This is a genomic window from Pseudomonas sp. RIT623, from assembly GCF_004519305.1.
In the GTDB taxonomy this organism is placed as follows: Bacteria; Pseudomonadota; Gammaproteobacteria; order Pseudomonadales; family Pseudomonadaceae; genus Aquipseudomonas.
This window is the reverse complement of the sequence record NZ_SOZA01000042.1, coordinates 1-44269: the sequence shown is the minus strand read 5'-3', so window position 1 is coordinate 44269 and position 44269 is coordinate 1. Positions and strand designations below refer to the sequence as shown.

The 44269-nt window shown below is 64.4% G+C and carries 40 protein-coding genes, 1 tRNA gene and 1 pseudogene; 24 read left to right on the top strand and 18 right to left on the bottom strand.

Annotation, left to right across the window (positions count from 1 at the left end; genetic code table 11):
* Positions 1-20 precede the first annotated feature (20 nt).
* Together E3U47_RS21590 and E3U47_RS21585 are read left to right on the top strand one after the other, a co-directional pair.
* Complete coding sequence (locus tag E3U47_RS21590) at positions 21-1352, top strand: HlyD family type I secretion periplasmic adaptor subunit (protein WP_134693632.1); 1332 nt, start codon at positions 21-23, stop codon at positions 1350-1352.
* A gap of 4 nt (positions 1353-1356) precedes the next feature.
* On the top strand, positions 1357-2706 hold the full coding sequence (locus E3U47_RS21585; RefSeq protein WP_134693631.1) for a TolC family outer membrane protein: 1350 nt from the start codon (positions 1357-1359) through the stop codon (positions 2704-2706).
* Positions 2707-2797: 91 nt separating this feature from the next.
* Here E3U47_RS21585 and E3U47_RS21580 read toward each other — a convergent pair whose 3' ends face one another.
* Both E3U47_RS21580 and E3U47_RS21575 read right to left on the bottom strand, forming a co-directional pair.
* Positions 2798-4315, bottom strand: coding sequence for a nucleobase:cation symporter-2 family protein (locus tag E3U47_RS21580; protein WP_134693630.1), 1518 nt, complete (start codon positions 4313-4315; stop codon positions 2798-2800).
* 260 nt (positions 4316-4575) lie between these two features.
* Positions 4576-4944, bottom strand: coding sequence for a PilZ domain-containing protein (locus E3U47_RS21575; RefSeq protein ID WP_134693629.1), 369 nt, complete (start codon positions 4942-4944; stop codon positions 4576-4578).
* A gap of 165 nt (positions 4945-5109) precedes the next feature.
* On the opposite strand from E3U47_RS21575, the gene E3U47_RS21570 reads away from it, so the two are divergent.
* The 5 genes from E3U47_RS21570 (at position 5110) to E3U47_RS21550 (ending at position 9209) form a co-directional block, all read left to right on the top strand.
* Positions 5110-7176, top strand: a complete 2067-nt coding sequence (locus E3U47_RS21570) for a carbon starvation CstA family protein (RefSeq protein WP_134693628.1) — start codon at positions 5110-5112, stop codon at positions 7174-7176.
* Positions 7177-7189: 13 nt separating this feature from the next.
* A complete protein-coding gene (locus tag E3U47_RS21565; RefSeq protein WP_134693627.1) occupies positions 7190-7387 on the top strand; it encodes a YbdD/YjiX family protein in 198 nt (65 codons plus the stop codon).
* A 78-nt stretch (positions 7388-7465) separates the two neighbouring features.
* Complete coding sequence (gene yjiA, locus E3U47_RS21560) at positions 7466-8443, top strand: GTPase (RefSeq protein ID WP_134693626.1); 978 nt, start codon at positions 7466-7468, stop codon at positions 8441-8443.
* Positions 8444-8529: 86 nt separating this feature from the next.
* Entirely contained in the window at positions 8530-8913 is a 384-nt protein-coding gene (locus E3U47_RS21555) for a type II toxin-antitoxin system RelE/ParE family toxin (protein ID WP_256660322.1), read from the top strand.
* Positions 8910-9209, top strand: a complete 300-nt coding sequence (locus tag E3U47_RS21550; protein ID WP_134693625.1) for a helix-turn-helix transcriptional regulator — start codon at positions 8910-8912, stop codon at positions 9207-9209. The genes E3U47_RS21555 and E3U47_RS21550 overlap by 4 nt, the downstream gene beginning before the upstream one ends.
* Positions 9210-9266: 57 nt before the next feature.
* Here E3U47_RS21550 and glyA read toward each other — a convergent pair whose 3' ends face one another.
* Positions 9267-10520: a serine hydroxymethyltransferase gene (gene glyA / locus E3U47_RS21545; RefSeq protein WP_134693624.1), complete on the bottom strand. Its 1254-nt coding sequence runs from the start codon at positions 10518-10520 to the stop codon at positions 9267-9269.
* 309 nt (positions 10521-10829) lie between these two features.
* Positions 10830-13961: pseudogene (locus tag E3U47_RS21540) on the bottom strand (EAL domain-containing protein); the annotation flags it as partial.
* A 949-nt stretch (positions 13962-14910) separates the two neighbouring features.
* Between E3U47_RS21540 and E3U47_RS21535 the strand changes: the two are divergent.
* From E3U47_RS21535 to gdhA, 3 genes are all read left to right on the top strand, one after another.
* Positions 14911-15303: a hypothetical protein gene (locus E3U47_RS21535; RefSeq protein WP_134693622.1), complete on the top strand. Its 393-nt coding sequence runs from the start codon at positions 14911-14913 to the stop codon at positions 15301-15303.
* Positions 15304-15519: 216 nt separating this feature from the next.
* Entirely contained in the window at positions 15520-17187 is a 1668-nt protein-coding gene (gene ettA, locus E3U47_RS21530) for an energy-dependent translational throttle protein EttA (protein WP_134693621.1), read from the top strand.
* 287 nt (positions 17188-17474) lie between these two features.
* On the top strand, positions 17475-18815 hold the full coding sequence (gene gdhA / locus E3U47_RS21525) for an NADP-specific glutamate dehydrogenase (protein WP_046857193.1): 1341 nt from the start codon (positions 17475-17477) through the stop codon (positions 18813-18815).
* A 56-nt stretch (positions 18816-18871) separates the two neighbouring features.
* Here gdhA and E3U47_RS21520 read toward each other — a convergent pair whose 3' ends face one another.
* The 4 genes from E3U47_RS21520 to E3U47_RS21505 form a co-directional block, all read right to left on the bottom strand.
* Positions 18872-19366 (bottom strand): GreA/GreB family elongation factor, encoded by a 495-nt coding sequence (locus tag E3U47_RS21520; RefSeq protein WP_134693620.1) that lies wholly within the window; start codon positions 19364-19366, stop codon positions 18872-18874.
* A 68-nt stretch (positions 19367-19434) separates the two neighbouring features.
* Complete coding sequence (locus E3U47_RS21515; protein ID WP_134693619.1) at positions 19435-19788, bottom strand: hypothetical protein; 354 nt, start codon at positions 19786-19788, stop codon at positions 19435-19437.
* 115 nt (positions 19789-19903) lie between these two features.
* Positions 19904-21757 carry a DUF4105 domain-containing protein gene (locus E3U47_RS21510; RefSeq protein WP_134693618.1) on the bottom strand — a complete coding sequence of 618 codons (1854 nt, stop codon included), beginning with the start codon at positions 21755-21757 and terminating at the stop codon, positions 19904-19906.
* Positions 21758-21834: 77 nt separating this feature from the next.
* A complete protein-coding gene (locus E3U47_RS21505; RefSeq protein ID WP_134693617.1) occupies positions 21835-22323 on the bottom strand; it encodes a DUF3015 domain-containing protein in 489 nt (162 codons plus the stop codon).
* A gap of 254 nt (positions 22324-22577) precedes the next feature.
* Here E3U47_RS21505 and E3U47_RS21500 point away from each other — a divergent pair, with 254 nt between their 5' ends.
* From E3U47_RS21500 to E3U47_RS21480, 5 genes are all read left to right on the top strand, one after another.
* Positions 22578-25016 carry a Lon protease family protein gene (locus E3U47_RS21500; RefSeq protein WP_134693616.1) on the top strand — a complete coding sequence of 813 codons (2439 nt, stop codon included), beginning with the start codon at positions 22578-22580 and terminating at the stop codon, positions 25014-25016.
* A gap of 163 nt (positions 25017-25179) precedes the next feature.
* Positions 25180-25518 carry a hypothetical protein gene (locus E3U47_RS21495; RefSeq protein WP_134693615.1) on the top strand — a complete coding sequence of 113 codons (339 nt, stop codon included), beginning with the start codon at positions 25180-25182 and terminating at the stop codon, positions 25516-25518.
* Positions 25519-25694: 176 nt separating this feature from the next.
* The gene (locus tag E3U47_RS21490) at positions 25695-26183 is read left to right on the top strand and encodes a TIGR00645 family protein (RefSeq protein WP_023631146.1); all 489 of its coding nucleotides are present in this window, start codon (positions 25695-25697) and stop codon (positions 26181-26183) included.
* 166 nt (positions 26184-26349) lie between these two features.
* Entirely contained in the window at positions 26350-26655 is a 306-nt protein-coding gene (locus E3U47_RS21485) for a DUF6482 family protein (protein WP_134693614.1), read from the top strand.
* A gap of 86 nt (positions 26656-26741) precedes the next feature.
* The gene (locus tag E3U47_RS21480) at positions 26742-27359 is read left to right on the top strand and encodes an FKBP-type peptidyl-prolyl cis-trans isomerase (RefSeq protein WP_046857187.1); all 618 of its coding nucleotides are present in this window, start codon (positions 26742-26744) and stop codon (positions 27357-27359) included.
* A gap of 75 nt (positions 27360-27434) precedes the next feature.
* On the opposite strand, the gene E3U47_RS21475 is transcribed toward E3U47_RS21480, so the two are convergent.
* The 3 genes from E3U47_RS21475 to E3U47_RS21465 all read right to left on the bottom strand — a co-directional run bounded on the left by E3U47_RS21475 (position 27435) and on the right by E3U47_RS21465 (position 29295).
* The gene (locus E3U47_RS21475) at positions 27435-27680 is read right to left on the bottom strand and encodes a hypothetical protein (protein ID WP_038707330.1); all 246 of its coding nucleotides are present in this window, start codon (positions 27678-27680) and stop codon (positions 27435-27437) included.
* Positions 27681-27831: 151 nt separating this feature from the next.
* The gene (locus E3U47_RS21470; RefSeq protein ID WP_134693613.1) at positions 27832-28173 is read right to left on the bottom strand and encodes a zinc ribbon domain-containing protein YjdM; all 342 of its coding nucleotides are present in this window, start codon (positions 28171-28173) and stop codon (positions 27832-27834) included.
* A gap of 153 nt (positions 28174-28326) precedes the next feature.
* Entirely contained in the window at positions 28327-29295 is a 969-nt protein-coding gene (locus tag E3U47_RS21465) for a polyprenyl synthetase family protein (protein ID WP_134693612.1), read from the bottom strand.
* Positions 29296-29540: 245 nt separating this feature from the next.
* Between E3U47_RS21465 and rplU the strand changes: the two genes are divergently transcribed.
* From rplU to E3U47_RS21440, 5 genes are all read left to right on the top strand, one after another.
* Positions 29541-29855 (top strand): 50S ribosomal protein L21, encoded by a 315-nt coding sequence (rplU, locus tag E3U47_RS21460; protein ID WP_003247466.1) that lies wholly within the window; start codon positions 29541-29543, stop codon positions 29853-29855.
* Positions 29856-29893: 38 nt separating this feature from the next.
* Positions 29894-30151: a 50S ribosomal protein L27 gene (rpmA, locus tag E3U47_RS21455; RefSeq protein ID WP_003247464.1), complete on the top strand. Its 258-nt coding sequence runs from the start codon at positions 29894-29896 to the stop codon at positions 30149-30151.
* Between the two features lie 187 nt (positions 30152-30338).
* Entirely contained in the window at positions 30339-31562 is a 1224-nt protein-coding gene (gene cgtA / locus E3U47_RS21450; RefSeq protein ID WP_134693611.1) for an Obg family GTPase CgtA, read from the top strand.
* Between the two features lie 87 nt (positions 31563-31649).
* Positions 31650-32768: a glutamate 5-kinase gene (proB, locus tag E3U47_RS21445; RefSeq protein ID WP_134693610.1), complete on the top strand. Its 1119-nt coding sequence runs from the start codon at positions 31650-31652 to the stop codon at positions 32766-32768.
* Between the two features lie 5 nt (positions 32769-32773).
* Positions 32774-33235 (top strand): CreA family protein, encoded by a 462-nt coding sequence (locus tag E3U47_RS21440; protein ID WP_134693609.1) that lies wholly within the window; start codon positions 32774-32776, stop codon positions 33233-33235.
* 128 nt (positions 33236-33363) lie between these two features.
* On the opposite strand, the gene mksF is transcribed toward E3U47_RS21440, so the two are convergent.
* From mksF to mksB, 3 genes are read right to left on the bottom strand one after another with little or no spacing between them, the layout of a single operon-like run.
* Positions 33364-36195 (bottom strand): Mks condensin complex protein MksF, encoded by a 2832-nt coding sequence (gene mksF / locus E3U47_RS21435; protein WP_134693608.1) that lies wholly within the window; start codon positions 36193-36195, stop codon positions 33364-33366.
* Entirely contained in the window at positions 36192-36899 is a 708-nt protein-coding gene (gene mksE / locus E3U47_RS21430; protein WP_134693607.1) for an Mks condensin complex protein MksE, read from the bottom strand. The genes mksF and mksE overlap by 4 nt, the downstream gene beginning before the upstream one ends.
* On the bottom strand, positions 36889-38178 hold the full coding sequence (gene mksB / locus E3U47_RS21425) for an Mks condensin complex protein MksB (protein ID WP_134693606.1): 1290 nt from the start codon (positions 38176-38178) through the stop codon (positions 36889-36891). The genes mksE and mksB overlap by 11 nt, the downstream gene beginning before the upstream one ends.
* A 204-nt stretch (positions 38179-38382) precedes the next feature.
* Here mksB and E3U47_RS21420 point away from each other — a divergent pair, with 204 nt between their 5' ends.
* Together E3U47_RS21420 and rimI are read left to right on the top strand one after the other, a co-directional pair.
* Complete coding sequence (locus tag E3U47_RS21420) at positions 38383-39168, top strand: energy transducer TonB (protein ID WP_134693605.1); 786 nt, start codon at positions 38383-38385, stop codon at positions 39166-39168.
* The gene (gene rimI, locus E3U47_RS21415) at positions 39165-39620 is read left to right on the top strand and encodes a ribosomal protein S18-alanine N-acetyltransferase (RefSeq protein ID WP_134693604.1); all 456 of its coding nucleotides are present in this window, start codon (positions 39165-39167) and stop codon (positions 39618-39620) included. Before E3U47_RS21420 ends, rimI begins: the two co-directional genes overlap by 4 nt.
* 53 nt (positions 39621-39673) lie before the next feature.
* On the opposite strand, the gene E3U47_RS21410 is transcribed toward rimI, so the two are convergent.
* Complete coding sequence (locus tag E3U47_RS21410) at positions 39674-40837, bottom strand: hypothetical protein (protein ID WP_134693603.1); 1164 nt, start codon at positions 40835-40837, stop codon at positions 39674-39676.
* 65 nt (positions 40838-40902) lie between these two features.
* Between E3U47_RS21410 and E3U47_RS21405 the strand changes: the two genes are divergently transcribed.
* The gene (locus E3U47_RS21405; protein ID WP_177414261.1) at positions 40903-41487 is read left to right on the top strand and encodes a D-Ala-D-Ala carboxypeptidase family metallohydrolase; all 585 of its coding nucleotides are present in this window, start codon (positions 40903-40905) and stop codon (positions 41485-41487) included.
* On the opposite strand, the gene E3U47_RS21400 is transcribed toward E3U47_RS21405, so the two are convergent.
* On the bottom strand, positions 41427-42332 hold the full coding sequence (locus tag E3U47_RS21400) for a LysR substrate-binding domain-containing protein (RefSeq protein WP_134693602.1): 906 nt from the start codon (positions 42330-42332) through the stop codon (positions 41427-41429). The two genes, E3U47_RS21405 and E3U47_RS21400, sit on opposite strands and share 61 nt — an antisense overlap.
* Before the next feature lie 197 nt (positions 42333-42529).
* Here E3U47_RS21400 and E3U47_RS21395 point away from each other — a divergent pair, with 197 nt between their 5' ends.
* On the top strand, positions 42530-43144 hold the full coding sequence (locus E3U47_RS21395) for a LysE family translocator (protein ID WP_134693601.1): 615 nt from the start codon (positions 42530-42532) through the stop codon (positions 43142-43144).
* Positions 43145-43199: 55 nt separating this feature from the next.
* Here the strand turns inward: E3U47_RS21395 and E3U47_RS21390 are convergent.
* Together E3U47_RS21390 and E3U47_RS21385 are read right to left on the bottom strand one after the other, a co-directional pair.
* Positions 43200-43276: transfer RNA gene (locus tag E3U47_RS21390), tRNA-Met, on the bottom strand.
* Between the two features lie 96 nt (positions 43277-43372).
* Positions 43373-44269, bottom strand: an 897-nt coding sequence (locus E3U47_RS21385) for a FecR domain-containing protein (RefSeq protein WP_134693600.1), incomplete at its 5' end; no start/stop codon positions are given.

The following is a 44269-nucleotide window of genomic DNA, read 5'->3' as shown; positions in this document are numbered from 1 at the left end:
CCAACCAAGAGCCTGATTTCATGAGCGTACACGCCCTCTCCACGCAAAAGACCGAAGCGAGCCTGCTCAGCCTCGATGAACACCGGCCGGGTCGTGTCGGCCGCTGGCTGGTGTTGGCGGGTTTCGGCGGCTTTCTGTTGTGGGCCGCGCTGGCGCCCTTGGACAAGGGCGTGCCGGTCAGCGGCAGCGTGATGGTTGCCGGTAGCCGCCAGGCCGTGCAGCACCCCACGGGCGGGGTGATCGAACAGTTGCTGGTACGTGACGGTGACACGGTGAACGCCGGGCAGGTGCTGCTGCGCATGGACCCGACCCAGTCCCAGGCCCAGGTCGGTTCGTTGCGGGTGCAGTACGTCAACGCCCGCGCCGGGGAGGCGCGGCTGCTGGCCGAGCGCGATGGTCGGGCGACGATTGCCTATCCCGAAGACCTGTTGGCCCAGGCGAATCTCCCCTGGGTGGCCACGGTGTTGGAAGGGCAGCGCCAGCTGCGTGGCAGCCGGGCCCAGGCGCTGGACATGGAGCTCGGCGGCCTGCGCGAGAGCATTGCCGGTGCCGAAGCCTCGCTGCAGGGGCTGCAAGGTTCGCTGGCCAGCAAGCAGGCCCAGCGCGATGCGCTGGACGAGCAGTTGCGCGGCCTGCGCGAGCTGGCCCGGGACGGCTATATCGCCCGCAATCGCCTGCTCGACAGCGAACGCCTGCTGGCGCAGGTCAATGGCTCGATCGCCGAGGACTTCGGCAACATCGGCCGCACCCGGCGCCAGGTGCTGGAGCTGAAGCTGCGTATCGGCCAGCGCCAGCAGGAGTACCAGAACGAGGTGCGCCAGCAGCTCGCCGAACTGCAGGCCAGCGCCGAGGACCTGGGCAACCGCTTGCACAGCGCCGAATTCGAACTGGCCCATGCCCAGGTGCGGGCCCCGGTGGCCGGTACCGTGGTCGGCCTCAGTGTGTTCACCAGCGGCGGGGTCATCGCTCGCGGTCAGCAACTGATGGAGATCGTGCCGCGCGACGCGCCTTTGCTGGTCGATGCGCGGGCCTCGGTGGAGATGATCGACCGCCTGCGCCCCGGCTTGCCGGTGGAGCTGATGTTCGTGGCGTTCAACCAGAGCACCACGCCGCGGGTGGACGGCGAGGTGACCCTGGTCTCGGCCGACCGCCTGGTGGACGAGAAGACCCAGCAGCCCTACTACCAGGTACGTATCAAGGTCAGCGAACAGGGACTGGGGCAACTGGCGGGCCTGGATATCCGCCCCGGCATGCCGGTGGAGGCCTTCGTGCGCACCGGCGAACGCTCGATGCTCAATTACCTGTTCAAACCTTTGGCCGACCGGGTGCACGTTGCCCTGGCGGAGGAGTAGGGTGATGCCGGTCTCTTTGCGTTTCGCAGGCCTGTTGCTGCTGCTCAGCAGTCTCTCGGCGCAGGCCCTGGACCTGGGCGATGCCTATGCCCTGGCCCTGCGCAACGACCCGACCTGGCAGGGCTCGATCGCCGAGCGTGAGGCCGGGCTCGAAAACCGGGCGATTGGCCGCGCTGGTCTGCTGCCGAAGCTGTCGTACCGCTACAACCGTGCCCGCAACGACTCGGAGGTAACCCAGCGCAGCCAGTTCGGCGACGTGACCACCCAGCGCGACTACCGCAGCTACAGCTCGACCCTGACCCTCGAGCAGCCGCTGTTCGACTATGCCGCCTGGAGTGACTACCGCCGTGGCGTGGCCCAGGCCGCGTTGGCCGACGAACGCTACCGTGGTCGTGGCCAGGAACTGATGGTGCGGCTGTTCGGCGCCTACAGCGAGGCGCTGTTCGCCAACGAGCAGATCGCCCTGGCCCAGGCCCAGCGGCGCACCTATGCCGAACAGTTGCAGCTCAACGAGCGACGGCTCAAGGGCGGCGAGGGCACCCGCACCGATGTGCTGGAAACCCGCGCCCGCCACGAGCTGGCCCAGGCCCAGGAGATCGAGGCCGGGGACAGTCTCGACGCGGCGCTGCGCAGTTTGCAGGCGATCATCGGCGAGGCGGTGACGGTCGAGGACCTGGCGCCGATGACCCGCGATTTCCACATCCAGCCGCTGGCGCCAGCGCGCTTCGAACCTTGGCGCGACCTGGCCGTGGCGCATAACGCCGAACTGGCCAGCCAGCGCCACGGGCTCGAGGTGGCCGAACAGAACATCGAACGTCAGCGGGCCGGTCATCTGCCCTCGTTGAGTGCCTATGCCAGCAAGGGTATATCCAGCTCCGAGAGCAGCTATAACCAGCGCTACGACACCGACAGCATCGGCGTGCAGTTGAGCGTGCCGCTGTTCGCCGGTGGCGGCGTGTCGGCGTCGGTGCGCCAGGCTCGGGCCCAGCGGGATGCCGCGGGCTTCGAGCTGGATGCGCAACTGCGCGACACGGTCAACCAGTTGCGTCGGCAGTTCAACCTGTGCGCCAGCGGCACGGCGAAGATTCGCGCCTACGACCTGGCGGTCAAGGCGGCTACAGCCCTGGTGCAGGCCACGCGCAAGAGTGTGCTGGGGGGCGAGCGAGTCAACCTCGATGTGCTGGATGCCGAGCAGCAGTTGTTCGGCGCTCGACGCGACCTGGCCCAGGCGCGGCACGAGTACCTGCGGGCGTGGTTGCAACTGCGCTACCTGGCGGGGGTGCTGGAGGTGGGGGATTTGCAGGTGTTGAATGGGTACTTCGCGGCGCACGGCCAGGGCCACTCAGCGGGTTGATCGTGGAAGCGGGCTGCCATGCATGAAGCAGACAAAAAAGGGAGCCGACGATGCGCGTGCGGCTCCCCTCGATGACCGTCCTGGTCAGCGATCAGTGTTCGGCGACCGCCTTGCGTCGGGGCGCCTCGTTGCCATGCTCGTCCAGCTCCATCACCGGTACCTCGTTGCCGTCGGCGTCGAACAGCTTGCCATCCTTGAAGTAGTCGCCATCACGCAGGGCAGAAATGTCCGAGTACTGGATGGTGCGCTCGTAGGCCGCGGCGAACACCGACTGGTTTTCCGAGTTGCCGGTGGTGAAGTGGTTGAACATCAGGTTCAGCACAATCGCCATGATCGCCGCCGAGCTGATGCCGGAGTGGAAGATGGTTTCGAACCAGCTGGGGAAGCTGTGGTAGAAGTTCGGCGCCGCGATCGGGATCATGCCGAAGCCCAGCGACGCGGCGACGATGATCAGGTTGACGTTGTTCTTGTAGCTGACTTTCGACAGGGTACGGATGCCGCTGGCGGCCACGGTGCCAAACAGCACGATACCGGCGCCACCGAGTACCGGGGTAGGCACTGCCGCAATCACCCGGCCCATGATCGGCAACAGCCCGAGCACCACCAGGATCACGCCGCCGGTGGCCACCACATAGCGGCTCTTCACGCCGGTCACTGCCACCAGGCCGACGTTCTGGGCGAAGGCGCTCTGGGTGAACGAGCCGAAGATCGGCGCCAGGATGCTCGATGCCATGTCGGCGCGCAGGCCGTTGCCCAGGCGCTTGGAGTCGACCTTGGTGTCGATGATCTCGCCGACCGCGAGGATGTCCGCCGAGGTTTCGACCAGGGTCACCATGATCACGATGCACATCGACAGGATCGCGGCGATGTGAAAGGTCGGCATGCCGAAGTGGAACGGGGTGGGGAAGGCGAAGATCGGGCCTTCGGTGACCTTGCTGAAATCGGCCATGCCCAGCGCCCAGGCGATCAAGGTGCCAGCGACCATCGCCAGCAGGATCGACAGGCGCGAAATGCTTGCGCTGCCCAGCTTGCTCAGCAGCAGGACGATGGCGAAGGTCAGCGCCGCCAGGCCGATGTTGGCCATGCTGCCGAATTCTGGCGAAGCGCTGTTGCCGCCCATCACCCAGCGCGCGGCAACGGGCATCAGGGTGAGGCCGATGGTGGTGATGACGATGCCGGTCACCAGGGGCGGGAAGAACTTGGTGATACGCGAGAACACCGGGGTGATCAGGAACCCGATCAACGAGGCCGCCATCACCGCGCCCAGCACCGCCGGCAGGCCACCGCCACCCTGGCTGCCGAGAATCGCGCCCATGGTCGCCACGCCCGCGAACGAGACGCCCTGGACCAATGGCAGCTGGCAACCGAAGAACGGTAGCCCCAGCGTCTGCAGCAACGTCGCCAGCCCACCGGCGAACAACGAGGCAGCGATCAGCAGGCCGATTTCCGCCGGGGCCAGGCCGGCGGCCTGGCCGAGGATCAGCGGTACCGCGACGATCCCTCCATACATGGTCAGGACATGCTGCAGCCCGTAGGCCAGGTTGGCGCCAAGGCCGAGGTTTTCGTCCTCGGGGCGCGGGGCGGGAGACGTGCTGGGGGACGTGGTCATGGAGCAGGCTCTCTGTTTATTGTTGTGGCGCTACTGTAGACAACTCTGACAAAACATTACCACAAGAATTGTATACAAAGTTTTGATCGTAGCGCCGGCATGGGTGCCGTCAGGGTGCGCGAAACCCTGATGCACGTTGCGTTCCAACGTGTCGGAGGCTGTTCTAGAGGGATGTGTACAGGAGGGCTTGAAACTGATGTAAAGCTGTCTGGCTGGACAGGAAAGTCGTCACAGCCAGATTGTTAGCAGGCTAAGAGATATCAATCTTCGATGAGTTCGCGCAGCTCGCGCATCATTTCGGTGCTGTCTGCCAGGTTCAGTTCCACAAGACGGTGCAGATGAGTCATCGAATCGATATCGATGTGCAGGCAGATGAAACCCAGGCGGCTCGGCTCGTCGTGGCGCAGTTCGACCTGCATCTTGACCTGGGTTTTCTTGTCGTTGAGGTGGATGACTGCGTCGAAGTCCTGGGTGGAGTCGGCATCCCAGGGTTGTGGGCGCTCTACCAGCAAGCCCTTCAGCGACAGGTCGAGGAGCTTCACCGGCCAGCGACGTTCGCCCTGGCGCAGTTCGGTAGGGGCATCGAAGGCGATGCGCTGGAAACGGCGGCGTTCGTCGTGGGCGCTCATGGTGGTTTCTCCGGGTGACATCCTGACTATAGTGAGTTTGGTATGTGCATCAGGTACCGCAATCTGGCCGCAGAGGCTCTAGACCAAAGCAAGTGTGGCAATGCGCGATGACACGCCCTAGACTCGATGGGCGGTCTTTTCCAATCCACCAGCTGGAAGTAAACCATGAACAACAATAATAGCCTGCTACGCCACATTCCGTGGCTGGCGCTGGCAGTCATAGGGGCCTGCGCGCTGGGTGTGGTTGCCCTGCGTCGCGGTGAGGCGATCAACGCCTTGTGGATCGTGGTCGCGGCAGTGGCCATCTACCTGGTTGCCTACCGTTACTACAGCCTGTTCATCGCCACCAAGGTGATGCAGCTCGACCCCCGCCGGGCCACGCCCGCGGTACTCAACAACGATGGCCTGGACTACGTCCCGACCAACAAGCACATTCTTTTCGGCCACCACTTCGCCGCCATCGCCGGCGCAGGTCCCCTCGTGGGGCCGGTGCTCGCCGCGCAAATGGGCTACCTGCCCGGCACGCTGTGGCTGATCGCCGGCGTGGTGCTGGCTGGCGCGGTGCAGGACTTCATGGTCCTGTTCCTGTCCACCCGCCGCAACGGCCGCTCGCTGGGCGACATGGTCCGCGAGGAAATGGGCCGCATCCCCGGCACCATCGCCTTGTTCGGCTGCTTCCTGATCATGATCATCATCCTCGCGGTGCTGGCGCTGATCGTGGTCAAGGCCCTGGCCGAGAGCCCATGGGGCATGTTCACGGTGATGGCGACCATCCCGATCGCGATGTTCATGGGCGTGTACATGCGCTATATCCGTCCGGGCCGCATCGGCGAGATCTCGATCATCGGCGTGGTGCTGCTGCTGCTGTCGATCTGGCTGGGGGGCCAGATCGCCGCGGATCCGGTGTGGGGCCCGGCGTTCACCTTCACTGGCGTGCAGATCACCTGGATGCTGGTCGGCTACGGCTTCGTCGCCGCGGTGCTGCCGGTGTGGCTGGTGCTGGCGCCGCGTGACTACCTGTCTACCTTCCTCAAGATCGGCACCATCGTCGGCCTTGCCATCGGCATCCTGATCATCGCCCCCGAGCTGAAAATGCCGGCGCTGACCCAGTTCACCGACGGCACCGGCCCGGTGTGGAAGGGCACCCTGTTCCCGTTCCTGTTCATCACCATCGCCTGCGGCGCGGTGTCTGGCTTCCACGCGCTGATCTCCTCGGGGACGACGCCCAAGCTGCTGGACAACGAAACCAACGCCCGCTACATCGGCTACGGCGGCATGCTGATGGAGTCGTTCGTCGCCATCATGGCCATGGTCGCCGCCTCGGTGATCGAGCCTGGCGTGTACTTCGCCATGAACAGCCCGGCCGCGGTGGTCGGTGCCGACGTCGCCTCGGTGGCGCAAACCGTCAGCAGCTGGGGCTTCCTGATCACTCCCGAGCAGCTCGAGGCGGTGGCCCGTGACATCGGCGAGCACACCATCCTGGCCCGTGCCGGCGGTGCGCCGACCCTGGCGGTGGGGATCGCGCAGATCCTCCACCAGGTGCTGCCGGGCGAGAACACCATGGCGTTCTGGTACCACTTCGCCATTCTGTTCGAGGCGCTGTTCATCCTCACTGCCGTGGACGCCGGTACCCGTGCCGGGCGCTTCATGCTCCAGGACCTGCTGGGCAGCTTCGTGCCGGCCCTCAAGCGCACCGAGTCGTGGACCGCCAACCTGGTCGGCACCGCCGGCTGCGTGGCGCTGTGGGGTTACCTGCTGTACCAGGGCGTGATCGACCCGCTGGGCGGCATCAACACCCTGTGGCCGCTGTTCGGCATCTCCAACCAGATGCTGGCCGGTATCGCCCTGATGCTCGGCACCGTGGTGCTGATCAAGATGAAGCGCGAGCGCTATATCTGGGTCACCCTGGTGCCGGCCGTGTGGCTGCTGATCTGTACCACGGCGGCAGGCCTGATCAAGCTGTTCGACCCGAACCCGGCGGTTGGCTTCCTGGCCCTGGCCAAGAAGTACAGCACCGCGCTGGACGCCGGCCAGGTCCTGGCCCCGGCCAAGGACATCGGGCAGATGCAGCACGTGATCTTCAACGCCTACACCAACGCTGGCCTGACCATCCTGTTCCTGGTGGTGGTGTTCAGCGTGCTGTTCTTCGCCATCAAGGTCGGCTACGCCGCCCTGGGTCGCAAGGAGCGCAGCGACAAGGAAACCCCGTTCCAGGCCCTGCCTGACGCTTGAGAGGACTGCCGCGATGTTCAACGACCTGGGTCGACTGGGTAAGTACCTGGGGCAGGCAGCCCGCCTGATGGTCGGCATGCCCGACTACGACAACTATGTCGAGCACATGCAGAAGAAGCACCCGGACAAGCCGGTCATGACCTACGAGGAGTTCTTCCGCGAGCGTCAGGAAGCGCGCTATGGTGGCAAGTCCGGGCCCAAGTGCTGTTGAACCCGCAGTACGCGTGAGCCAGTGGGAGCCCGGGCAACCGGGCTCCCACTTTCATTTTCAGCTGCAGGAGACAACCGCGTGCAAACGCCGATTCCCGTTACCGTGCTGACCGGCTTTCTTGGCGCCGGCAAGACCACATTGCTCAAGCACATGCTCAAGGCCGAGCATGGCCTGAAGCTCGCCGTGATCGAGAACGAATTCAGCGAGGCCGGCATCGACAGCCAACTGCTGGGCGATGAACCAGTGCAGGTGATGACCCTGGCCAACGGCTGCGTGTGTTGCAGCATCCATGGCGACCTGACCCGTGCCCTGTACCTGCTGCTCGAACGCCTGGACGCCGGTGAAATCGCCTTCGATCGCCTGGTGATCGAGTGCACCGGCCTCGCCGACCCGGCACCCGTGGCACAGACCTTCTTCATCGACGAAGAGCTGCGCGAGCGCTATATCCTCGACGGCATAATCACTTTGGTCGACACCGCTCACGCCGAGCTGCACCTGACCCAGGCCATCGCCCAGGCCCAGGTGGGCTTTGCCGACCGCCTGCTGCTGAGCAAGACCGATCTGGTCGAGCCGCAGGTGGTGGACGCCCTGCGCGAGCGCCTGGCCCGCATCAATGGCCGGGCGGCGATCCGCGTGGTCGAGCACGGCCGCATCGGCCTGGCCGAGTTGCTCGATGTGCGAGGGTTCAACCTTAACCCGGACCTGGGCATCAGCCCTGGGCCCAGCTTGCGCCCGGTCCTCAAGCCCGCGACCCCGGATCGTATTTCGACCCTGGTGCTGCGCAGCGAAACGCCGTTGGATATCGATCGGCTCAGCGACTTCATGAACGAGCTGCTGGAGGAGCACGGCAAACAGCTGTTGCGCTACAAGGGCGTGTTGAATATCGCGGGTGAAGATCGCCGTTTGGTGTTCCAGGGGGTGCTGAAGTTGTATGGGTTCGACTGGGACGCCGAATGGAAGGAGGGCGAGTCGCGGGAAAGCGTCATGGTGTTCATCGGCGATGAACTGCCGGAGGCAAAGATTCAGGCTGGTTTCGAAGCTTTGAGCCACACCTGAGTGGGATACCGCCGACTATTCGATGCCGCCGTAAGGCGGCATTTTTTTGGCCTCGTTTCAGCAATCAGGCCAGTCGAGGTGGCCGCTTGCAGGGGGTACTTTTTTTGGTACACTTGGCTGCGTCGGATCTAAAAATAGATGTGCAGTTCTTCCGTAGTGCGTTGGGTAATGAGCCCGTGAGGGAGTGGCTGAAGGATCTGGCACGTGAAGAGCGCTACCTGATTGGCATGGAGATCAAGACCGTTCAGTTGGGATGGCCACTTGGCATGCCCTTGGTCAGAAAGCTGGAGCACGGGCTTTGGGAAATCCGTATCGACATGGGGCATGTCGTTGCCCGTGTACTGTTCACGATCATGGATGGGGTGATGTTCATGCTCCATGGATTCATCAAGAAAAGCCAGAAAACGCCTTCGGCAGACCTGGTACTGGCCAGGCAGCGCAAGGCCAGCTTACGGAGGTCAACTACATGAACCCGCATATCGGTTCGAACTTCGATGATTTTCTCGCCGAAGAGGGCATCCTCGAAGAGGTCACGGCGGCTGCGCTGAAACGGGTGATCGCCTGGCAACTGACGCAGGCGATGAAGCAGCAAAAGATTAGCAAGAAGGCCTTGGCCGAGCGTATGCACACCAGCCGAGCGGCGCTCGATCGAGCCTTGGATCAGACTGACGCCGGCATGACCTTGGCCACCTTGGCTAGCGCTGCCAGGGCCTTGGGGCAGCGTGTGGAAATACGTCTCGTGCCGGATGTCGCTCCAGCCCGGTGAACACGCAGAAAAAAGCCCGGCACATAGCCGGGCTTTTTCACATCAAGCGTCTGCCAATCAGTTGCCGTACACCGGCAGCTTCTTGCAGATGGCCTTGACCTTTTCACGCACGGCGTCGATCACCGCTTCGTTGTTCAGGTCGGCCAGGATGTCGCAGATCCAGCCGGCCAGCTCACGGCACTCGGCTTCCTTGAAACCACGGGTGGTGACGGCTGGGGTGCCGAAACGCAGGCCCGAGGTGACGAACGGCGAACGTGGGTCGTTCGGGACCGAGTTCTTGTTGACGGTGATGAAGGCCTTGCCCAGGGCGGCATCGGCGTCCTTACCGGAGATTTCCTGCTTGATCAGCGACAGCAGGAACAGGTGGTTCTCGGTGCCGCCGGAAACGACGTCGAAGCCACGCTCGATGAATACGCTGGCCATGGCCTGGGCGTTTTTCACGACCTGCTGCTGGTAGGCCTTGAACTCAGGCTGCAGCGCTTCCTTGAAGCAGATCGCCTTGGCGGCGATGACGTGCTCCAGCGGGCCGCCTTGGGCGCCCGGGAAGACCGCGGAGTTGAGCTTCTTCTCGATGTCGGCGTTGGCACGGGCCAGGATCAGGCCGCCACGTGGACCGCGCAGGGTCTTGTGGGTGGTGGTGGTGACCACGTCGGCGAACGGCACAGGGTTCGGGTACACGCCAGCGGCGACCAGGCCAGCCACGTGGGCCATGTCGACGAACAGGTAGGCACCGACCTTGTCGGCGATTGCGCGGAAGCGGGCGAAGTCCAGAACCTGCGAGTAGGCCGAGAATCCGGCGACGATCATCTTCGGCTTGTGCTCGACAGCCAGGCGCTCGACTTCGTCGTAGTCGATCAGGCCATTGGCGTCGATGCCGTACTGGATGGCGTTGTACAGCTTGCCCGAGGAGGAAACGCTGGCACCGTGGGTCAGGTGGCCGCCGTGGGCCAGGCTCATGCCCAGGATGGTGTCACCGGCCGACAGCAGGGCCAGGTAGACGGCGGCGTTGGCCTGGGAGCCGGCGTGCGGCTGGACGTTGGCGTAGTCGGCGCCGAACAGTTCCTTGGCGCGGTCGATGGCCAGTTGCTCGACGACGTCGACGTACTCGCAACCACCGTAGTAGCGCTTGCCTGGGTAGCCTTCGGCGTACTTGTTGGTCAGTACCGAACCCTGGGCTTCCATGACAGCGGGGCTAGTATAGTTTTCCGAAGCGATCAGCTCGATATGCTCTTCCTGGCGCAGAGCTTCTTGCTGCATGGCTTCGAAGAGCTCGGCGTCGTACTTGGCAATGGTCAAATCACGGCTGAACATGGCGGTCCTCAAGGATCGGGCTGAATTGGGGGTGCATTCTAACCGATTGATTCGCCGCTGGCATATGAAGTGGCATCAAGTCGCGGACCAATGGGGTTCATGTTGCAGGCCGCGTGGCGACTGGGCTGGAGTTGACCTCGGGGTCCGCTTTTAGCGCGCTGCGCCGTGCCCCTGTAGGAGCGGCCTTGTGCCGCGAAAGGGCTGCGTAGCAGACCCAGGATTTCAGCGTTGATGCAAAGCTTGCCGGGACCGCGTTGCGGTCCTTTCGCGACACAAGGCCGCTCCTACAGTGACCGTGTTGCGCCACGGTCACTGGAACATGAACAACGTTTCGTTGCTGAACTGCGCCTCGAACTGGTTGGCTGGCATCGGCCGGCCGAACAGGTAGCCCTGCACTTCGTCGCAACCATGCTCGCGCAGGAACTCCAGCTGCTCGTGGGTCTCGACGCCCTCGGCGATCACCGCCAGGTTCAGGCTGTGGGCCATGGCGATGATCGCCCGGGCGATCTGCGCGTCCTGCTCGCCCTCGGGCAGGCCGTCGACGAAGGTGCGGTCGATTTTCAGCACGTCGATGGGGAACTGCTTGAGGTAGTTGAGCGACGAGTAGCCGGTGCCGAAGTCGTCGACCGCGATGCTCAAACCGAGGTTCTTCAGGCTGTCGAGGATCTGCATGGCTTCGTTGACCTCGCGCATCAGGATGCTCTCGGTCAGTTCCAGTTCCAGGCACGCCGGCGGCAGGCCGGTCTCTTCCAGGATGGTGGCGATGCGCGTACCCAGCTGGCCGTCGGAGAACTGCCGGGCGGAGATGTTCACCGAGACTTTCGGCACCCGCACCTTCTCCTTGTGCCAGGCCTTGAGCTGGCGGCAGGCCTCGTGCAGCACCCAGTCGCCGACATCCACCACCAGGCCCAGCTCCTCGATCACCGGGATGAAATCGCCCGGTGGCACCAGGCCGCGGGTCGGGTGGCGCCAGCGCAGCAGCGCCTCGGCACCGGTCAGGCGCTTGCCGTCGCCGCTGAACTGCGGCTGGTAGTAGAGGGTGAACTCGTTCTGCTCCAGGGCATGGCGCAGGTCGCTTTCCAGCTCCAGGCGCTCCAGGGCGCTGGCGTTCATGTCCGCCTGGTAGAACTGGAAGTTGTTCTTGCCACGCTCCTTGGCGTGGTACATCGCCGTGTCGGCGTTCTTCATCAGCTGGCTGAGTTCGCTGCCATCCTGCGGGCTGAGGGCGATGCCGATACTGGCGGTGACGAAGAACTCGCGGTTCTCCAGCACGAACGGGGTGACCAGCCCGCCGAGGATGCTTTCGGCCACGTGGATGGCGCGGTTCAGCGCCTGCTCACGGGTGACCCGCGGCTGCAGCAGCAGGGTGAATTCATCGCCGCCCATGCGTGCCACGGTGTCGTCGTCGTCGACGCAGGCCAGCAGGCGTTCGGCCATGTCCTTGAGCATGCGATCGCCGGCGGCATGGCCGAGGGAGTCGTTGATCGGCTTGAAGCGGTCGAGGTCGAGGAACATCAGCACCACCCAGGCCTTGTGCCGCTCGGCCTGTTGCAGGGCGGTGTACAAGCGGTCCTGGAACAGCGTGCGGTTGGGCAGGTGGGTCAGGGCGTCGTAGTAGGCCAGGCGGTGGATGCGCTGCTCGCTGGCCTTGCGTTCGCTGATGTCGGTGAAGAAGCACACGTAGCTGGCCAGGTCGCCTTCGTCGTCGAGCACCGCGGTGATGCCGACCCAGGCCGGGTAGTGCTCGCCGTTGCGGCGCTTGAGCCACACCTCGCCCTCCCAGCTGCCGCGCTGGTTGAGCTGCTTGAGTACAAAGCCCAGGTGGGCGTTCTGCTGTTGCTCGACGGTGAGCATGCCCGGCAGTTGGTCGAGCACCTCGGCCACCGCGTAGCCACTGACCCGGCTGAACGCCTCGTTGGCCTGGACTATATAGCCCGCCGGGTCGGTGATCAGGATGGCCGAGGTGGAGTGCTCGAATACCGTGGCGGCCATGCGCAGGTCTTTTTCCGCGCGGCGCTGCTGGCTGATGTCGCGGCCGACGCCGAGCACGCCTTCGAAGCGCGCGTGCTCGTCCCACACCAGCACCAGGCGCAGCTCGATGGGAATCTTGCGACCATCGGCGCGCAGGCAGTCGAACAGGAACAGCTGAGTGGGCAGGGTATCGCGCAACTGGGCCAGTTGCGCGGGGTCGCCCACAGCCTTGCTGACCCGCTCGAGCAGGCCGTAGACGCCGGTGAGCTGGCCGGGGTTGGCAATGATCGACTGCCAGCCGTTGGCGAAGATCCAGTCGGCCTGGTAGCCCAGCACCGCTTGTACCGACGGGCTGACGTAGTTGAGCTGCAACTGGCTGTCGGTGGAGAAGATCACGTCGCTGATGCTTTCGGCGAGCATGCGGTAGCGCTGCTCGCTGTCGCGCAGCGATTCGCTGGCCTCGATCTGCACGGTGACGTCCTTGCCCACGCCGATGATGCGGCTGACCTGGCCCTCGGCGTCGCGGGTCAGCACCTGCTCGCGGATCTCGTAGCAGCGCCAGCCGCCATCGCGGTGACGGAAGCGCAGTTGGCAGTGCAGTGATTCGCCGTAGCTGGTGTCGCGCTGCTGTTGGCGCAGGGCGCGGTAGTGTTCGGCATCGTCGGGGTGCAGGAGCATTTCCCAGAAGCGCTCGCCCATCTGCGCCAGCTCGGCGCGGTCATAGCCCAGGGTCTGGCCCAGGTGGCGGTTGCTGAAGATCATCCGCTGGCTGTTCACGTCCTGCACGTAGAGCTGATCGGGCACGGTGCGCACCACGTCCGACCAGAAACCCTCGCGCTCGAGCAGCGACAGCTCCACCTGCTTGCGGCTGGTGATGTCGCTGATGCTCAGGATCACTGCCTGGAAGTCGCGGCGCTGCTGGGGCAGGCGCGCCATCAGCCACAGGTGCAGCTCGCCGCCCAAGGGGGCGGGCAGGCGCACTTCCAGTTCCAGTTGCTGGCGCTGTTCGATCAGCGCGTCGATCAGTTGCATGCCGACGCTGTCGCGGCCATCGCCGCTGCCATCGATCAGGCGCTGCCAGGCGCCCTCATGGCACTCGACATTGAGCAACTGGCGGGCCACTTGGTTGATCTCGGTGATCTTCAACTCTTGCAGCAAGGTGCGGCGCAGGTTGCTGTCCAGCGCCAGGCTTTGCTTGAGCGCGGCGCGGTTGCGCAGGTGGTAGCGGTCGAGCTGGCCGGGCAGGCTGGAGAGGTCGAGCACGCACAGGGCGACGCCGGTGCCTTCGAAGATTTCCTGGTAGCGCCGCCGGTCTTCCTGCAGGGCACGCTGGCGCCGGCGCATGTTGATCAGCGCCAGCACCGGCAGCAAGGCGCAGAACAGCACCAGCACGCACTTGCCGATCAGCGCCGGCAGCAAGCGGTCGCGGGCAAGACCTGCGTCGAACAGGCCGCGCAACTGCCAGGTGCTGTTGTCGATGAACGCCAGCATCACGCTTTGCAGCGGCTCGCCGCTGCCGGGCTTGTGGCCATGGCGTTCGAGCACCTCGCCATTGCGGCTGTTCTCCAGCAGCCACAGCGGGTGGGTCGGGCTGTCCAGGTGCACGGTCAGTTCCCGGTAGTACGCCGGGCTCAGGCGCAGCAGCCAGTAGCCACGATCCTGCTCGGCGGCCTGGCGCAGCAGCAGGTAGACCTGTTGGTTGTCGGGGGCATTGCCGTAGAAGAACGCGCGGCCCTGGTTCAGCAGCACAAGTTCGTCAATCTGCTGACGGTCCGGGGTACCCGTCAGCGAGTCGCTGCGCACCCGGCCATCGCCATCCAGCCAGGCCAGGCCGCGCAGGGCCGGGAGGCGCGACTGCAAGGTAGCGAGCAGGGACGGCAAGGCGGCAGGCGCCGGAGGTTTGACGTAGGGCTGGACCAGGTTCAGCGCCTGCTGCGACTTGAGCGCCATGTTCAGGCTCAGGTGATCGGCCAGTTCGGCGCTGGTCGCCAGGCTCTGCTCACGCAGGTCGGCCTGGGTGTGGCGGAACTGGGCGAACAGTTGCCATAGCAGCAACCCCAGCAAAACCAGGGCGAGCAGGGCCAACGCCCCCTTGAGCGAGCCACGCAGGTGGCTGCCGGCCGAGGTTGCGGCAGGACGCGGAAGGGGCGATTGCGTGAGATTGGTCAAGCGTTGGTCCTGCGATAGGGCTGGCGATGGCAGGGGGCTAAGGGCGTGGCACATGCACGGTGCGTGCCGTGCTTCGGCGCACTATAGGGTGGCACATGCCAGCCGAATAGCATGCCTTCAAATATGGCAAAGTGCCAGTCCGTGTGTCCGTTGGCCGACCTGCAGCCGGTCATGCCGGTTCGGCAAGTCCCTGCCAGCTGTGCGAGAATGCCGCCCGCTTCAATAGTCAACGTAACGGAGATGTACGGTTTTGGTTACCCACTATTCCACCAATGGCCTCGATTCCGCCTGTGGGCGCAGCAGTCAGACCCTGGTCAGCACTGCCGTGACCGAGGACGTATCCTGCAAGACCTGCCAGCGCTCGCTGGCCAAGCCGGACGCGGCCGCCACCAGCACCAACAAGGCGCCGTCGCTGGCTGAGCTGCGCAAGTCGGCCAAGGCTGCCACCGCGCCGGTTGCCCAGGCTGCCGCGCAACCGGCCGCCAAGCCCGCTGCCGCACCTGCCAAGGCCGTGAGCAAGCCGGCTGGCAAGCCCGCCCGCAGCGGCGGCTTCAGCGTCAAGGCCGCCTGGGCCGCGCGCCTGGCCGAGCAATCGGACCGCTGCCGCCTGCCGCGTGGCAAGGCCCGGCAAGCACACGTCTGAATCCGCGCCAAGCCCGCCCCACCTCTATTGGCGTGGGCGCGGGCTTGCCCCGCGATAGCCGCGAAGCGGCCCCCTCCCGCCATCTACCCATCTGTGCAACGCCGCGACTTGGCGTAGAATGGCCCACTTTGTTCAACGACACCCCGTAAACACATCCCCCGGGCCTGTGCCTGGGCGTGCGTCGATGTCTTTACCTATCTATTAGAGGGCTTGGTTTTGGCTCAATACGTCTACACCATGCATCGGCTGAGCAAGGTCGTGCCGCCGAAGCGGGAAATTCTCAAGAATATTTCCCTGTCGTTCTTCCCCGGCGCCAAGATCGGCGTGCTGGGCCTGAACGGCGCGGGTAAATCGACCCTGTTGCGGATCATGGCGGGCGTCGACAAGGAATTCGACGGCGAAGCCCGTCCGATGCCCGACATCAACGTCGGCTACCTGCCCCAGGAGCCGCAGCTGGACCCGAGCAAGACCGTGCGCGAAGTGGTCGAGGAAGCGGTCAGCGTGATCAAGGACGCCCAGGCCCGCCTGGACGAGGTCTACGCCGCCTACGCCGATCCCGATGCCGACTTCGACAAGCTGGCCGCCGAGCAGGCCAAGCTCGAGGCGATCCTACAGGCCGCCGACGGCCACAACCTCGAGCGCCAGCTGGACGTTGCCGCCGATGCCCTGCGCCTGCCAGCCTGGGACGCGAAGATCGAGCACCTGTCCGGTGGCGAGAAGCGCCGGGTGGCGCTGTGCCGCCTGCTGCTGTCGGCCCCCGACATGCTGCTGCTGGACGAACCGACCAACCACCTGGACGCCGACTCGGTGGCCTGGCTGGAGCGCTTCCTGCACGACTTCCCGGGCACCGTGGTGGCGATCACCCACGACCGTTACTTCCTCGACAACGTCGCCGGCTGGATCCTCGAGCTGGACCGCGGCGCGGGCATCCCGTACGAAGGCAACTACTCGGGCTGGCTGGAGGCCAAGTCGGAGCGTCTGGCGCAGGAGTCCAAGCAGCAGAGCGCCCACGAGAAGGCCATGAAAGAGGAACTGGAGTGGGTGCGCAAAGGCGCCAAGGCCCGCCAGTCCAAATCCAAGGCCCGTCTGCAGCGTTTCGAAGAAATGCAGTCGCAGGAATTCCAGAAGCGCAGCGAGACCAACGAGATCTACATCCCGGCCGGTCCGCGCCTGGGCGACAAGGTCATCGAGTTCAAGAACGTCACCAAAGGCTACGGCGATCGCGTGCTGATCGACAACCTGTCGTTCGCCATGCCCAAGGGCGCCATCGTCGGCGTGATCGGCGGTAACGGTGCCGGTAAGTCGACCCTGTTCCGCATGCTGATGGGCAAGGAGCAGCCGGACTCGGGCAGCATCGAGATCGGCGAAACCGTGCAACTGGCCTGCGTCGACCAGAGCCGCGAGGACCTGGACGGCAGCAAGACCGTGTTCCAGCAGATTTCCGACGGCTCCGACCAGATTCGCATCGGCAGCTACGAGATCCCGTCGCGCACCTACGTCGGCCGCTTCAACTTCAAGGGCGGCGACCAGCAGAAGTTCGTCAAGGACCTCTCCGGTGGTGAGCGTGGCCGCCTGCACCTGGCCCTGACCCTGAAGGAGGGCGGCAACGTCCTGCTGCTCGACGAACCGTCCAACGACCTCGACGTCGAAACCCTGCGCTCCCTGGAAGAAGCCCTGCTGGACTTCCCCGGCGCCGCCATCGTGATTTCCCACGACCGTTGGTTCCTGGACCGTGTGGCCACGCATATCCTGGCCTACGAGGACGATTCGAGCGTGGTGTTCTTCGAGGGTAACTACACCGAGTACGAAGCCGACCGCAAGAAGCGCCTGGGCGACGCCGCTGCCCAGCCGCACCGCGTGCGTCACAAGAAACTGGCCCAGTAAGCCGGTTTTCGCTGCACAACGATGGGGCCCTCAGGGGCCCCATTTTTGTGCCCTGTGTACTCGCGTTTGAATAGCTGGCGTGGGAGCGGGTTTGCCCGCGATTGCTGCGTTACAGGAGAGCAAGGAACAAGTGCTCTCTCACGGATACAGCGGAAAACTTGTATACAGTTATAGAATTCGCACCAAATAATTTCATAAAAACGACATTGCGCCCTGTTCCAGTGCGATTGGTTCTTGGTACATTCCTGAAAAAACCAAAAACAATCCCTCTTGGTGAGATGTCTACCATGATCGAATCTGTCGACGATTTCCTGGCCCGGCTGCAACAACGCGACCCGGCCCAGCCCGAATTCCACCAGGCCGTGGAGGAGGTGCTGCGCAGCCTGTGGCCTTTCCTTGAAGCCAACCCTCACTACCTGCAAGCAGGCATTCTCGAACGCATGGTCGAACCCGAGCGCGCCGTGCTGTTCCGTGTGTCGTGGGTCGACGACCAGGGCAAGGTCCAGGTCAACCGCGGCTACCGCATCCAGATGAGCAGCGCCATTGGCCCGTACAAGGGCGGCCTGCGCTTCCACCCGTCGGTCAACCTGGGCGTGCTCAAGTTCCTGGCCTTCGAGCAGGTGTTCAAGAACTCCCTGACCTCGCTGCCCATGGGCGGCGGCAAGGGCGGTTCGGACTTCGATCCGAAGGGCAAGAGCGATGCCGAGGTGATGCGCTTCTGCCAGGCGTTCATGAGCGAGCTGTACCGCCACATTGGCGCCGACCTCGACGTGCCGGCCGGTGACATCGGCGTCGGGGCCCGCGAGATCGGTTTCCTGTTCGGCCAGTACAAGCGCCTGGCCAACCAGTTCACTTCGGTGCTGACCGGCAAGGGCATGACCTATGGCGGCAGCCTGATCCGCCCGGAGGCCACCGGCTACGGCTGCGTGTACTTCGCCGAAGAGATGCTCAAGCGCCGCGACCAGCGCATCGACGGCCGCCGGGTGGCGATCTCCGGTTCCGGTAACGTCGCCCAGTACGCGGCGCGCAAGGTCATGGACCTGGGCGGCAAGGTGATTTCGCTGTCAGACTCCGAAGGCACCTTGTATGCCGAAGCCGGCCTTACCGATGCCCAGTGGGACGCGGTGATGGAGCTGAAGAACGTCAAGCGCGGCCGCATCAGCGAGCTGGCCGAGCAGTTCGGCCTGGAGTTCCGCAAAGGCCAGACGCCCTGGAGCCTGGCATGCGATATCGCGCTGCCGTGCGCGACGCAGAACGAACTGGGCGCCGAAGACGCTCGTACCCTGTTGCGCAATGGCTGTATCTGCGTTGCCGAAGGCGCCAACATGCCGACCACCCTGGAGGCTGTGGATATCTTCATCGAGGCCGGCATTCTCTACGCGCCGGGCAAGGCGTCCAATGCCGGCGGCGTGGCCGTTTCGGGGCTGGAGATGTCGCAGAACGCCATGCGCCTGTTGTGGACCGCCGGGGAGGTGGACAGCAAGCTGCACCACATCATGCAGTCGATCCACCATGCCTGCGTGCACTACGGCGAAGAGGCCGATGGCAGCATCAACTACGTCAAGGGCGCCAATATCGCCGGCTTCGTGAAGGTAGCTGACGCGATGCTGGCCCAAGGCGTGGTCTGATTCGCTAACTTGTGGCCGCCTCGCGCCGAAAAGGGCGCGAAGCGGCCGCGGTGATTTCAGCACTCACCCAGAATGGCCAGCACCTCGAGCATCTGGTCCCCCGCCGGCCTTCGCCACAATACTTCATCCCCAGGCCTGGCCCCCAAAAGCGCCCGCCCCAGCGGCGAGCCCCAGTTGATCAAGCCTTGGGCGGCATCGGCCTGATCCTCGCCCACCAGTTGCACCTGATGCTCCTGGTCATGCTCATCGACGAAGCGCACCAGGCTGCCGATCTGCACCTTCTCCGTGGACGTTGCAGCAGGTACCACCTGCGCGCTCTGTACCCGGGCGGTGAAATAGCGCAGGTCACGCTCGGTATCGGCCAGACGCTGCTTGTCGGCATTGCCCTCGGCCTGCAGCTCGGCGCGCAATGCATTGAGCGCGGCCACTCGCTGCTGCAACTGCGCCAGGCCGCTGGCGGTGACATAGTTGGGCTGGTCGCTGACCAGGCGCTCGACCGGCTGGCTGGCCTGGGCGGCGGCCTGGTCTTCATTGACGAATGCTCGGCTCATGGTTGGCCTCCTTGTGCTGGAGACCATGGTGGCAGGCTGCGGGTTTCAACAGTTGTCCATTTACGACGTCAGTTGCGGCGGTAGGCACGGGCCGCACCTTGGTCTTTCTCCTGCTGCCAGTCGCGATCACGCTCGTCCCAATAGCGTTCGCGATACTCGCGCAGGTCTTCGTTGGACTGCATGGCGTGGCACTGGCGAAAACCATCGTCCCAGCCGCTTTCGTACTGGCGGTTATGCAGGTAGCGCGGGACATCCTTGCGAAAGTCGCCGGCCATCAGCCCGGCGGCCTGGCGACCGCTGCTGCAGCCGTCCTGGAAGCCGTCGGCGTAGGCGGGTGGGTAGCCCTGGTTGACCATCTGTTCATGGGTGGTTTCGCAACCCGCCAGCAGCAAGAAAAACAAGGCTAACCAGTACCGCGACATGACCACAGGACCCTCGGATTGATACCGCAAAGTCTAGGTCGGGAATTGTTGGCACGATGTCAAAACGCTGTCGAAGGATTGCACCGGGACTGGGGCCGCAAAGCGGCCCAGGTGCTCAGTATTGATACCACTTCAACTCCAGCATCACCTCGTTCTGCGCCGTGGCCAGGTGGCTGAACTGGCGTGAAGCACTCAATCGCAAGCCCAGGTCGCGGCTGATCTCCCATTGCTGGTTAAGGCTCACGCTGCGCCGCACTTCGCCGTTGGTGAAAAAATCACCCTTTGCCTCAAGCGTCAGGTTGCCCAGCGGGTTGCGCCACAACAGCCCGCCGTTGAACCCGGCGGCGGGCGAGATGAATTCGGCGAAGTCGTTGTGATGCTCGACCCGCACCGTGCCCAGGGCAAAGCCCAGCAAGTCGTCACCCAGTTGCCAGGTACCACCGGCGCCGCCGTTGACATGGCTGACCAGCACCTCGTCGTCATGCTTGCCCTGCACCCGTTCCAAACCGCCCGCGACCTGCCACGACCATGGCTTGAGCAGTTCGTTGCGCGGTGTCAGCGAGCGGATGGTGGCCAGGTCCAGGCGTTGTACCTGCCAATCGTTGCCCTCGTACTGGCGCAGCTTGAGCTGGAGGATCTCGATCTGCGCGCCGAGGGGGAAACTGTCCATGTTGTCGTTGAGGTCGTGGTAGGCCATGCGCAGGCCATACTCGGCGTAGGCGCGGTCCTCGCGGGTACCCAGCCCCAGTTGCCAGGTGCGCGACTGGTGGCCGTCCTCGGGCAGGCCGGGCCGCTCGATCTGTAGTGGCGGCGGCGGGTTGCGGTTGATCGCCCTGAGCAGTTCATAGCTGCGCCCGGCCTGGGCCGGATCACGTTCCTGGCCATTGGCGCGGTAGCGCTCCAACCGGTAGGCGGCGTCCTGTACCAGCGCCTGACGGTCGCGGGGCAGGGCGGTGAAGGAGGGGTTTTGCAACTGCGCGGTGTCGGCGCTGATGGCCAGCACCTGCTGCTTTTCCTCATGGTCCAGCGGCTTGGCACGGGCCAGCAGTTCACGCTCGCGGGACGGGCGGTAGCGCACGTCCGCCACCAGCCCGGACTGTTTCACCGCCTTGACCGTGTCGGTGGGGATGGCGGTCAGCGGGAACTGCGAGGTCAGGTCCAGGCTGGGGCGTGCCACCTGCAACAGCTCCAGCAGGCGATAGGAGCAGTTCTCGTCGAAGAAGAAATAATCGAACTTGATCTGCTTGAGCTCCCATACGTGCTCGACCATGCGCCCGGTCTCTTCCGGGGTCAGGTCCAGCTGGTACTCCCACAGGTCGCGGTTTTCCAGGCTGCGGTACTCGGACAGCTTTTCCTGGTAGGGCATCATCGCGAACAGCCCGGGATAGCCGCCCATCAGGCCTTTCCAGGCATAGAGGATGCTGTTGTCGCTGCCCTCGATGTAGGCGCCGAAATTGATCGCGTAGCTCAGCAGCGTGGTGTCGTTGCGCTGGGTGCTGGACTGGTCGATGCGCAGCAGCGTATGGCCGAACATCGACGACGGGCTGTTGAGATAGGCCGCCGGGAAGATCAGCGCCGCGCTGTGCGGGTCGATCGACTTGTACCAGGTATCGAACTCCTGGCAGGCCGGGCTCGGCAGATCGGTGAGGGCCAGCTGTTCGCGCAGCCAACGGGTCCGTGCCGGGAATACGCATTGGGCGTGCTTGTCGCCCAGGCTGGCCGGGGCATACAGCGCGGCGACCGTGGCCTGCAGCTCCTGCTCCGGGTGATGCGCGCCATCCTCGGCGAGAAAGAAGCGCTGGTCGTCCACATAGCTGCGCCAACCGCCAAGCTTGGCGGTCTCGTAGTGTCCGAGGGCGATCCAGTAGGGCGTGGCCGCCAACTGCTGGACACGGGCCGGGTCAAGCTGTGGGGCGGCATGAAGCGGTGCGCTGACGATCAGCGCCAGGGGAACGAGGCGTTTGAGCATGTCGGGCAACTACATCCTGATGATGCCGGAAGGTAAGCGCCAAACCCGCCCCGAGGCCGGGGCGGGAGGCGTGAGACTCAAGCCTCGGTGGCGTACTTGGCCAGTTGCGGGTCGCTCTTGAGCACGGCCAGGGTGTTGCTGTGGACAGTTTCGGCAGTCACGTCGGCGCTGCTGAAGATCTGCTGGAAGTGCTCGTGGGTGACGGCGGCGAAATGCGCGCGGTCTTCAGGGGCCACGCCGAGGACCACGGCATAGGTGGTCAGGGCTTCGCCCTGGCCCTGGGCCATGTCTTCGGAGAGCTCGTTCATCATGCCATTCATGGCGAACCAGGACTTGCCGCCATAGGTGAGCGCGGCCTTGGTCGAGCAGCCGTTGGTGCCCGAGGTCATGCCGAAGGTTGCGTTGCCGGAGGTGCCGTTGGTGGTGGAAGCCAGGAAGTGGGCCGGGGTGCCGCGCTGGCCCTCGAACAGCAGGTTGCCCCAGCCGCAGTTCGGGCCGCCTGGCGATTCGGCCATGGCGTTGATCGAGACAGCGGCGAACAGAGTACCCAGAAGAATCCGTTTCATAGCGTTGTTCTCTTTCTCAAGTGACGTACCAATGGTCAGGGTTCTGGCAACGCGGTTGCCAGGACAGGAGGATTTGCATCCCCCCGCGCAGCTTGGAGTTTAGGCACGATCCAAAGGTTGCGTTGTTTATTGCGAAAAATTGCATGGGCGCGGCGCGTGATCGGGCTGCGACATAAAGTCTCGCGCAGCCTTGCCGCTAGGCGCTGGCAGCGCCAGAATGCCTTTCATCCGCCCCGCCGAAGTAAGGAAACCCAATGCCCGATCCTGTCGCCTCGCGCCTGCGTCTCGCGCCAGAAGCCCTGACCCGGCGTTTCTCCCCCGAGCAGTTCGCTTTTTCCAATACCGACGATCTGGAGCCGTTTCGTGGTGTCCTGGGCCAGGAGCGTGCCGTGGAGGCCCTGCAATTCGGCGTAGCCATGCCGCGCCCGGGTTACAACGTGTATGTGATGGGCGAACCCGGCACGGGTCGCTTTTCGTTCGTCAAGCGCTACCTCAAGGCAGAGGGCAAGCGTCAGCAGACCCCGGCCGACTGGCTGTATGTCAACAACTTCGAGGACTCCCGCGAGCCGCGCGCCCTGGAGCTGCCGGCCGGCAGCGCCCATGAGTTCATCAGCGACATGAACGGCCTGATCGACAACCTGCTGGCGACTTTCCCGGCGGTGTTCGAACACCCTTCGTATCAACAAAAGAAAAGCGCCATCGACCGTGCTTTCAACCAGCGCTATGACCGCGCCCTCGATGTGATCGAGCGCGCCTCGCTGGAAAAGGACGTGGCCCTGTACCGCGACAGCAGCAACGTCGCCTTCACCCCCATGGCCGATGGCAAGGCGCTGGACGAGGCCGAGTTCGCGCAACTGCCCGAGGAAGTGCGCGAGCGCTTCCATGAGGACATCGCCGAGCTCGAGGAGCGTCTCAACGAGGAGCTGTCGAGCCTGCCGCAGTGGAAGCGCGAGTCGAACAACCAGCTGCGTCAGCTCAACGAAGAGACCATCACCCTGGCCTTGCAGCCGCTGCTGGCGCCGCTGTCGGAAAAGTACGCGGAAAACGCCGCGGTATGCGCCTACCTGCAATCGCTGCAGCTGAACCTGCTGCGCACCGTGGTCGAGCAACTGGTCGACGACGCCAAGACCGACGCCGTGGCGCGCAAGATGCTCGAGGAGCAGTACGCTCCCAGCCTGGTGGTCGGCCACTGCGGCAATGGCGGCGCGCCGGTGGTGTTCGAGCCGCATCCGACCTATGACAACCTGTTCGGCCGCATCGAATACAGCACCGACCAGGGCGCGCTGTACACCTCCTACCGCCAACTGCGCCCAGGCGCGCTGCACCGTGCCAACGGCGGCTTCCTGATCCTGGAAGCCGAGAAGATGCTTGGCGAGCCGTTCGTCTGGGACGCGCTCAAGCGCGCCTTGCAGTCGCGCAAGCTGAAAATGGAGTCGCCGCTCGGCGAGCTGGGCCGGGTCGCCACCGTGAGCCTGACGCCGCAGATGATCCCGCTGAGCGTCAAGTTGATCATCATCGGTTCGCGCCAGCTGTACTACGCGCTGCAAGACCATGACTCGGACTTCCAGGAGATGTTCAGGGTGCTGGTCGACTTTGATGAAGACATGCCCATGGTCGACGAGAACCTCGAGCAGTTCGCCCAGTTGCTGCGCACCCGTACCAACGAGGAAGGCATGGCGCCGCTGACCAGCGATGCGGTGGCGCGCCTGGCCACCTACAGCGCGCGCCTGGCCGAGAACCAGTCGCGGCTGTCGGCGCGCATCGGCGATTTGTTCCAGCTGGTCAGCGAGGCCGATTTCATCCGCCAACTGGCCAACGAGGCGATGACCGACGCCGGGCACATCGAGCGCGCGCTCAAGGCCAAGGCCACGCGCACCGGGCGGGTGTCGCAGCGGGTGCTCGACGACATGCTCGCCGGGATCATCCTGATCGACACCGAGGGCGCGGCGATCGGCAAGTGCAACGGCCTGACCGTGCTGGAGGTCGGCGACTCGGCGTTCGGCATGCCGGCGCGCATCTCGGCCACCGTCTACCCCGGCGGCAGCGGCATCGTCGACATCGAGCGCGAGGTCAACCTGGGCCAGCCGATTCACTCCAAGGGGGTGATGATCCTCACCGGCTACCTGGGCAGCCGCTATGCCCAGGAATTCCCCCTGGCGATCTCGGCGAGCATCGCCCTGGAGCAGTCCTACGGTTATGTCGATGGCGACAGCGCCTCCCTGGGTGAGGCCTGCACGCTGATTTCGGCCTTGTCGCGCACGCCACTCAAGCAGTGCTTCGCCATCACCGGCTCGATCAACCAGTTCGGTGAAGTGCAGGCGGTGGGTGGAGTCAACGAGAAGATCGAGGGTTTCTTCCGCCTGTGCGATGCCCGTGGCCTTACCGGCGAGCAGGGCGTGATCATTCCGCGCGCCAACGTTGCCACGCTGATGCTCGACGAGCGCGTGCTGCAAGCGGTCGAGGCTGGGCAGTTCCATGTGTACGCGGTCAGCCAGGCCGACGAGGCCTTGAGCCTGCTGGTGGGCGAGGAGGCAGGCGCGCTGGACGACAAGGGCCAGTTCGCCGAGGGCAGCGTCAATGCGCGGGTGGTCGAGCGCCTGCGCGAGATCGCCGAGATGATCAGCGAGGAAGAGATCAAGGAGGCCGAAAAGGAACGGCTGGAAGAGATGGTGGCCCAGGCCAAACCGGCCTGAGTCAATAAACCGGCGTTGGCGGCGAAGTGCTACCGTTCAGCGCCGGTTTTCTAACTTTTCCCGCGGGTCGGCTACAGTGGAACTTAAGGACGTTGTCAGGGTTCAGGATGGAAACAGCCTGACGCTTTCAGGCTGAACAAGGCTTTACAGAGGGGACGCCGCCATGCGCAACCTCAGCCTCACCCGCCAGTGCCTGGGCCTGGTGACCCGCATCGAATGCAGCATCCGTCCGCTGGCTGGCGACACTGGCATGTGGACCTTGCTGTTCGCCGCCGGCATGGCCGGCGAACAACCCTCGGCAATCAAGGCCCAAGGCCCGTTCCATGGGCCGCTGGTGGCCGAGTCGGTGATGAACGCCATTGTCGACAGCCTCACCCTGCATGGTTACCAGGTTGCCGAAGATCCGCAGATCTGGTGCTTGCACCTGCAGGCGCAACTGCGCCGGATCAATGGTGAGCGTTGCAGGAATCTGGGGGACTACCAGTTCCACCCGGAAACCTGATCATATTGCTTTCTTTGTAGGAGCCAGCCTTGCTGGCGAACCTCTGCGGCCCCGGTTCGCCAGCAAGGCTGGCTCCTACAGGTGTTTCGCGAAACGACCATAGGCTTTTGCTGGCACAGGTGGCTGGCTATACTCGCGCTCGCTTTTCCAGTCACCTCAAGAGTCTCTCTCTGTCCATGGAACGTATCCTCGAAAACGCGATGTATGCCTCGCGCTGGCTGCTCGCCCCGATCTATTTCGGCCTCTCGCTGGGCCTGCTGGCATTGGCCCTGAAGTTCTTCCAGGAAATCATCCATGTCCTGCCCAACGTCTTCACCCTCGCCGAAGCCGACTTGATCCTGGTGATCCTGTCGCTGATCGACATGTCGCTGGTCGGCGGCTTGCTGGTGATGGTGATGATCTCCGGCTACGAGAACTTCGTCTCGCAGCTGGACATCGACGAAAGCAAGGAAAAGCTCAACTGGCTGGGCAAGATGGATTCCTCGTCGCTGAAGATGAAGGTCGCCGCCTCGATCGTCGCCATTTCCTCGATCCACCTGCTGCGGGTGTTCATGGATGCGCAGAACATCTCCACCGACTACCTGATGTGGTACGTGATCATCCACATGACCTTCGTCATTTCGGCGTTCGTCATGGGTTACCTGGATCGCATCACCAAGCACTGAGTCGTCTAGCCACTATCGCGGGGCAAGCCTGCTCCCACGCAACCTTCAAGGCCTGCGTGGGAGCGGGCTTGCCCCGCGATCTTTCTGACCGACGGCAGCTTGTGCTTTCGCCGTTATCGTACAAAAAATGAGCACTCATGCGTGGTTCCCGCAGCGAGGTGCGCCCATGAACCTGCATCAGCTCAACACCGAGGCCAGGGCTGGCCATGTCGACGAACTCAACCTGATCGCCATCGAAGGCGGTGATTACCTGCTCGAGGCCCGGGTCAAGGGCCGCGCCCATCCCCTGGACGATACCCGTGGCCAGCGTCTGCGGGTGCATTCGGTGGAGGATGCACGGCTGCTGCTGCAAGCGCTGCCGCCGCTGTCGATGAACCTGGTGCACTGGTCCGTGCAGGACGAGATGTGCGGCCTTGGCGTGCACCCGGAAGAGGACCTCAAGGTCCCGATTTCCCAGCGTTCGGCCTGGTAGCTGCTTCACGCGGCGCCAGTGTGCTAGGCTGCTCGCCCTTTTCAACAAGGGCGCGGATGCAATGCGCCCTTACGTGGAGCAAGCCAATGTCCGAACTCAACCTGTCCACCGACGAATCCCGCGTCAGCTACGGCATCGGCCGTCAGCTGGGTGGCCAGCTGCGTGACAACCCACCACCGGGCGTCAACCTGAACGCCATCGTTGCCGGCCTGACCGACGCCTTCAATGGCGCCGACAGCCGCGTCAGCGAAGAAGACCTGTCGGCGGCCTTCAAGGTCATCCGTGAAGTGATGCAGGCCGAAGCTGCTGCCAAGGCCGAAGCCGCCGCTGCCGCTGGCAAGGAATTCCTGGCTGACAACGCCAAGCGTGAAGGCATCGTGACCCTGGCCTCGGGTCTGCAGTACGAAGTGCTGACCGCAGGCGAAGGCGCCAAGCCGTCCCGTGAAGACAACGTGCGTACTCATTACCACGGCACCCTCATCGATGGCACCGTGTTCGACAGCTCCTACGATCGTGGCCAGCCTGCCGAATTCCCGGTTGGCGGCGTGATCGCCGGCTGGACCGAGGCCCTGCAGCTGATGAACGCCGGCAGCAAGTGGCGCCTGTACGTGCCGAGCGAGCTGGCCTACGGCGCCCAGGGCGTCGGTAGCATCCCGCCGCACAGCACCCTGGTGTTCGACGTCGAGCTGCTCGACGTTCTGTAATGCCCGTTCGCCGGCAAGCCGGCTCCTACAGATTGCCAATGCGTCCCGTGGGAGCCGGCTTGCCGGCGAAGCTTTTCAGTTCCAATCGGTTCCCCCTGGGCGCAACGCCCGCGCATAGCAGAACAGGAACAGGTTCCTCACCAGCTCCTTGAGCACCCCGGGTTCACTCGAATTCAGCCCCATGAGGTCCAGGTCGCCCTGGTCGCGCAGTTCATCGAGCGCGTCTTCCTCAAGCACGGCGCAGACTTCGCCAGTCTCGCGATGCAGGATGCGCAGATAAGGGTGGGGGCGGTCGAGCCAGGCGTCGATCAGATAAGTCATGGCTACTCTCCTTGGATAGCGGTTCCAATGAGAATAATTCTTATTATCAAAATAGCAAGAGACTATTGGAAGAATTCTTCCGAATGGTCCCGGCGATCCTGTTGCAGGATCTGTCAGGGCCGCCCGCTGGGCAGCCCCGAGGGGCAGGCGATCAGACCTTGCGCACGAACTCGGACTTGAGTTTCATCGCGCCGATGCCGTCGATCTTGCAGTCGATGTCGTGGTCGCCATCGCACAGGCGGATGTTCTTGACCTTGGTGCCGACCTTGACCACCAGGGACGAGCCCTTGACCTTGAGGTCCTTGATCACGGTGACAGTGTCGCCGTCCTGGAGGATGTTGCCGACCGAATCCTTCTTCACCACGTCGTCGCTGGCCGCTTCGGCTTCGCCGTTGGCCGACCACTCGTGGGCGCATTCGGGGCAGATCAGTTGGGTGCCATCCTCATAGGTGTATTCGGAGTTGCATTTGGGGCAGGGTGGCAGAGTGCTCACGGCGTTTCCTTTCAAGTACAGGCGATTAAAGGCGCACATTGTATAGGGTTTAGTGGTTTCCTGCACAAAAGCATCGCGGGGCAAGCCCGCTCCCACGCCATGATGTGCTGGCGTGGGAGCGGGCTTGCCCCGCGATAGAGGTGATGCGATGAATCAGTGCGTACGCGCTACGGCAAACTCGCTCAGCTCGACCAGGGCATCCCGGTACTCGCTGGTTGGCAGCACTTCCAGGCAGGCGATGGCGCGGGCGACGTAGTCACGGGCCATTTGCGCGGTGTACTCCAGGGCGCCGGATGCCTCGACGGCGATGCGGATCTGTTCCAGGTCCTCCAGGCCACCTTTCTGGATCGCCTGGCGCACCAGCGCGGCCTGCTCGGCGGTGCCTTCGCGCATGGTGTAGATCAGCGGCAGGGTCGGCTTGCCTTCGGCCAGGTCGTCGCCGACGTTCTTGCCCAGGGTCTCGGAGTCGCCCTTGTAGTCCAGCAGGTCGTCGACCAGTTGGAAGGCCACGCCCAGGTGATCACCGAAGGTGCGCAGGGCCTCGCGCTGCTCATCGCTGGCGCCGGCCAGCGCCGCGGCGCTGTGGGTCGAGGCCTCGAACAGCATCGCGGTCTTGCCGCGGATGACGTCCATGTACACCTCTTCGGTGGTGCTGGCGTCGCGCACCCGCGACAGCTGCAGCACTTCGCCCTCGGCGATCACCCGGGTGGCCTTGGAGAGGATCTGCATGACCGGCATCGAGCCCAGCTCGACCATCATCTCGAACGAGCGCGAGTACAGGAAGTCGCCCACCAGCACGCTCGGCGCGTTGCCCCACAGGGCATTGGCGGTGGAACGGCCACGGCGCATGCCGGACATGTCGACCACGTCGTCATGCAGCAGGGTGGCGGTGTGCAGGAATTCGATGGTCGCCGCCAGCAGGCGCAGGTCATCGCCTTCGCGACCCAGGGCCTTGCCGCACAGCAGCACCAGCAGCGGGCGCAGGCGCTTGCCGCCGGCGGACGTGATATAGTCGCCGATCTTCGATACCAGCGGCACGCGCGAGGTCAGCTGCTTCTTGATGATCTCGTCGACGGCGCTGAAATCGTCAGCTACCGCGCGGTAGAAAGATTGGGGTTGCATCGGCTGCTCCATTGAGGTTGCGCGGCATGCTAGGTCGCAGGTACCGGTGTGTCAAGGCGCGCTGGCCGTGGCCCGGGGCCGGCACTTGCAAGCATTTCTTGGGTTGCGTACAATCGCGCACCCTAACTTTCCTGGGCAGCACCTGCCTTACGCAATTGCACCGGGCCGTTCCAGCCTCGTGCAGCCATGCCAGCCAATACTCATCATATAAAGCGCTGGGTGAGCAGGATTATCGGAGATTCAAAATGTCTTACGCAGTAATCGTTACCGGCGGCAAGCAGTACAAAGTCGCTGAAGGTGAATTCCTCAAGATCGAAAAACTGGAAGTCGCCACTGGCGAATCCGTGACCTTCGATCGCGTTCTGCTGGTCGCCAACGGTGAAGAAGTCACCATCGGTGCTCCAGTGGTTGCTGGCGCTAAAGTAGTGGCCGAAGTCGTTTCCCAAGGCCGCCACGACAAGGTTCGCATCATCAAGTTCCGTCGTCGTAAGCACCACATGAAGCGCATGGGCCACCGCCAGTGGTTCACCGAAATCAAAATCACCGGTATCCAGGCTTAATCCGCCCCGATCCCCTGAATTTATTGGAGAATTGAACCATGGCTCACAAGAAGGCTGGTGGTAGTACTCGTAACGGTCGCGACTCAGAATCGAAACGCCTTGGCGTGAAGATGTATGGCGGCCAGGTTATCAAGCCAGGCAACATCATCGTCCGCCAGCGCGGCACCGAATTCCACGCCGGCTACGGTGTTGGCATGGGCAAGGATCACACCCTGTTCGCCAAGATCGAAGGCGTGATCAAGTTCGAGAAGAAAGGCGAGTTCATGCGCCGTTACGTGAGCATCGTCGCAGCCTAATCGCGACGTCGCTCCAGAAGCCCCGTCATGCGACGGGGCTTTTTCGTTTGTGGTGAGCCTCTTGCAAAGCTGTTTGTCTGGGCTGCCGGCGTTGGTTTCTGATGGTACGGGGCCGCCGCGCTCATTTTTGCAAGAGCCTCAAGGTTTTTTGGTTTTCGACTCGTCACCTGACGAGAGGCGGTTTTGAATGAAGTTTGTAGACGAAGTATCGATCCGGGTTAAGGCCGGTGACGGCGGCAACGGTTGCATGAGCTTCCGCCGCGAGAAATTCATCGAGAACGGTGGCCCCAACGGCGGCGACGGCGGCGATGGCGGCTCGGTGTACATGGTGGCCGACGAGAACCTCAACACCCTCGTCGACTATCGCTACACCCGTCACCACGAAGCCCAGCGCGGCCAGAACGGCGGCAGCACCGACTGCACCGGCAAGAAAGGCGAGGACCTGTTCCTGCGCGTGCCGGTCGGCACCACCGTGATCGACGCCTCGACTCAGGAAGTCATCGGTGACCTGATCACCCCCGGCCAGAAGCTGATGGTCGCCCAGGGCGGCTGGCACGGCCTGGGCAATACCCGTTTCAAGTCGAGCACCAACCGTGCGCCGCGCCAGACCACCCCTGGCAAGCCGGGCGATCAGCGTGACCTGAAGATGGAAATGAAAGTCCTGGCCGACGTCGGTCTGCTGGGCCTGCCGAACGCTGGCAAGAGCACCTTCATCCGCTCGGTTTCGGCGGCCAAGCCGAAGGTCGCCGACTACCCGTTCACCACCCTGGTGCCGAACCTGGGCGTGGTCAGCGTCGACCGCTGGAAGAGCTTCGTCATCGCCGACATCCCCGGCCTGATCGAGGGCGCTTCCGAAGGCGCCGGCCTGGGTATCCGCTTCCTCAAGCACCTGGCCCGTACCCGCGTGCTGCTGCACCTGGTCGACCTGGCGCCGCTGGACGGCAGCAGCCCGGCCGATGCCGCCGAGATCATCATCAACGAGCTGGCGCAGTTCAGCCCGGCGTTGGTTGACCGCGAGCGCTGGCTGGTGCTGAACAAGGCCGACATGATCATGGACGACGAGCGCGACGAACGCGTCAAGGAAGTGGTCGAGCGCCTGAACTGGGATGGTCCGGTGTACGTCATCTCGGCCATCGCCAAGCAGGGCACCGAAAAGCTCAGCCACGACCTGATGCGCTACCTCGAGGACCGCGCCGACCGCCTGGCCAACGACCCGGCCTACGCCGCCGAACTGGCCGAGCTGGACCAGCGCATCGAGGACGAGGCCCGCGCCCAGCTGCAAGCCCTGGACGATGCCCGCACCCTGCGCCGCACCGGCGTCAAGAGCGTGCACGACATCGGCGACGATGACGACTGGGATGATTTCGAGGACGACGAAGACGGCCCGGAAATCATTTACGTGCGCGACTGATCGGTTGCAGTACACTAAACGCCGCTCTTTGGAGCGGCGTTTTTGTATCCAAGGTATCTACAGATTCGACATAGGTTGGAAGAGAAGATGCGAAGCAAGGTGACGGGCGCCAAGCGCTGGGTCGTGAAGATCGGCAGCGCGCTGCTGACCGCCGATGGCAAGGGCCTTGACCGGGGCGCGATGGCGGTCTGGGTCGAGCAGATGGTGGCCCTGCGTGAAGCGGGCGTGGAACTGGTGCTGGTTTCCTCCGGCGCCGTGGCGGCGGGCATGAGCCAGCTGGGCTGGACCACGCGACCGAGCGCGATGAACGAGCTGCAGGCCGCCGCTTCGCTGGGCCAGATGCGCCTGGTGCAGGCCTGGGAGTCGAGCTTCGGCGAGCACGGCAAGCACACCGCGCAGATCCTCCTGACCCATGACGACCTCTCCGACCGCAAGCGTTACCTGAACGCCCGCAGTACCCTGCGCACCCTGGTCGACCTGGGCGTGGTGCCGGTGATCAACGAGAACGACACGGTGGTTACCGACGAGATCCGCTTCGGCGACAACGACACCCTGGCGGCGCTGGTGGCCAACCTGGTGGAGGCTGACCTGCTGGTGATCCTCACCGACCGCGACGGCATGTTCGACGCTGACCCGCGTAACAATCCCGAAGCCCAGCTGATCTACGAAGCCCGTGCCGACGACCCGTCGCTGGACGCCGTGGCTGGCGGTACCGGCGGCGCCCTCGGTCGCGGCGGCATGCAGACCAAGCTGCGCGCCGCGCGCCTGGCCGCCCGTTCCGGTGCCCACACCATCATAATCGGCGGGCGTATCGAGCGCGTGCTGGATCGCCTGAAGGCCGGCGAGCGCCTGGGCACCCTGTTGTCGCCCGAGCGTGGCATGCTCGCCGCGCGCAAGCAGTGGCTGGCCGGGCACCTGCAAACCCGTGGCACCCTGGTGCTCGACGATGGCGCCGTGAAGGCCCTGCGCGAATCGCACAAGAGCCTGCTGCCGGTGGGCGTGAAGACCGTGCAAGGCAGTTTCCGCCGTGGCGAGATGGTGGTCTGCGTCGGCCCCGATGGCCTGGAAGTTGCCCGTGGCCTGGCCAACTACAGCGCCCTGGAGGCGCAGAAGATCATCGGCCAGGCGTCCGACGCCATCGAAAGCCTGCTGGGCTACAGCGCCGAGCCTGAGCTGGTGCACCGCGACAACCTGGTGTTGGTCTGAAGGAGATGCAAGTGCTTAAAGGATTGATTGCCGCCGCCGCGCTGGCGCTGCCGATGCTGGCCGGGGCCGAGGAAATCGGCCAGGTGTCCACCGTGTTCAAGTTCGTCGGGCCGAATGATCGCATCGTGGTCGAGGCGTTCGACGACCCGAAGGTCGATGGCGTGACTTGCTACCTGTCGCGAGCCAAGACCGGCGGCCTGAAAGGTGGGTTGGGTCTGGCCGAGGACCGCGCCGAGGCGTCGATTGCCTGTCGTCAGGTCGGGCCGATCCACTTCAAGGGTGAGCTCAAGGATGGCGAGGAGGTGTTCAAGGAACGCACCTCGCTGGTGTTCAAGACCATGCAGGTGGTGCGTTTTCTCGACAAGAAGCGCAATACCCTGGTGTACCTGGTGTACAGCGATCGCATGATCGAAGGCAGCCCGCAGAATGCGGTGACTGCGATTCCGATCCTGCCTTGGGCTCACTGATAGCCTGGTAGATCGCCGGGAGGCCTTTGGCCTCCTTTCGCGACACAAGGCCGCTCCTACAGGGGAACGCATATCCCTGCAGGAGCGGCCTTGTGCCGCGAAAGGGCCGCAAAGCGGCCCCAATTACCTCAGGCCAACTCTTCGGCCTCATCCTCGCGCACGATGGCCTTCACTTCATCCAGGCGGCTGATGTACTTCCAATCCGCCTCGTCGATGTAGATGCCGTTCGGCCCGCTACCGCCTTCCAGGTCGATCGCCACCCGCGCCGACACCTGCGGCTTCACGCTCGCCAGGATCGGCACGAAGCCCAGTTGCTGGCTGGTCTCCAGCAGCGCGGCCTGGTTGCGTTCGTCGATGTCAGCCGCCTCGTCCAGGTAGTACGGCAGGCGAATGCGCCCGGCCAGGTCGCGGTCCATCAGGTGCAGCAACAGGTACATGTTGGTCAGCGCCTTGATGGTCATGGTGGTGCCGTTGGACGCCGCGCCGTCGATGTCGGCATGGATCACCGGCTGGCCGTTGATCTTGGTGATCTCGAAGGCCAGCTCGAACAGGTCCTTCAGGCCCAGCTGGTTGTGGTTGGCCGCCACCAGCCGCGCCAGGTACTCCTTGGCCTCTTCGTTCTTGTGGTCCTGCTCGGCGCTCTGCGTGAGGTCGAACACCGACAGGGTCTCGCCTTCCTCGTACTGGCCGGCGCTGTGGATGATCTGGTCGATGTGCTTGAGCGCTTCCTTGTTCGGCGCCAGTACCACGCGGAAGCTCTCCAGGTTGGACACCTGGCGCTTGTTGATCTCGCGGTTGAACAGCGCCAGCTGGTGCTCCAGGCTGTCGTAGTCGCTGCGGATGTTGCGCAGGGTCCGGGCGATGTCGGTGACCGCCGCGCGGCGGGCCTTGGCCAGGGTCAGCGCTTCCTCGGTGCGGTGCGAGTAGGCGTTGATCAGCAGTTGCAGGCGGCGCTCCATGTCGTCTTCGCTGTCGAACTTGGCCACGCCTTTCAGGCGCACCTGGGCATACAGCGCCTCGATCTGGTTGTCCACGCGCTGCAAGGCCTGCCAGCTGTCCTGGTAGTCGTTGAGCAGTGGCAGCAGGTTGTCCATGGAGTCGTCGATGGCTTCCATGAACGGCGTGCCGAACGGCAGGTCGGCCGGCAGCAGCTGGCGACGACGCAGGGCGTCCTCCAGGGTGCGCTGCTTGGCTTCCAGGTCGGCGATCTGCCGGCCTACCAGTTGCAACTTGGCCGACAGCTGCTGGACGCGCTCGGTGAAGGCGTCGCTGGAGCGCTTGAGCTCGTCCTGGGCGGCTTCCAGCTGGCCCAGTTGCTCCAGCTTTTCCGGCTCTTCGGCGCTGAGGGTCTCGGTGCGGCGGTAGTCTTCCAGGGCTTTCTGCGCATCCAGCACCTGCTGGTACAGGGCTTCGGTCTGGGCCTTGCTGGCGGCGCGGTCGAGGGCCACGGCCTGCTGGGTCTTGAGCTGCTTGAGCTCCTTTTCCAGGCGTTCTTTCTGGTCGCGCAGGGCGGCGCGGTCGGCCAGGGCCTGCAGGGCTGGCGGGTCGATGTGCGAGATGTCGATGGACAGGCCCGGCACTTCGAAGCGCTCGCCCTTGAAGCGGTCGAGCACGCCTTCCAGGGTTTTCACCCACACGTCGCTGTCGTCCAGTTCGATGCCGCGCTCGCCCAGCGGCAGGCTGAACAGCGCGCCGTTGAACAGGCGCATCAGGCGGTCGACATCCTGCTGCGAGAACTCCTCGCGCAGGCGCGCGTAACTGTTGTTGTCGGCGTGGTCGAGCTGCTGCTTGACCGCCTTGACGCGTTTCTCGAGGTCGCGCACGCGTTCGTCGAGGTCCTCGGCGGAGAACTGGCGGGACTGGGCCAGGGCGCCGGCCAGCTCGTCGTGGGCGTCCTTGGCCGCCAGCAACTGCTGCTCCAGGACCTTGACGTCGTCGACCAGGGCGAAGCGGTGCTTGAGCACCGACAGCTCGCCCAGCCAGCGCTGGATGCCGGTGATTTCACGCTCCAGGCGCATCAGCTCCTGGGTACCGCCGCGCTGGTCGTTCTGCAGGCGGTCCTGCTCGCCACGGTAGTGCTCGGCCTGGATGGTCAGCTCTTCCTTGCGCGCCATGGCGTACTCCTGCCAGGTGCCCAGCAGGTTGTCGAGCAATGGCGAGATGCGGTGCAGCTTGCCGCGCAGGATGTCGCGCTGGGCCACGCCGCCGGCCAGGGCCTCGACCAAGGGGCCTGCGGCCACCAGGGCGTTGTAGTCGCCTTCCATGCGGCGCACGTCGCGGAACGCCTCTTCGCAGGCGGCGATGTAGTCGACGCTGCCCGAGCGCAGGCTGTGCTCGAAGGCGTCGAGGAACAGCTGCTTGAGCTTGGCGGCGGTGATCTCGCGCATGTGCAGCAGGTTGATGAACAGCGCGCGGAAGGTCTTCAGGCTCTGCTCGCTGGTCGAGCGCAGCGGGATCAGGGTCAGGTCCAGCGGCACCGAGGTGTGGCCACCGACCAGCAGCCGGCGCAGTTCGTCCGGCTTGAGCTCGTAGGCCTTCAGGCCGTGGCGCTCGAGGTTGGTGAACAACTCTTTCTGGCGCAGGCAGGTGTCGTCTTTCTGGTAGTGGGCCAGGTCCAGCTCGCCCTGGTAGGCGAAGAACTGGTGGCCGAAGCCGCCACCTGGGCCGCGGCCGACCACGCCGATCACGTGGGGGCCGTGGGGCAGGTTCAGCTCGCAGAGGATGTAGCTGGTGTCGCTGGCGAAGTAGAAGCGCCGCGACTGTTCCAGGCTGTACTTGCCGAAGCTCATGTCCGACATGCGCGCCAGGATCGGGAACTGCAGGGCGTTGATCGACGCCGATTTACCCAGGTTGTTGGCGCCATAGACCGACAGCGGGTGTTCCAGGGGGAACAGGCCGAGGCTGTAGCCGGCGGTGTTGAGCAGCGCGAAGCGGCGAATGCCGTAGCGTTCCTGGCTCATGCGTCAATCTCCTGTTGCTCTTCGCGGATCGCCCGGGCCAGGGCGTCTTCCTCGCTCTCTTCGCCATCGAAGGGCGACAGATCGAGCGGGTCGTCGGTGCGATTGAGTTGTTCGGGGGTCTCTTCCTCGACCAGTACTGGCACCGGCAGCGGCAGGTCGCTGTGCAAGGTGGCGGCCAGGTCGCGGTCCTGCTGCACCGACAGGCACACGTCGAGGAAACGGTGCATCGGTGGCAGGAAGCGGTAGATGCCGCCTTCCTCGTGGGCGAAGCCGAGCTGGGTCATGCGTCGCAGGATCTTTTCTTCCAGCTCCTCGACGGTCTGCACCTCGGCCTGCAGGAACAGGTCGCGGTACTTGTCCAGCAGCGAAGGCAGCTCGTCGCGGCCGATGCTGCCGCCGTCGAGCACCACCATGGGGTCGCGGCCCTGGTCGGCGAGGTGCTCGACCAGGATGAAGGTGAACAGCGACAGGCGCTGGGCGGTCTTGTTCACCTGCGCGGCGGCTTGCTCGGGAACGAAGTAGTAGAAGCCACGGGTGTCGCACACCAGCTCGAAGCCCAGGGCCTTGAACAGGGTGCGGTACTGGTCCTGGAAGTTCGACAGCTGGGCGTACAGCTCCGGGTCGCGGCGGCTGACGTGGAAGCCCTTGAACAGCTCGCGGAAGATCGGCGCGAGCTGGGACAGTTCGGAAAGATCAAGATGCATGGGTGGGGCTCGCGGTGGATTCGGTCGTGGTGGCCGGCTGGTTTGCGCGGCTGGACGTCAGGGCGAAGGAGCGCAGGCTGACCAGGTGTTCGCGGGTGGTGTACTGCTGGCGGTCGAGGCGTTGGCGGCTGAAGCGCTTTTCCCGCGACAGGCGCGAGAACCAGTACAGCAGCTCGTCGGTGGCGCCCTCGGGCTCCTGTTCCAGCAGCCAGACCATCAGGTCTGGTAGCGGCAGGGCGTCTTCGCAGCGCTCGAGCATTTCCTTGACCGTGCGTGGCGCGCGCGGGATCGGGCCCTTGTGGGTCTTGTGCGCTTTTGGGAAGCGCGCCGGCTTGGGCTCGAAGCGGGCCAGGGCGTAGACGTAGGCCTCGACCTGGCTGGCGCTGCCGAGGAAGGTGCTCTGCGGGCGGGTGAACATCGGCATGGCCGCTTGCGGCACGGCGTCGATGCCTTTCTTGCGGATCACCGACAGGGCCAGCGCGGCGCCGCGGGTCACGGCATTGTGCCGGCGGGCTTCCTCGCGCAGCGGCAGCAGCAATTCGCGGGCGTGACGCAGGGTCAGCTGGGCGCTGGTCTGCATTTCGAGGATTCGCGCGTGGGTGCGCAGCAGCATGTCGTCGTCGACCAGGTGGCCCAGGCGCGCCTGCTCGCCCAGCAGGCGCAGCAGCACGGTCTCGACCTTGCGCACGCCCTGTTCGAAGGCGCCGTCGGCGTTGACCAGCTGGATCATCGGTTCGACGTATTCGTCCCAGGTCGCCAGGACCTCGGCGTAGCGCTGGCGCAGGGGGATCTGCCGGTTGCTGGTCTTGGCCCGCTCGGCCACGGCCTGCAGGGCCTGCTCGTCGTTGTCGAGCTTCTTCAGCACGTCGCGCACGCGCATGTCGAGCAGGCGCAGCTGGCGCGCCAGGTCGTCGCTGTCGCGGTTGTCGAAGGCATCCTGGATATGCCCGGCCAGGCGTTCCAGGTGGCGCAGGTAGGCCTCGATCTCCAGGCACAGGCCCAGCCGGTGCTCGCGGCGCAGGTAGGCGAGGAAGTCGTGGATCTGCGCGTTGAGCTCGAAGCGGTTCGGACTCTTGGCCACCGGGACCAGGATGTCCAGGCGGATCCATACGTCGAGCAGCTGGGTGATGTCCTGCGGGGTGCTTTCCACCTGCTGGCGGGCCAGCTGCTGGCGCAGCTCGACCAGGCTCAGGGTGCCCTGGTCGAAGCGCTCGCACAGCGGCTCGATCAAGGCCCAGTGTTCGGCTAGGGCGCGCAGGACGCGCTTGGGTTCGATCATTGGCGGGTCGACTCGTTGCCAAATAAAAGGGGCGATTGTACTGCATCCAGGGGGGAGGATTTCACCCCTTGGTCCGTTATGGGGATAACCCTGAGGCGCAAAGGGGGATTCACTGGCCCGCGATGACCGACAATCTGTTGCGGCGCATCCCAGGTAACGGCGTTAGAATGGCCGACTGTCACGAATACCCCGGATACCCGCCCCTTGCTGATCGAGTCCCGTCGCCGCGCCTACCTGTCCGCCATGCAAGTGGTGCACTGGCTGCCGCGCGCCGAACTGCCGTTCGCCGCGCCGTCGCGGCCAGAGCTGTTGTTGCCGGTGGCACCGGTCGATGAGGTCGACTTCGAGGTGCGTCCGGCCGCGCCTGCGCCGAGCTCCACCCCGGCAGCCCCTCAGGCGCGTGCCGAGCGGCCGAAGATCGAGATCCCGCGCCCGGGCAGCGCGCCGAAAGCCGCCGCCAAGCCGGTCGAGGCCGAGGCAGAGCCTCCCGCGCCGCGTCCGGCGCCTGTGCCACCGCCACGCTTCGCCCTGCAGTTGCTGCGTGCCGGCGACTGTCTGCTGCTGGTGGAGCTGGCCACCGGCCAGCCGTTCCAGAGCCGCGACCCGTCCTACCTGCTGCTCAAGGACATGCTGCGCGCCGCCGGCCTGCCGGACGCCCCGCAGATCATTGGCGAGCCGGTGCGTTGGCCGTTACTGATGCGCGGCAACATGGACCAGGGGCCGGATGCCGCCCGGGACTTTGTCCAGGGCTTTATCGCCGCGCGCCTGGAAGAGGCGCCGTGCGCCTGCCTGTGGCTGATCGGCCTGCCGGCCATTCGCTTTGCCGGCCAGGTCGATGCCGAGGCCTACTACCAAGAACTCAAGGTCGACCTGCTCGGCGATGCCTGGGCCTTGCCCGGCCTTGAACTGTTGATGGACGAGCCGCAGCGCAAGGCGGACGTCTGGAAAGCCATGCGCCAGCTGATGGCGCGCTGGAAACGCGTTGAATGAGTGACTCGATCAGTTTCCGCCCGGCGACCGAGGCGGATCTGGATACCCTGCTGAAGATCGAATATGCCGCCTTCAGCCATCCCTGGACCCGCGGCATCTTCCTGGATGCGCTGAAGTCCTACGAAGTGTGGCTGATGTTCGACGGCCAGCAGCAGGTCGGCCATGGCGTGATCAACGTGATCATCGACGAGGCGCACCTGCTCAACATCACCGTCAAGCCGGAGAACCAGGGCTGTGGCCTCGGCCTGCGCCTGCTCGAACACCTGATGGCCCGGGCCTACCAGCTCAATGGCCGGGAGTGTTTCCTCGAGGTGCGTGCCAGCAACCAGTCGGCGTATCGCTTGTACGAGCGCTATGGCTTCAATGAAGTCGGCCGTCGCCGTGACTACTACCCGATGGCGGGCGGGCGGGAAGATGCGCTGGTGATGGCCTGTACGTTGCTCGAAGACTGATTTCGCACGCTGTCTTGTGTTGGGGCCGCTACGCGGCCCCTTGTGCAGGTAACTCAGATCTCTGGGTGCTGCACTTCGACCGGTTTACGCAGGTCGCGCAAGCTGCGCGTCACCGTTCCGGTATTGCACTTGGCCGCTGCCTGCTCCGGGGTCATCTCGCGGATGGTGCGGTAGAACAATTCGCAGGTCTGTTTCTTCTGGGTTACCTGCCACTTGCTGGTGCAGGCATCCAGGGTGAGCTTGGCATCGGCCTGCGGGTTGCGCCCCATGCCGGCCTGCCAGCAGGCGGCGGAGAGGTCCTGGCCCATCATCTTCAGGCCTGCGGCGTCGGCCTTGTCCTGGTCGCCGTCGTAGCTTTTCGGGTCGGCGGCGTACCAGATCGCGCTCGGGTGGTTGGCGCCGAGCACGGGCACCTTGGCGCTGTTGGCCTCGGGGCTGATGCTCACCAAGCCGAGCACGTTGACCTTCGGCCCATACTGCTGCTGGATCCAGGCCCGCACCGGCGCGCCGAACGCGACCATCGGCAAGGCGCCTTTGCCATCGTGGGTCAGGGTCACTTCCTTGACCATGCGCACCTGGTAGTCGTTGAAGTAGCTGTAGACCCCTTCCAGGTCCTTGCCAGCGCTTGCCGGCGCGGCGATCGGGGCGATGTCGACGATGGTCTGGTAGGCCGGGGTCTGGGTAGCCTCGACACCGTTGAAGGTCAGCAGCTGCGCCCAACGGTCGGTGGTGTTGGACTTCAGGTAGTCCTGGTAGCGGGTCAGCGAATAGTCCGGCGGGAAGTGCAGCAGTTCGATGCTGCGGCGGTTCTCCAGGGCCATGCCCAGGGGCAGGAACAGGTACCAGCTGTAGTCCCAGCCGCCTTTCTGGTTGAGGCGGGTGGCGCCCTGGTAGGCCAGCTCGCCGCTGTCGAGCAGCTTGCGCAAGGGTTCGGCGTAGCTCGCCGGTACGTCGGTGATGCTGGCGTGCAGCTTGTCGTTGTCGCGGTTCACCGTGACCTTGGCATTGGCATAGCCGTCGCGCTGCACGCTCTGGGTGAGGTAGTGCTCGACGGTCTGTTCGAGGGTCCAGTCGCGATAGCAGATCACGTTGCAGTTGTTGGGGTAGGCGAACAGCCGGGTCACGCGCTGGGCGTCGCCCAGGTCGATCTGCGCGTCGGCCATGGCCAGGCCGCTGAAGGCGAGGGCGGCCAGGCCCGATACAGCAATCTTGTGCATGCTTAACTCCTTGTCAGTGGCCGCCAGGACGGCGGACCGAGCATGGTGGATGAAGAGGTGGGGGAATGAAAAGCGCCAGGATATGGCTATTGGCTAGCGCGCTGCTCGGGCTGGGTGCGGTCCAGGCCGATGAGCGCGATGTGTGGATGTTCGCCCAGTGGGCCGGGGATCACGAGAACCGCAGGTTTCGTGAAATGCTGGTGGACGCCCGGCTGTATGGCGTGGTGCCGATCCATCAGTTGCTGCGCTCTGCCTCGGACTGGCGCTTGTGCAAGGCTTCACCCTTCGCGGTGCCGCCGGCCAGCCATTGGCCGGCGGTGCGTTCGACCCTGGCATTGACCAAGACCCTGGACCAGCAGGGCATCCTGCCTCAGTTCGAGGTGGTGTCGGCCTACCGCGAACCCCGGCTCAATGCCTGTGCCGGCGGCGCGCCGAGCAGCGCGCACATGCGCGCTTTCGCCGTCGACTTGCTGCTGCCGCCCTGGGCCGACCCTAACCCGCTGTGCCGCTTCTGGCAGCAGCACGGCCAGGCCTGGAGCATGGGGCTTGGCCGTTACCCCTCGGGGCGTATCCATATCGACACGGCCGGCTATCGCACCTGGGGCGGTGATGGCGGGGCCGGCTCGTCGTTCTGCAGCAAGCCCAGGTGAGCCAGGCAGGCCTGGCACTCGTCGCCGACCCACTGTGCGAAGTGCTGACGCTTGCCGCCGTCGTCCAGTGGCCGCGGGCTGAGCAGGTGGTAGCCGGAGCCATCGCGCAGGAAGCTGTACGGCGCCTGTAGCTGGCCATTGTCCAGTTCGTCGCGAACCATCAGCGCCGAGGCGATGGCCAGCCCCATGCCCGCGCTGGCGGCCTGGAGCGACAAGTAGAAGTGCTCGAAGTCGCTGCGCGCCGTGTGCCGGATGCCGTGGCCGCTCAGGCGTAGCCAGGTGGCCCAGGCATCGGGGCGGGTGGCGCTGTGCAGCAAGCGTTGCTCCTTGAGGTCTGGCCTTGCGACCGGGCCGATCCACTCATCGCAGATCTTCAGGCTGTGCAACTGGCGATCCCAATGGAAGTCATCGCGGCGCAGTGCCAGGTCGATGCCGCCACGGGCGAAGTCCACCGGCCCGCCGGCCGCCACCAGGTGCAGCTGCAAGCCGGGGTGTGCGGCGTGAAATCGCGGCAGGCGCGGGATCAGCCAGCGCATGGCGATGGTCGGTTCGCAGGAGACCACCAGAACGTTGTCTTCAGGCTGCTGTTGCAGGCGCTGCACGGCGCCCTGCAATTGCTCGAAGATCGACTGGGTGGTGCTGTGCAGCTCGCGCCCGGCGGGGGTGAGGAAGATCGCCCGGTTGCGCCGTTCGAACAATGCCACGCCAAGGCTTTCCTCGAGCAGGCGCACTTGCCGGCTGACGGCGCCGTGGGTGACGTGCAGGTGTTCGGCGGCGCGCACGAAGCTTTCAGTGCGGGCGGCGATGTCGAAGTAGCGAAAGGCGGTAAGGGGAGGCAGTTTCATGTGCTGGCCTGTTCCGGCTTTATCGCGGGGCAAGCCCGCTCCCACGAGTGCAGTGTGAAGCGCGCGATAGGCCAGTCAATTCAATGAAAATAGGTGAGTAAAACTAGCAGATTTGCCAGACTATAAATCGATTTTTACTCGTTCAAGGCACCAAGATAATTCTATCTTCCGTGAATTTTCCTCGAGGATACCTGTTTGTGAACGAACTCATCGCTGTCGCCCTGTTCACCATCCTGGCCGTCATAAGTCCCGGCGCCGACTTCGCCATGGTCACCCGCAGCAGTTATGCACAGGGCCGCAAGGCTGGCCTCGCCGCGGCGGTGGGCATTGCCCTGGGCGTGCAGGTGCATGTGTTGTACACCGTGCTCGGCATTGCCGTGATCATCAGCCAGAGCCCGACCCTGTTCCTGGCCATGAAGGTGGTAGGGGCGGGCTACCTGGTGTACCTGGGCTATAGGTCGCTGACCAACACCACGCGCATCAGCCTCGACGGCCTGGCGCACAGCGAGGCCGGCGTGGCGAGCGCGTTGCGCACGGGCTTTCTGACCAACGCGCTGAATCCCAAGACCATGCTCTTCGTGGTCAGTGCCTACACCCAGGTGGTGCAGCCCGGCAGCCCGCTGGCGCTGGATTTCGCCTATGGCGCGTTCATGTCGTTCGCCCACTGGGTGTGGTTCAGCCTGGTGGCGGTGTTCTTTTCCAGTGCGCGATTGCGCGGGGCGATGATCGAGCGTCAGCGCACGGTGGATCGGGTAATCGGGGTAGCCTTGATCGGCCTTGGGCTGGCCGTTGTGGTAGCGGGGGTGAAATAGCTTGTTCGCAGGCAAATAAAAAGGGCTTATCTTTCGATAAGCCCTTTTTAGAAGTTGGTGGCTACACAGGGACTTGAACCCCGGACCCCAGCATTATGAATGCTATGCTCTAACCAACTGAGCTATGTAGCCAACTTGGCGCGCATTATTAGCTCGAATCGCGATCCTGTCAACAGCGTTTTCAAAAAAATTTTCCAACCTTTCAAACGCTTAGCCGGGAAGGGCGCCTCAGCGCACGATCAGCCAATGGCCGAGCAGGTTGTGCAGGCGCAATTGCTGATCGGTGGCCAGGCGCTCGAGGCTCTGCGCCGGGTGGTCGAGGTCGAAGTCACCGCTGACCCGCTGATAGGCTGCTTGCTCGTTCATCATCCAGACACGCTGGCCACGGTAATCGGCCAGGCGCTCCAGCACTTCGCTCAACGGCAGGTTCCTGGCCTTCAATTGGCCGTTGCGCCAGGCATCGGCCAATTTGGCATCAATCTTTTCCACCGGATTGATGCGGCTTTCGCTGAACGTCACTCGTTCGCCGGCATTCACCAGGCGCTGGTCGCCATCCTGCAGGACTGCGGCCTTGCCGCTGAGCACCACCAGTTCGTCGTGGTCGGCATGCCGGGCGATCTGCAGCCGAGTGCCGAACACCTGGATCCGGGTGTCATCGACCTGCACCTCCATGGCCCGGCCATCGAGCATCACTTCCAGGTACACCTGGCCCTGCACCAGCTGCAGTAGGCGGGTGCGGCCGCGCAGGTCGACGTTCATCGCGCTGGCGTTGTCCAGGTGCAGGGTCGAGCCGTCGGCCAGGCGCACGCTGCGTCGCTCGCCGATGTCGGTGTGCAGTTCGCTGCCCAGGCGTTGCAGCATGGGCCAATAGAGCCAGGCCAGCAGCGCCAGCAGCATCAGGAACAACAGCCCCAGCAGCAGGCCCATGCGGCTGTGACGCAGCTTGATGATCCGTGGCCGTGGGCGCGCCGCAGGTACCTGCAATTGTTGCCAGTAGGTTTCCAGAGCAGCGTAGGCATGGGCGTTGAGTGGGTCCTGGCACCACGCGGCGAAGGCCTGGCGCAGGCGTTCGTCGCAGCTGGGCTGGCGCAGGCGGGTGAACCATTCCAGGGCTTCGTGCTCAGG

Bases quoted from the DNA above. Each gene is read 5' to 3' on its own strand.
- E3U47_RS21550 (WP_134693625.1), top strand. From the start codon at position 8,910: ATGAACCCGCATATCGGTTCGAACTTCGATGATTTTCTCGCCGAAGAG.
- rimI (WP_134693604.1), top strand. From the start codon at position 39,165: ATGAGTGACTCGATCAGTTTCCGCCCGGCGACCGAGGCGGATCTGGAT.
- rpmA (WP_003247464.1), top strand. From the start codon at position 29,894: ATGGCTCACAAGAAGGCTGGTGGTAGTACTCGTAACGGTCGCGACTCA.
- E3U47_RS21565 (WP_134693627.1), top strand. From the start codon at position 7,190: ATGTTCAACGACCTGGGTCGACTGGGTAAGTACCTGGGGCAGGCAGCC.
- E3U47_RS21505 (WP_134693617.1), bottom strand. From the start codon at position 22,323: ATGAAACGGATTCTTCTGGGTACTCTGTTCGCCGCTGTCTCGATCAAC.
- proB (WP_134693610.1), top strand. From the start codon at position 31,650: ATGCGAAGCAAGGTGACGGGCGCCAAGCGCTGGGTCGTGAAGATCGGC.
- E3U47_RS21405 (WP_177414261.1), top strand. From the start codon at position 40,903: ATGAAAAGCGCCAGGATATGGCTATTGGCTAGCGCGCTGCTCGGGCTG.
- E3U47_RS21500 (WP_134693616.1), top strand. From the start codon at position 22,578: ATGCCCGATCCTGTCGCCTCGCGCCTGCGTCTCGCGCCAGAAGCCCTG.
- glyA (WP_134693624.1), bottom strand. From the start codon at position 10,520: ATGTTCAGCCGTGATTTGACCATTGCCAAGTACGACGCCGAGCTCTTC.
- E3U47_RS21570 (WP_134693628.1), top strand. From the start codon at position 5,110: ATGAACAACAATAATAGCCTGCTACGCCACATTCCGTGGCTGGCGCTG.
- E3U47_RS21520 (WP_134693620.1), bottom strand. From the start codon at position 19,366: ATGAGCCGAGCATTCGTCAATGAAGACCAGGCCGCCGCCCAGGCCAGC.
- E3U47_RS21400 (WP_134693602.1), bottom strand. From the start codon at position 42,332: ATGAAACTGCCTCCCCTTACCGCCTTTCGCTACTTCGACATCGCCGCC.
- E3U47_RS21440 (WP_134693609.1), top strand. From the start codon at position 32,774: ATGCAAGTGCTTAAAGGATTGATTGCCGCCGCCGCGCTGGCGCTGCCG.
- E3U47_RS21510 (WP_134693618.1), bottom strand. From the start codon at position 21,757: ATGCTCAAACGCCTCGTTCCCCTGGCGCTGATCGTCAGCGCACCGCTT.
- gdhA (WP_046857193.1), top strand. From the start codon at position 17,475: ATGATCGAATCTGTCGACGATTTCCTGGCCCGGCTGCAACAACGCGAC.
- mksE (WP_134693607.1), bottom strand. From the start codon at position 36,899: ATGCATCTTGATCTTTCCGAACTGTCCCAGCTCGCGCCGATCTTCCGC.
- E3U47_RS21485 (WP_134693614.1), top strand. From the start codon at position 26,350: ATGAACCTGCATCAGCTCAACACCGAGGCCAGGGCTGGCCATGTCGAC.
- cgtA (WP_134693611.1), top strand. From the start codon at position 30,339: ATGAAGTTTGTAGACGAAGTATCGATCCGGGTTAAGGCCGGTGACGGC.
- E3U47_RS21410 (WP_134693603.1), bottom strand. From the start codon at position 40,837: ATGCACAAGATTGCTGTATCGGGCCTGGCCGCCCTCGCCTTCAGCGGC.
- E3U47_RS21590 (WP_134693632.1), top strand. From the start codon at position 21: ATGAGCGTACACGCCCTCTCCACGCAAAAGACCGAAGCGAGCCTGCTC.
- E3U47_RS21575 (WP_134693629.1), bottom strand. From the start codon at position 4,944: ATGAGCGCCCACGACGAACGCCGCCGTTTCCAGCGCATCGCCTTCGAT.
- E3U47_RS21580 (WP_134693630.1), bottom strand. From the start codon at position 4,315: ATGACCACGTCCCCCAGCACGTCTCCCGCCCCGCGCCCCGAGGACGAA.
- E3U47_RS21490 (WP_023631146.1), top strand. From the start codon at position 25,695: ATGGAACGTATCCTCGAAAACGCGATGTATGCCTCGCGCTGGCTGCTC.
- mksF (WP_134693608.1), bottom strand. From the start codon at position 36,195: ATGAGCCAGGAACGCTACGGCATTCGCCGCTTCGCGCTGCTCAACACC.
- E3U47_RS21475 (WP_038707330.1), bottom strand. From the start codon at position 27,680: ATGACTTATCTGATCGACGCCTGGCTCGACCGCCCCCACCCTTATCTG.
- E3U47_RS21480 (WP_046857187.1), top strand. From the start codon at position 26,742: ATGTCCGAACTCAACCTGTCCACCGACGAATCCCGCGTCAGCTACGGC.
- E3U47_RS21515 (WP_134693619.1), bottom strand. From the start codon at position 19,788: ATGTCGCGGTACTGGTTAGCCTTGTTTTTCTTGCTGCTGGCGGGTTGC.
- E3U47_RS21465 (WP_134693612.1), bottom strand. From the start codon at position 29,295: ATGCAACCCCAATCTTTCTACCGCGCGGTAGCTGACGATTTCAGCGCC.
- rplU (WP_003247466.1), top strand. From the start codon at position 29,541: ATGTCTTACGCAGTAATCGTTACCGGCGGCAAGCAGTACAAAGTCGCT.
- E3U47_RS21585 (WP_134693631.1), top strand. From the start codon at position 1,357: ATGCCGGTCTCTTTGCGTTTCGCAGGCCTGTTGCTGCTGCTCAGCAGT.
- mksB (WP_134693606.1), bottom strand. From the start codon at position 38,178: ATGATCGAACCCAAGCGCGTCCTGCGCGCCCTAGCCGAACACTGGGCC.
- E3U47_RS21495 (WP_134693615.1), top strand. From the start codon at position 25,180: ATGCGCAACCTCAGCCTCACCCGCCAGTGCCTGGGCCTGGTGACCCGC.